The following is a 56,530-nucleotide window of genomic DNA, read 5'->3' as shown; positions in this document are numbered from 1 at the left end:
TGGTGCTCCTCCTTGATGCGCCTTTTACATCGGGATGGAGTGCTGGTGAGTAATTTTGGTGACAGGAAGGAGCTACAGGGCAGTGCCTGGCGCCAGCAAGCAATGCGTCAATGCCTGAAGGGCGCGTGGATGGCGCATATGCCTCTATATGAGAATCATATTCTGACCGTTAGTCGCAAGGTTTTACCCCTGGTAGAGCTGAATAACCGCGCTCCGGGAAAAATTAATCCTGCCAACCCCGCTCGGCGCCTCGACTTTAAGATGAGTCGCCTGCGCTGACACTTGCCATCTGACGGCCTCCAATATCACACCGAACTGGGTGTAAGTGGGAATACCTACCAGTCAGCATAAACGCTGTCACCTCAATGATGTTATTGATTGGCGCCCTTTGTCACCGGCTGCCTATACTGGAATAAGAGACGTACTTTATTTTGGGACCGGTCGATGCGGTACAAAACTGTTGAGGAAGTGATCCAGGAAGGAAGAGACTTTCACGCCAAGCTGGCGTTGCAATACGAGGAGTATGAGCAGCTGGCCACTAATAAACGGGTTGAGCTGCTGTTGGATCAGCTTCGACGACGGGAAGACTCCATGAAGCATTCGCTGGAGAACTTCCATGCGGATCTGCCACCAGGTGCCCTGCATACCTGGGTTCAATTTGCCCCGGAGGGGCGAGAGAAGGAGTTCCTGCAGCGACTGCGCAGTATTGATATCGAAAATCTCGATGATATTGCCAAGCTGGCCATGGATATTGAGATCTATCTGGCGGATCAGTACCGGGATCTGGCTCAAGGTGCGGAAACACCCTCCGCACGTGAAGCATTCGAGCGTTTGCGCCAGCTCGAAGAGCTGGAAGAGCATACCCTATCGATGAACCTATTCAATTTACGCGATTATTAATCCCGCCCTGGCGACTGCTCTCGCCTTATAAGCCTGCGTCTCTATGGGCGCAGGCGGTAGACACAAAACCCTTTTTCCTTGGTGATCAGTTTCACGTCGGAGAAGTAGTGCGGTCCCTTCTTCATCAGGGGGATAAATTCGTTCACGACAAAAAGTGCTGATCCGGTGATTTTCAGTATTCGGGCACTGTGTTGCAGGAAGCGATCGGTAAGGTCGCCCTCCACCTGGAAGCCCTGGTGAAAGGGTGGGTTGCACAGTACCAAGTCTGCAATTCCGCTCTCTAGTTCCGCGCCGGCATCAGATGGCAGCACCACCCCTTCCATATCCAGGGAGCGAAAGTTCTTCTCGCAGGCCAGCAGGGCGGCGGCGTTGTTATCGGTGGCAGTAAAGTGAAATTTACCTAGAGACGCGAGCTGGGCGCTGAGGTAACCGTAGCCACACCCCAGATCCACCACGCGGGCCCCTTCTTTTGGAAGCTCGGTGGTGAGCTGCTGTGCCAGCAGGGCGCTACCCTTATCGATTTTGTTCCAACCGAACAGGCCAGGTTTACTGTAGAGGCCATTTAGCTCCGGAAGGCTGCGCAGCTGCGGATAATCCACTTCGCCAATCAGCTCGCCGGCACTTGGATGATCCACTCGGTTAGTGCTGCAGTACTCGTTACCATTCTTTTGCAGCTGTTTGGCTGTGCCGAGGCGCTCAGCCGCTTTTACTGCATAGCTTTTAATACCGCCCTGTTTTCCCCCAAGCAGCACCAACTCGCCACCTTCACCGAGAAAATGCGGTGCCTGATTGATGATGTGGTGAACTATCGCTTTTTCCTTCGAGACTGAGTAGACGATGCGGCGGTAGTTGCGGTCCAGCTCTTCAAAATGGAAGTCATTAAAGAAGCTGCGTGCAACCTTGCCCTCGGCCAGCTCGGCAATATCCCAGCGATTGCTGAGCAAATCACCATCAAAGTAAAACCCCGGCTGTAGCAGGGGTTTACTGTTTTCATCGGCAATCCATAGAGTTTCACTGGGCGCCTGGAGAAGTTCTTGTAAAAGAAGGGCTGACATACGGTTTACTGTACCGAAGCGATTTCTTCAGGGGTTAATGGGCGGTACTCGCCTTCCTGGAGTTCTTCATCCAGGAAAATATCGCCAATTCTCTCACGGTGCAGCTCTAGTACCTGGTTACCCAGAGCGGCAAACATGCGCTTTACCTGATGGTAGCGGCCCTCGCCAATAGTGATGCGTACCTCGTTGGCGAAGAGTACCTCAAGCTTGGCCGGTTTAGTTCTCTTCTTTTCATTATTGAGCCAGATGCCCTTGGCAAATTTTGCCACCGCATCTTCCACAATTCTGTCTGCCAACAGAGCGTAATAGGTCTTATCACAGTGATGATTTGGAGATGTCACCTTGTGGGACCACTGCCCATCGTCTGTAAGTAGTACCAGCCCCGTGGTATCTATGTCCAGGCGTCCGGCAATATGCAACTTGGACTTGTTCGGTTCATCGATCAGGTCCAGTACCGTGGGGTGTTCGCCATCTTTGGTGGCGCTCACATAGCCCAAAGGTTTGTTGAGCATAATATAGCGTGGCCCCGGCTCGTGCAGGGGCTCGTCATCCAGACATAGGACATCGTTGGCCTGTATTTTTGTCGAAGAGCTAGTGACTACTTCTCCGTTAACAGTAATGCGCCCCGCCCATGCGGCGCGCTTCACATCGGAGCGGGAGAGGTCGGTGACCTGGCTTACCGCTTTGTCCAAACGAATCAAGTTAGCCAATTTTACGCTCACCAGAATCGACGGACTGATAGATCAGGGTGTTAATGGTCATAGGACCAACACCGCCAGGTACCGGGGTGTAGGCTGCGACGCGATCGGTCAGTGGACCCAGCTCGATATCTCCCACACCGCCGGGATGATATCCGGCATCCACCACAACGGCGCCATCTTTAATCCATTCTGCCTTGATGAATTCCGGCTTGCCCACGGCACCTACAACAATATCCGCGCGGCGGATATGCTCGGCCAGGTCCTGGGTGCGGGAGTGGCAGATGGTTACAGTGGCGTTAGCATTCAGCAGCATGGCCGCCATTGGCTTGCCCAGAATGGGACTGCGGCCCACAACCACGGCATGCTTGCCTTCGAGTTCAATTTTGTAGGCTTCCAGCAGGCGCATAATGCCTTTAGGTGTTGCACAGCCGTAAGCCTCCTCACCCATTGCCATACGGCCAAAGCCCAGACAGGTCACACCATCTACATCCTTTTTCAGGCTGATAGCGTCAAAGCAGGCGCGTTCATCAATCTGCGCAGGTACCGGATGCTGTAGCAGGATTCCGTGCACGTTGGGGTTGGCGTTGAGCGCCTCAATCTTGGCAAGCAGTTGCTCAGTGGTAGTAGAGGAGGGTAGCTCCACTTGCATGGAGTCCATGCCGATACGGCGGCAGGCATTACCCTTCATCTTTACATAAGTTGCGGAGGCGGGGTCATCGCCTACCAGGATGGTTGCCAGGATTGGCGTTTGACCACCACTCTTTTCTTTCAGCGTGGCTACCCGAGCCGAAAGTTCCTCTTCAGTTTTCTGTGCCAGGGCCTTGCCGTCCAGAACCAGTGCAGACATAGATGCTATCTCTAACAGTAAAAAGTCGTGTGCTAATAGACCGGAGTCTGCTCCAGCGCCTACTGTATAAAGAAGGGCGGAAGCAGGCGGCTTTTGTGTAGCTGCTTACTATTTATCCGGTCGGATTCTCGAAGTGCGCCATTTTCGCACAGGTTGGGAATAATTTCGCCACTTCGGGGCCCTGATAGGCAAAAGGATAAACTTCTTAAAAAATAATAGCTTAGAAGCGTTGACAGAGGCCTGGGGGATCAGTACTATGCGCGCACTTCGCAAATGCAGCGATCTAAACAACCACCCCAAGGGCGGTAAGCAAGATTGCAGAAGTGCGAATGATTGGAAAAACGGGGCATAGCGCAGTCTGGTAGCGCGCCTGCTTTGGGAGCAGGATGTCGGGGGTTCGAATCCCTCTGCCCCGACCAATTTTCCGGGTTCACCTTGCGCCCGTAGCTCAGCTGGATAGAGCATCCGCCTTCTAAGCGGATGGTCGCAGGTTCGAGTCCTGCCGGGCGTGCCATCTCCATTAGATGGTGCTGATTTGGCAAAAAGGACTTAGTCTGAAGTCAGATTGGCTGCAAGAGAGATCCGGTACTCAGTACTGCCACAAGGTGCTGAAGTATATCACTGCTATGGTGGCCGTAGCTCAGTCGGTAGAGCACAGGATTGTGGCTCCTGAGGTCGCGGGTTCGATCCCCGTCGGCCACCCCAAATTTTTCCTTGTTTTTCAAGGACTTAAAACCTCGCCAAGTGCGAGGTTTTTTCGTTTTGGGCCTCAGTGTACGAATTCGGTGTACGAATTTCTGCCTCAATCTATGTTGAGGTTTAATGTTGGCAGATCGTGAGTCATGCCCATCTGGCGGTAAAAATTCCCCCCTCCCTCCTGTTGAAATCACTAAGAAGTAGCTTGGAGCTGTAATGAAGTATCTGCTGTCTGTATTTTTCCTGACTTGTTCTATGTTCGCCTCTGCGGCTGGGGACTCAAATTTTTCATTAGGCGTAGGTGTGGATCATGCCGGGCTAGGGGCTAAGTACTCGATTAACCGCGATAAAGATAAGTATTTCGGTTCTTTGGGTTGGAAGGGTTTCTCGGAGGAGGCTGGTTCGGTTACGGGGTACGGTTTAGGTTGGGAGCGCCTTGTATCTTCCGATAGTCATTCTTTAGGAGCTTTCCTGGGGCTTGTTGAAGTTGATTATGCTGGTGATGATGCGGTGCGCTATCACGGGGTTGCTTTGCTCTACAACTATTACTTTTCAGGGTTTTCTGACTCTTCTTTTGTCCTTGGCGCTGCTGTTCATGCGGGAGCTAGCTCATATGATGGGCCGTATTATGATGATAATACTACCGGTGCGACGGTAAAGCTGGCTTATCAGTGGTAGTGTAGGCGGTGGATTTGTGGGTTCGATCTCCTTCGGGCCACCCCAGATTTTTCCTTGTTTTTTAAGGACTTAAAACCTCGCCTAGTGCGGGGTTTTTTCGATACTGGCCTATGGCTGGCCCCTTACACCGGCCAATCCTTCAGCCTGGCTTCTGACTTAGATGTCGAGCATATTGATGAAGACCCTGAGAATCTGTGGCTTGTCGACGATGGCCGCAATCAAAGTAAGGGCGATAAAGGCCCTGATGGGTGGATGCCACCCTATGAACTCGTTCAGACCGTCCAATCGCAGAAGTTTATGTGAGAGTGCCTTTATCTTGAGGGGAGCTGATGGGCTGGTGGCGGTATATCGATTCTAGCTGTAATTATGCTTTTATGAGGCCTCCATCAATATACGTATTTAACCACTATTTTTATGAACTTATTTCCTAGTAAATTAAGATTTTTATCCTATGGTTCCTAGCCTAGTTCTCTGCAAGACTTATCCCGTTGATTTTATTTGAGTACGATTTTAGGTGTCAGAATTACTTGGTTAACTCAGAGATAGATTTATCCAACCTTATAAATTGAAGGATGGGTTGGTTTTGCTCTTTCCAGACTTTTTCTATGCGCTGATATTATCCATAGCAATATATGATTTTACTGTTTGATGAATACAGTATTTAGTTCGCTGGCTACTAAATCAATCATTTCGATACGTAGTATAAAATTGTACGAAAATGATTGCCGTGCTCAATGATGGCGACAAGATGTATATATGTGTACAACTATTGTATAAGGATTATTAATGAAGAAGTTAATCTCTCTAGCCGCTGCCGTATCAGTTGTAATTAGCCTAGATGCCTTTGCGGGGAACAATACAGCGATATTAATTCAAGTTGGGTCCAATAATACTGCCAACGCAGATCAAGCAGATCCAACTACTCATAACAATCTCATTACCCAAACACAGATTGGTGTTTCTAATGATTCGGATGTATCTCAAACCACAGGCACTAGCAGTAGTGCAGTAAACCATACACAAGTTGGGGGGTTAAATAGTTCAGAATCTCTTCAACAAGATAACACCTTTTTAAGCCTTAGTTCGATTAGCCAGCAGGGCCAAGGAAATACTGGCTTTTCTCTTCAAACTGATACTACTTTGGGTTCTATTTTCATAAACCAATTAGGATCTACGAATTTTTCTACTAATGGTCAATTTGAGTCTCTAGATACAAGATCCTTTACTAATCAGGTCGGTCTTATGAATGCTGCTCAAACTGTACAAAATTTGAGTGCTGGAAGTAGTCATGTAATAAATCAATTTGGTTCTATGAATATGTCTGTCTCTTTTCAACTTGAAGATAGTGCAGGCAGTACTTTTACCAATCAAGTGGGATCAGATAATTTTAGTTCGATTTTTCAAGGGGATGGAGTTAGAGTTAGAGCCTTGAGTAATCAAATAGGTTTAGGAAATGATGTCACTATTGGCCAGACGCAAACCTCTTTAAGTAGCGCCGTGGCCAATCAGCTAGGCGTAATGAATGGTGCAGAAGTACTACAGCAGAGCACCACTGCCAGTACGGCTGTTATCAATCAGACTGGTTTTGTGAATTTTGCAGAAATTTCTCAAATAGGAGCTACCCTGAGTACAGCGATAACATCTCAAATAGGTAGTAATAATAGTTACTTAACTTCACAGACAGGAGTAGGGCAAACAGCTATTGTCGTTCAAATTGGCAGTGGAAATATGGGCTCTACGATGCAGTAGTAAGTGGCAGTAAATATTGAAGAGTATTTTAAACAGCCTCTTGTATCGGCCACAATTATCGCTGAGTAAATTACATGCCCCCCATGATGTGACTGATGTTAGATGGACGATAACCATGATGAGTATTTAACAAACAGTGCGCCTCTATACTCGCAGCTAGGAGCAATGGTAACTCTAAGTAAGGGTATCTTCGATAGCAATTTTCGTACTGTTGACGGATCTTTAGCACGAGTAGAAAGAAACGTTGTGGTAGTGGTACTTGATGGGCAGCTGGCTTGCAAAATCTTGGATAGAGGGCGGGGCGCTTGCTGTCTGCAAATGAGAAATACCCACCAATTCCCATCTGGGAGCGCCTTGTATCTTCCGATAGTCACTCTTTAGGGGCTTTCTTGGGGCTTGTTGAGGTTGATTATGCTGGTGATAGCGCGGTGTTGCTTTGCTCTACAACTATTACTTTTCAGGGTTTTCTGAGTCTTCTTTTGTCCTTGGCGCTGCTGTTCATGCGGGAGTTAGCTCATATGATGGGCCATATTATGATGATAATACTACCGGTGCGACGGTAAAGCTGGCTTATCAGTAGTAATTTAGGCGGTGGATCTGTAGGTTCGATCTCCTTCGGGCCACCCCAGATTCTTTCTTGTCTATCAAGGACTTAAAACCTCGCTTAGTGCGGGGTTTTTTTCGTTTTGGGCTCGGTTCTCGAATTTTGTTCTGATCAATTTTTCCGCCACGCTGATTGGGTGTTCATTCAGTGCTTCTGGCACTTAAAATGATTTTCTCAAGTGTCAATATTCTTAGTGGCAATAGGTTTTTTGTTGAGCTTAAGGGCGGCAAAATTGATATGAACCTTTAGTTCGTTAATTCCTGGGATATCCATTAGGTGCGCTGGAAGTTGGTGATCTAACAGCGCTTCAGGATGTAAGAAAAGTTAGGTATTGGTATTATTGGCGGTAAGGAATCGTGGAAGGCTTAACTTTTTCGACCAGCTGATCATGATTTAAATGTTGAAGCATTCTGCAAATTGATTTTGCGGTGAATTTGGTTGAGATTGAAGGGCCAATAATAATTCTATCAGTTAAATTGGCTATAAGGCGGTTATCACCGATAACTTCATAAAGGGGCTCTGGATTTAGTTTTAACTTTGGTTCTATCCCATTGCCATTTATTATGTAGCTTAGCATTTTTGAAAGTTTTTCTTCTGGGTCTCGGTCGCTCATATAAATAATTCGCCATTCACGTTCCTCATTAAAACCAGAGTGCTTTGTGAGGAGGGAGAATATTTTCAACCGCTCAAGCCATATATATGCTATTTTCTCAAGTTCATTATTGCTTAATGGTTCTACTCGATTTTTTATCCAGTCTGCGATGGCTGAAATTTTTTTCTCAAGCCAATTGATTCTATCGTGCGTTGTTTGGTACTCAACTCTTGAGACTATCAGCGGAGATGATTCATGAAAATTTATTTTTGCGCTATCAATGACAAGGGCGGCTCCTTTACCACTGTCGCCGTAACCGCGCCACATGGATAGTCGACCATCATTATCATCAACACAATGCTCCGAGAAACAAGTCAAGTATGTATTAAAAACATGATCTTCGGTATATCTTATAAACAATCGTTGAAAGCTGGCCAATAAGTGATCGTATTGTGATTGAACTTCAAATGCTTGATGGAGCTCCTTACTTTGAGTAAAAAGACGGTAGCCTTGTCCCATACCAAAGCTTAACTCTGTGTAATCATTCATATATAGCGGATTAGATAGCCAGAGTTCATTTTTTTTTAGGATTTTCTCCAAAGTGTCGATAGATGTGTAATGTGCTAGCAGTGGACGCTTCTCTGGATAATTTAATCCGTCATTTAGGTCGTCCCAAAGGAGTTTTTTTATCTCGTGCATATTTAATTCTTTTTCGTGTTTTTAGTTTTGATTTTTAGGTGGAAAGTGCCGCATGTAAATAAAGATACAAATGTTTGTTTGTTCGACCTCATATTTGTAGATATTGCTTTGCTTTTTCATTCTTGGAGAAAGGAAAAAGGGTGTTCGAGTAGTATTTTCTTTTATATTCAATTTATTAGTTGGGTATTCATTAAATATAATAATATTATAGGGGCTAACAGTTATTAGCTCCGCCGTAGTGAACCCCTGGTGGTGAGTTAATCAATAAGGGTAAAGCTGTAACTAGTCTTTTTGTCTGGGTCTACAGCACGATCTTCAATGGCGCATTTCCATGCTTCTGAAATATAATCACTTTCAGTTGGTTGGTAATGTAGCCCATTAATATTGATTGGATAAGTTGCGACAATTCTACCTGTTTCTTTCTCTAGTATTTTTACATTCATTTTACTTTCCATGTCTTGAGGGGCAGTTAACTAAAGTCTCTATACTTATTTGTCACCAATTTATACCCGTAGATGGGGCATAATTTAGAGGGTGTTTTGCCGCACTCTTAAATATTGGCAGATTTTAGTTTGACTGAGAATGATTCTTTCCGCTTGCCATGTGGCGACAACTGAAGATCTTAATCAAATTGGCATGGAAAGCAAGTTCGCACTGTTCTGATTGTTTTAAGAGTTTTTCGTATTGACATGGTTAAGGCTAACCACCCGATCCGCAGTACGGTTATACCTCTCAGCCATCGACCGCGTCTTATGCCCAGTGAACTTTTGAACATCTCCCTCAAAGTCACTGGCCGCTTTGATTTTCAAATCATGAAAGCGAAATCGCTGCTTGATTGCACCAGACGCTAGGGCACCTCTCTGCTCGCGAAGCCATATAGCATTGAACCCGGTACGGGTGCAGGCGCGGCCAACGCGGCTGCGGATGATATGGGTGGTTTGGATTTGTGCTTCGGTGTTAGTGGCTACTGCGCGATCAACGGCTTCTTTGAGGGCTGAGCTCCATAGCTTTAGTTGGGCTTTGCCTGTCTTGGCTTGCACGATTAATAGGCCATCTTCTTGGATGTCTGCACGGGTGAGGGCGAGTACATCCTGTTGTCTGGCTGCACACAAATAGCTGATTTCCATGGCGCATTGGTGCATCACATGGCCGCGATCACCCAGCCATTGCCAAAAGGCTTGGTATTCCCAGTCTTCTACGTAGCGCCCGCCGGGCTTTACCTTGATTGTCTTGACGACCGCCGTGGGGTCTTCGATCTTAACGAACCCTCTGGCTTTGCCCCACTTCATCACAATACCGAGAAAGGTGCGCTCTCTGTTGGCGGAGGTGGGGTACTCAGCACCGCGCGCATCCATGAACATCTGTACTAATGGGGAGGTGATATTGTCTGGTTTCATCTCCCCAAATACCGCGAGAATACGCTGGCTATAGCGGTAGTAGTCTTTTTGAGTCTGCGGTTTTATATGTTTGGTGTACTGAGGGGAGGCGAAGTAGAGCTCTACTAAATCTGCGAAGGTAAAAGTCTTTTGTACTAGACCGGCTAGGTATTTCTCATAGGCAACCCAAACTTCAGCCTGGGAGGCGTCGGGGCTGGCAATATGCTTGGTTGGTTCGCCATGCTTGCGAAATCGGTAGCCGTTTTTATACCTGGCTACATGTGGCGGCATCCATGCATTTTCGGGGTTGCGCCTTCTGCCCATCAGCTTGCTGCTCCAAGGTTAAAGCCTGGGGGTAGGTTAACACCTGGTGAGCCTGATTTTGTGGCTCCGCGGGCCAGGGTGGCTTGATTGACCATTTCCCAGGTTAGCGCGGGGGATCTGTCTTTTTTCAGCACGTAGGGAATCCGGTTGGCATCAAGAATGCGTTTTTGCTCTTCGGCATTTTCGGCGGCAGCACCGGTTAGGCGGGCTATTTCATGCTTGGTCAGCAAGTTACCCATCGCACATCCCTCGCGTTGTTGTCTTCTACCCAAAAAGCCCGCACTAGGCGGGCTATGAAGTGGTTTAGGGGAGGGCGACTACTCGTCACCTCTTTCCTTTAGTTGGCCGTCGACAATGCTGTAAGTGGTGAATTGGTCAGTCTGCTTGTCGAAGATTTGAACCCAATATTTAAAGAGTTCCTCTTTCGCTATTTGGGCGGCCTTTTTCTTTGCTTCTTCAAGGGTTTCGGCGGACTCCTGAAAATCTTTTACTCCACCCATCATCAGGTTGTAGGTGCCGCAAAATAGTGCATATCTATTCATTGGATTCTCCTTAACTTTAAAAATGGGCTCCTTACAGGCAGCCCCAGAGAGGTACTACTGACTGATTGCGCCGGGGCGCGGAAAACTACTAGCTGGCCTTGGATGCGCTTTCGTCTTCAACAAGATCGCGAATCCAGACCATGCCTCTCGATGTAACCTTGGTGATGATGTACGGCACCTTAACAGGACCACGCTCAAACTCTGCATTTTCCGCTACTAGAAGGCCCTGTGACGCAGCGAACTTTGTCGGCGAGTTGCGCATGGGTTCTCGGCTGTGTAACAGGCCATTGTTGCGTAGCAGTTTGAGTAGGCTATTCCTGCCCATTTCTAGCGTGCGGGCGGCCTGGGTAATGGTGAAGAGTTTTTCCTTTTTCACGCTGCCTCCTGGTCCTTCAATTTTTGTTCTGATGGCTGGCCTTGGATGGCTTCGGAGAGTGCCGCGATTTGTTCGTGCATGCCGTTTATTTGTAATTGTTGGGCTTCTACCGTGGCCATTAGGTCTTGGGTGATTTGCAAAAGCTGGGAGAATTCATTCATGGTTTGTTCCTACCAGCTTTTTGAACTTTCTTTCTCTACCTATTGCCGGCTCCCAGTATTTGCAAAGCTGGCAACTCCAGCCGCGTAACAACAGCCTCCCGTTAAATACTGGCTCTGCAGGTATTCTGCAGCGCACGCAACGTACTCTTGGGAGCTGCTGAATCTGTTTCACGCTGCACCTTTCCTCTGCGTTTCAAGGTGAGACCACTCGACGCTAAGGGTGCGAAACTTTTTCTCGCCATGAGCAATGACGCTGTGGGGTTCTTTGCCCTGGTAGCGAAGCGTGATTACGTTAAGTGCGTGCTGATAGTTGTCGCCATCGAGCAGAGAGAGCTCGGCAACGGGAACTGCGAAATCATTGCTATTCCAGGCGGAAAGCAATACCTGGGCGGCAATTGCACTAGCGCCGGAGTAGCCGTTGGCCACTGTGAGAAGAGTTTCCACGCTCTGTTTTGGGCTGAAATTACTCATGCCGCATCACCTCCAAACGGAGGGCAATTATCGCCCTGTGCAGGTCGAACCAAAGCAGGTTTTGGCTGCGCCGATACCGTGTTGCGGCCTTTATGATTTGCGGCAACGATCGGCCCGGTACAACCACTGGGGCGTTTGATACCGTGTTGAGTTTGAGTTGTTGGGAGTACATAGACTGTGGCGGTCATACGATGCCCTCGCGGTTATTGCGGATGCGGAGTGTTCGAATAGTGGGGCGGCGTTGGATACGGGTGCGTAATTGCTCCTGTGCATCCGTACCAATACCGCTGAGAACTGAAGCGATCAAGGCGAACTGAATTAATCCGTGCTTTACCGCCTTGGCCACCGCCTCAGTGCTGTTACGGGCATGCAGCTTGTAAAAGCATTCCGCCAGCAGGTTGGTGACATTTGCCACTGAGCACTGCATAGCTTGGGCGGTCTCTTTGTTGGAGAGTCCACGGGCGCGATGTGTAAGTGCTTCGGCTTGGCGTGGTGCTAGTGGCCTGTGATTGATGGCGGTGTGCATCGGGTGCCCTATCAGTTACTGGTAGGGCGACAATAGTAAAATCCTATTTATTGGTCAATAGGGAAATACTACTCTAGGTTTATCTGGGCGCCATTTGGTCGATCCCTAGCTTCGTTAGAGGCCGGGTAAAGAAAATTACATTGTATTGTTTGAGATGGCGGTCGCACGTTTGCATGCAACCGCTAGTTGAAGAGCTTCGGTAGAAGAGTTATTCCGGATAGAAGGATCCAATGATTACGCCACAAAAACTTACCTCTAAATCCGTGATGTCGAGTGTGGGGTAATTTGGGTTGATGGGGCGCAAAAATAAACGTCCCATATCTTCCGTAAAAGTCTTGAAGGTAGCTTCGCCATTCAAGCGAGCGATTACGCGGCTACCGTTTGTCACGGGTTTTTCTGGGTCGACGAAGATAATGATCCCTTCTGGGTAGCTTCTTTGCCCAGGATATGGGCTTGCCATGCTGTCACCTTTCACTCGTAACGCATAGGCATAATCAGAGTGGGGCGTAGGGCAGGGTAGCCACTCCTCGGCGTCACCTGGCTGTAAGAGATCCATCGCTTCGCAAAACTGTCCAGCTTGCACCCAGCTGATTAGCGGGATACGCCCCTTAATTTCTGGGCCCTTTGTCAAATTATCGGATGTGGATACGTCGGGCTCATTAGTTTGTGGCCAATCCATCCAGCCAGTCTTCAACCCGAGAGCAGCTTCAATTTTCCTGGCAGTGCGGGATCCAATGTTGGTGTGGCCGCCACAGAGCTGGTTGATGTAGTTGTTGTCTGGGTAGCCCAGCTTCTCAGAAATGGTATTCCTGCCGTGCTTGTCGGCTAGCAGGTTGAGGTTGTCTTTGCGGATGTCTTTGATTTCCATCGCTTTATTATGCCATTAGGAAAACGCTAACTGGTATTAGAGAAACACTATTGACGGGGGAATAGTAATTCCCTATTGTCTCGTCAAGGAGGGCTAACCAATGACACCGCGACAGTTCTACTACACGTATCCAAAAGAAAGGGTGAAGCAAGTGGCCAAGCAGGCTGGAACCACCTTTGCCAACTTCAAGCAGATTGCTGTTGCTCGTGGTGCAGTTGGTCGAGGTTTGGCGGAGAGATTGTGCAAAGCATCTGATGGGATGATTTCCGAACTCGAGTCTTTATACCCGGAGCGCTACGAAAAGCCTGTAAACGTTCAGCAAGCAAGTTAACCGAGCACGAGTTTGCTGGCGAAACCTGAAGAACGATCATTTTCAAATTCCTCTGTTGTGACTTGGTAATTCTGCTGCTTGTGGAGTAGGGCGGTAATCCGGTGCGCTATATGGAAATTTATACAGGAGGTGCGTAGTGAGCTTTGAAGCTGCGGCATGGGCCATTAAACGCAGGACTAGAACACCAACAGCAAAGCTGGTTTTAATCGCGTTGGCTGATTGCCATAACAGTGACACGGGGCAGTGTGATCCGGGCAATGCCTACCTGTCTGACGTTGCGCAATGTACAAAGCGTTCGGTGATTAATGCCATCGAAGAGTTGGAGGAACTGGGCTACCTGAGCGCCGAAAAATCCAACGGGCGCAGGACCAATTATGACCTCTTTTTGCACGTAAACCGGTGCAATGATTTCACCGGTGAAAATAAAACACGAACCGGTGAAATCTGAGCACCCAACCGGTGAAAATGACAACACGTCCTTCTCTATAGAACCAGTAAGAACCAATAAGAAACCAGTAGAGAGAGGTACAGTTCCAAAACGCGCCAACCCCAAACGCGGCACACGCTTGCCTGGAAACTGGGTTCTCACGGACAAATTCCGCACCGAAGCCCAGCGCCTCCGCCCAGACCTGATCACCAGAATCCACGACATTGCCGAAAGCTTCCGCGATTACTGGATATCCCAACCCGGCCAACGGGGCGTAAAACTCGATTGGCTCGCCACCTGGCGCAACTGGCTAAAACGCGAGAAGTACTTCGCACCCCAACCTCAGGCGTCAGGGCAGCGGCTAACGCGAAACCTCAGCGCAGTAGAAATCGCAACGGATACCAATTGGTAAAACCCAATCACCAAGGAGAGCTCACCATGTGCACAGTCACCATCCCAGAAGCCATCGAAAGGATTTCCACAACCAACCCCAGCAGCCCGCTGGCCGTATTCCGCACCAAGTACGCTCACCTCGTGGAGGTTGTGTTCGCGAATACGGTGGTTACCCAATTCTGGATAAACCAGGGGCATATAAATTACCTGGGCACGTATCACCGAGACAATTTGCATGCAGCCGAAAGGCGACTTCAGGATTATTTCGAGAGTATGCCGAAGGCTGCTTGATGGGTGTGTGGCTGGTTTTTGGTTCTGATTATTTGAAATGAGGGAGGGGCAATGTCTGAACTAGGAATACGGGAACTTTTGTGGGAGTGGTCTATAGCCTACCCGGAGCGGGCTGGAGATGCAGTATCTTGGCCGCGTATGGCAGCTTTTGGACGAGAGATGGTTTCGGGGCATAGAGTAAGCCCTTTGCCGGTGAATGAAGAGCGGGCTCAGGTTACTGATGCCACAGTGCTTGTTTACTTAAATGCAATCACTATGCGCCGAGATCGAGAAAAAGCAGAATTAGAAAGGTTAGTCTTTTGGTTGAGGTATTACTATCGGTGGGAGCTTCAGGATGTTGCTAGGAAAGTAAAAAAATCTAAACCTTGGGTTGAAAAAATGTGCCAAATTGTTGAGGCAACAGTAGAGGCATTCTATTTGGCGCGTAACGCCGCATAACTGTTTTTTAATACAGTGTGTATTTATTGACAGCATACGTCCATATGGAGTAGTCTAATTCAAGCTGCCAAGGTTTTCATGCAGCGATCATCACATCCTTTCTAAGACCGGTACCCAGCCGGTTTTTTTGTGCCAGCGGTATCTTGGAAATATCAGCCTTTTTTATCCTGAGAGAGTTGAGAGGTAAAAATTGGCGTGTAAATTTACGTGCTCTTTCTGAGTTAGGGATTGCTAGAGGGCGTAATTTTCAACATTTTTGTGTGTGAAGTGCTTTAAAAGTGACCTGCTTGATGTGTCTTGTAGCTCATTATTTTTTGTAAGGAAATATCTATCTTATTGATTTTCTTGCAAATTTTAGTTTGTTGAGCAGTTCAATAGTATGTTTACCTTTCTGGTACAAGTTTACACTTTACCTTCAAAGCTTACAGATTTTGGGTTGGTTGACAAAATCCAAGATTAGCCTATAGCATGTTTGTCATCTTAAATTGATGGCAGGGACTAGGCTGAGCTCTATGAATCGACATCCTTCAGAGGTACATAAAGATCTTACTGTTGAGCGGATCAATGAGGTAGGAATTATTTTGGCGGACGCTAGATATGACAACCTCCAGGCAGTTGATAAAAAAAGAGATAATGGCTGGTCAATTGGATGTAGGGCGCATGCCTGGTGTAGCACTGATCTCATGGAGAAGTCGAAAGAGATTCCCTACCTAACGATTAAAGATGCTAGCCTAAAATTTATTTTCAAGATTGGTGAAGCAGAAGTTAGCTTCTATAGGGGTGAAGTAGGAAAACCAAAAAAGAATATATGCTCCAGAGCGCAGACGTATCCTGAGCTCAAGCAGTTGGGGATGTTTCTAGAAGTTGGGGCACCAGAAAAAATAGTGTGGACCTATGTAGTTGAAACAGATAAAGAAGGGACTACTACAAATATCGAGTTTTTAGGCATAGGAGAGGATGGGAATGTCTTTGCCTCTCATGTTGTGCCAATACATCAGGTAAATAAAGCAGTAATGACACCAATGAAACCAAGTGAGTCGGCTCCAGTTGAGCTTCCATCTGCAGCTGTCTCACTTTCAGTTGGTGCTGATGAGAAGGCGAAAGAAACAAATGAAAAAGGACGTAATATTTCAGGGTGATAATTTAAGATTGTGCCGGTTGGTTTCCGGACTTTCCCTTAATGACCTTGGTGATCGAGTAGGGACCACTCGACAGTACATTCAGCAAATAGAGAAAGATAGCAAATCACCTGCATCTGATTTAGTTGATGCACTTGCATACGAACTTGAAGTCAACAGCGGTTTTTTTTATGAGCCAATTGTTAACCATATTAAAGAGGAAGAGTGCCATTTTAGGAAGTTGAAAACGACATTGGTTTCTGCCAGAAGAGAGTGCACTGCCAGGGCTACATTGATGAATAGGCTGGTTGATGCCTTAGATGGCCGTTTGAATCTTCCATACGTTAACTTCCCAACTCTGGCGGCGGCGTCACTATATGATGCAGAAAAAGCAGCCATTGAAAGTAGGAAACATTGGGGACTTGGTGGCGGACCGATTAAGAGCATGATCCGAGTTTTGGAGAATGCTGGTGCTATTGTGGCAAGCTTTGGGCAGGTGTCTGAAAAAGTTGATGCCTTGTCGATACACAGAAAACGGCCCATTGTATTGCTGAATGAGGAGAAGTCTGCACCAAGAATTCGGATGGATTTAGCGCATGAATGTGCGCATATCATCCTTCACAATGGAATCGAAACTGGTGACAAGGAAACTGAGGGGCAAGCAGATTACTTTGCAAGCACTTTTTTGCTTCCACGTGCCGCATTGCTAGCGGAATATGGTACCAGTCAGCGCAGTAGAATAGATTGGAATTTGATAAAAAACATCAAGGTCAAGTGGGGTGTAAGTACACGATCAATTATCTACAGGTTGAATCAATTGGAGATAATAAATCCGTCGCAATATAGGATAGCAAATATACACTTGAGCAAAACTGGGCAAACCAAAAACGAGTGGTATGATGAAGATGTTCCCAGGGAGCAACCTGAGCTATTGCCAAACAGTTTAAAACTCCTTGGTGATACATTTGGTTATGGTTTCGGTGGTCTTTTGGATAGCCTGGAAATTACTGAGCATTTTCTTGCAAACTTGACCCAGCAGCATGAACTGATTGAGGAATACAAGAAACCTGTCATGAATAATGAAAAAGTTACCAATATAGCTAATTATTTCTAATCTATCTTGATAGTAAGTATTGAGGTTGACTGTAACTAGCTCCTCATAACTTTCTGTATCTTTAGGCTCAATTCATCCTAAGCCCGCTTCGTGCGGGCTTTTTCATTTCTGGTATCTCAATGTTTAAAAATGACTACTTCCTAGACAGGGAGCTGGCCTGTGGTTGCTGTGGAAAAAATCTTTTCAAAGATGACACGCTCCTTCGCCTGATTCGAGTCAGGGAGCGCTTTGCTAAGCCGATGGTGATTACTTCTGGCTACCGTTGCCCAGCGTATAACGTCAATTTGAATGCAACTATGAGCCATGCATCAGGGCAGGCAGTTGATGTTCAAGTGGCATTGGGTCGAGCTTACCGCTTGATCCAAATTGCCCAAGAAGAAGGATTTACCGGAATAGGAGTGAGGCAGAAGGGATCAATAGGAAGCCGGTTTCTGCACCTTGATGACCTTGGCTCAATCCCTGGCGAGCGTATGCGCCCAACTGTTTGGAGTTACTAATGATTTCCGCTATATCCGACTTATTCGGCAAGGTCATAGACAAGGCATTCCCGGATAAGACAGAAGCCAATCGCCTAAAGGCGCAGGTGGATTCAAAGTTAATCTCAATGGACCTGGAGGAGCTGAGAGCGGCTACCCAGGTAATCACTACAGAAGCTGGGGGAGAGTCATGGCTACAAAGAAACTGGCGGCCAGTAACAATGCTCACATTCGTGGGGCTGATCGTCTTTCATTGGTTGGGGTGGACAGCGCCAAACCTCAGCGAGAACCAGACCCTCGCCCTTCTGGAAATAATAAAAATCGGCCTCGGTGGTTATGTCGTGGGGCGCAGCGTTGAGAAGGCAACTATTGCCTGGAAGCAGTCATGACACTTCAGGATGCCCTCAGAGAAATAGCGGATAAGGCTGGCTATATGACTGCTATTGGTGCTGGAACTTTCGCGGGTTGGCTTGCAAACAACTGGCTTGGTCTTGCTGGTGTGCTGATAGCTGCGGCAGGTTTAATGGTTAATTGGTATTACAACCACAAGCGCTTGAAGCTGCAGGAGCAGCAGGGCGGGGACGATGGACGTTAGTGTAAAGCTGGATACTTCAAAGTTTGATCGAGCATCTGCTGAATTAAAAAAGCAGTTACCTTATGCCAGTTCGGTTGCCCTAAATAACGTGGCCTTTCGTATACGGGGAGAAGAGCGCTCAGCTATGGGGCGTGTATTTACAAACCCGGCAAAGTTAACGCTGAACTCTGTATTGGTAAAGAAAGCCACCAAGCGTTCAGGTATTGCCAAAGTCTTTATCCGTGATCAGGTTTCCAACGGTACTGCACCCAGCAAATATCTGGCCCCGTCAGTCATGGATGTGAACCGGAACGACAAGCGCTTTGAGCGTGCCCTTCGACATATGGGTGTCCTGCCTGCTGGTATGTATGTGGTGCATGGCGAGGCCGCGAGATTAAACAAGCACGGGAATATCTCGGTCGGAACCTATAAAAAAATCCTGGCTGAATTACGGGGTAACCCTGGCTCTACAAGGGGGGCAGGTAATGCGCAGGGTAAGAAGGGCAAATATTTCGTTGGCAAAGTGAATGGTGTCTTAGGCGTTTGGAGGAGGGCAGGCGGCAAACGCCGGCCAACGGTTAAGCCCATTCTGATATTCCTCAAGGGCAAGCCAGACTACCGCAAGCGATTCCCTTTTATTCGAATAGCTGAAGGCATAGCCCGTAGGCATTTGCCATTAGAACTGGATAAGGCCATGGACCATGCGATTGCGACCGCAAAGAGACGTTGAACGGGTCCTCCTGAGAGGGCCAGCACACGGGTGATTCGGACCCCGCTTTTTTAACAGATATCCAAAATTTCATAGGGGGTTATACCTTGGCTGGTGATATCTCTCTTGATGATCAGGCCACACAATTGGGCTTTGCTCGCTTGGTTGGCGCTACTCAACCGGCTATTGCCAAACACTACAAGGCAGAGGTTTTTACTGTAGGTGCCAGCTTCAGAGTTTGGCTTCATGAATATTGCGAGCGTCTGCGAACTGAGGCTGCAGGACGCCAAGCGAATGAAGCCCGCAACCGTCGCGATATGGCGCAGGCCGTTGAGTCAGAGGCGAATGCACAGCTGAAAATGCGCGAGCTATACAAGCAGGATCAGCTAATTGTCGATATTGAGTCTGTACGCAAGGCGATGGTGGAGTGGTCCACCATTGGCAAGAATGAATTTTTAGGAGCGGTGGAAAGCATCGTTATTGCTATCGAGAGCCAGCATGCCATTACCATCGATCGCGAACCCCTACAGCCAAACATTGACGCTGCCCTCAAAGCTATTGGCAGTTACGAAATTGAATCTGAAGAGGCTGGTGGAGGAGGTGCGCCAGGCCTGGATACCGCAGCCTAAAATCCCGCTGATTGAGTGGTTGCCGGACAATATCAAACTGCCCTCGGAGGATAGCGATAACGCCGGCTATTACCGCAACGATTATGTGCCCTATTTCTGGGGCGTAATGCACGCACTGGATAATCCAGTGTCGTGGATGGTGGTAATGCAGAAGGCCGCGCAAATCGGTTGGACGGTTTTGCTGGCTACCGATATCTGTAAGGTCGCCGTGACTGATCCGGCCCGCATCCTGATGCTATTTCCCAAGGATGAAAAAGGCCGGCTGTTTATGGATGAAAAGCTGGTGCCGATTATCGAAGGCTCGCCAGCGGTGAATCGTGTGATCGATGTCACCACCAGCCGCAAGGGCGGCAGCCGCTCAACGCGCAAGAAATTCCCCGGTGGTGAGGTACGCACCATTGGCTCCAACTCCATCTCTAATGTGAAATCCACCACGGCCCGCCGGGGCTATGTGGAGGAGCCAGACGATACCAACAAAGATGTTGGCGATCAGGGCGATTCTATTCGCCACCTGCGCGAGCGTTTAAAGCGGATGCGCAATAAGAAATTAATTATTGGTGGCACGCCGGCGGTTGCCGACCTTTCCCAGGTAGAGCACTACACCAAACTCGGTACCATGCGCGTGCTGCCGGTGACCTGCCACGACTGTGGCGACTCCCATGTATTGGATTGGGAAAACGTTCGCTGGCTGAAGAAAGAAGAGGGCATACCGCATCCGGTATTCGGTTTACATCAGCCTGATACGGCCATCTATGGCTGCCCGGAATGTGGCAGCGAATGGGATGACTACCGCCGCCAGGCCAATATTCTGCAGACCTGTAAAACGGCGCGAGAAAATGGAGATGACTTTGCCGGCTGGGTTAAAACCCAATGTGGTGAAGATTTTGGGCCCGATGAAATCGAACCGATAGAAACCTTTATGGAGCTATCGGAGCTCTATGTGTGCATACCTGGCACCGGCCTCGCCGATGTGGTGCGGGATTTTCTCGAAGCCGAACACGAAGCCAAAAGCGGCGATGAATCCGCGCGCATCGTATTCCAGAACAACAAACTGGGCCGGCCCTACCAGTACGCCGCCAGCCGTCTACTGGACCATGAAAAACTACAAGAGGCCGCCGAGGACTACCCAGAATTATCCTGCCCCGCTGGCGGCCTGCTGGTAACGGTGGGCATCGATGTGCAACACGACCGCCTGGCGATCACTATCCGCGCCTTCGGGCGCAATGAAGAAAGCTGGCAGATGTTCTGGGGCGAGATCGATGGCGATACTGCGGACAAGCGCGATAGCTGCTGGGACGCCCTGGACAAGTTGGTATTCCAGCCTTTTAAGCACGAACGCTTTGGTGAGATCCGCGCAGCCGCGGTAAGCATCGATTCCTCCGATGGGGGCACCAGCAACGCGGTCTATCACTGGGTGAGAACCCGCGATAAGAAACACCGCGGTATCTTGGTGATGGCCATTAAGGGTGACAGTAACGACTTCGGCACCAAGGAAATCTTCACGCAACCCAGACAGGTGGATTACAACAATCCCAAGCGTCGTACCAAGGCCGACCGCCACGGAGTTCGGGTGTATATCGTGGGTACTCACAAGGCGAAAGACCTGATAGCCAAGCGCTTGCTCGGCACCAGTGCCTATATGCACAGCTGCAAACATGTGCGGCAGGACTACTGGGAACAGGTCACCGCCGAAGTGAAAGCCCCCAGTAAAAAGCATAAAGGCCGAGAAACTTGGCAGCAGCGCCCCGGCAGACCCAACGAGGGCACCGATACCGAGGTCTATGCTCTACACGCAGCCCACGCCAAGGGCATGCATAAATACAACGAGAAAAAATGGTCCAGCATTGAATTACAGCTGGGCCAGCGCACTTTGTTTAGCGAATCGGATCAATCACCAGATCAACCTCAGCCAGTCCCGAAAAAACCACACAGGCCAGCACAGCCGGTTGGCTCCCTACTGGATAGTTAAATGTCGAAAACCGCACAAGCCATGGTCGACCTCTATATCGAGGCCGAGCTAGATGTGCTCGCCGGTAAAACCACGGTGATTAACGGCCGCCAATTTACTGCAGAGAACCTGCAGGAAATCCGCGCTGGTCGTCAGGAGTGGGAGCGCCGCGCACAGCAAGAAAAACTCAAGGCTGCCGGCAAACGCCGCGGACCCGCCTACGCGAACTTTTACTCATGAACAAACTGGATTCTGTTATCGGGTTCTTTGCGCCCGAGGCCGCCCTGCGCCGTGTGCAAGCCCGCCGCGCCCTGGAGATCGCCGCCGCCTATGAAGCCGCAAAGCCAAGCCGGCTGAGAAAAAACCCCGGTGATAACCGCAGTGGGGATTTAGTGATTGAAGGCAGTGTGGAAACCCTGCGCGGCCAGGCCCGGCACCTGGAGCAAAACCACGACTTTGCCTTTGGCATTCTCACCACTCTGACCAACAACATCGTCGGCCCGCGCGGTATCGATGTGGAATTCCAACCTAAAACCTGGGATGGCGATATTCACGAAGGCCTCGCCAGTCAAATGAATGAGGCCCACAAGGAATGGGCGCGACGCCCGGAATGCACTCGGCAATTCAGCTGGGGCAAAGCGCAGCGGCTTCTGTGTAATACCTGGCTGAGAGATGGTGAAACGCTGATGCGGCACCTGCAGGGCTCGGTCCCCGGATTAAAACACCGGACCCCGGTGCCTTACACCATTGAGTGTCTAGAGCCGGATTTTCTGCCGGTGGATTACAACGATCCCAGCAAGCGCATAGTGCAGGGCATTGAGAAATCGGCCTGGGGCGAAGCCAAGGCATTTTGGCTCTACGACGAGCACCCCGGTGCCTCTTTTAACTGGCGTATGAAGCACAGGCGCCACAGTGCAGAAAATATCGAGCACCTGAAATTTGTACGCCGGCTGCATCAGACCCGAGGGGTAACGGTCTTTGCCGCAGTAATGAATCGCCTCAACGATATTAAAGACTATGAAGAAAATGAGCGCGTTGCCGCCAAGATTGCCTCGGCTATGGTCGGCTTTATCCAGAAGGGCAGCCCTGATACTTATGAGCATGATGATGCTTGGGATAGTGAAGGTAAACGCATTCTCGATATCCGTGCCGGCGCCATCTATGACGATCTCCGCCCTGGGGAATCTGTCGGCACCATCCAGAGCAATCGCCCAAGCGGCTTGCTAACCCCGTTTTTAGAAACCATGCACCGTATGGCTGCCGCCGGCACCATGGCCAGCTTTAGCAGCATTAGCAAAAACTACAACGGCACCTACAGTTCTCAGCGCCAGGAATTGGTAGAGCAATGGACAAACTACGAAACCCTCAGCCTGGAATTTTGCGAGGAAATCGTTGAACCGGTCACCCGGCGCTGGGTTCAAATGGGCTTACTGGCCGATGCCTTTCAAGTGCCTGCTGATGTAGATCCGGCCACCCATGATGCATGTCGATTTTATTACCCCGGTGATGCCCTGGATTAACCCAGCCCACGAAGCCAGCGCCGATGAAACCCTGCTGGAAAATGTACTGGTCAGCCCACAGCAGACCATCCGCCGCCGTGGCAAAAAGCCAGACGATGTGATCAAGCAAACCGCTGCCTGGCAGAGAAAGCTGAAAGAAAACGATATCACCACCCCAAGCAAGCGCACTGCGGTCCCCGCAGAAAACACTGAGCAAGACCCCGACTCTAAATAGGAAACCGCAATGCCTAAAAAATCCTGGTACAGCATCAATGCCGCTGCCAATACCAGCGAAGCCGATATCTATCTGTACGATTACATTGGCTACTGGGATATGACCGCAAAAGACTTTGCCCGAGATCTCAAAGCACTAGGCGATGTCAGTAAGATCAATCTGCATATCAACTGCCCTGGTGGTGATGTGTTCGACGGTACCGCCATCTACAACCTGCTGAAAGATCATAAAGCCGAGGTGGAAACCTGGATTGAAGGTATCGCAGCCAGTATGGGCAGCGTGATCGCCTTAGCCGGGGACACGGTTCATATCGCTGAGAATGCCTATTACATGGTGCACAACCCCAGCGCCGGTGTGCGAGGCGATGAGCGCGCCCTGGAAAAAACCAAGAGCCTGCTGGCAAAAGTCAAAACCACCATGATCGGTTTGTATGCCTCACGCACAGGGATGTCGGATGAGGAAGTCAGCCAAGTCATGGATGACGAGACTTGGTATACCGGCGCCGAAGCAGTAGAAGCTGGCTTCGCCACTGATACCACTGCCGAAATGGAAATGGCTGCCAGCTTTAACGCCGATCACTTAAACCAATTCAAAAATATCCCTCAAGCCATTAGTGCATTGGTTATGCAGGGGCCCACTGAATTTAGATTCCCGTCTGCGGTTGCAGGCAATCCAAACCAAACCCATAGCCAAACCCAGGAGGCGCAAGCCATGACTACAACCACCTCCACTACGCCAGCTGCAACCGCTGCGACCGAGGTCACCCCAGAAGTGAAAGCGCAGATTGCCGCCGATGCCAGAGCACAATTCGCAGCGGATGAGCAAAAGCGTAAAGACGATATTAAAGCGGTTTTTAAAGGCTTCGAAGCACACAGCACCGTGATGCAATCTTGCCTGGATGATATGGACTGCACCGCGGAAAAAGCCAAAGACCAGCTGCTCACAGCTCTGGGAAATCAAACCCCAACTCCAGTGCAAAGCTACGGCGTGGTAGTACAGGAAGGTGAGGGCATTAAACGCCTCAAGTCTGATGCTGAAAACGCGATTGCAATGCGTGCCCTTGGTGAAAAACGCACAGAGGGTAATGAGCTGGTTGGCTATACCATGCTGGAAATTGCCCGTATGTTTATGCACGCCCACGGACAGAATTTAGCGGGCCTGGATAAAATGGGCGTGGTTGCCGCAGCGTTTACCCATAGCTCTGGTGACTTCGCTACCGTCCTCGGCAATATTGCTAATAAATCCATGCTGAAGGGTTACACTGAAGCGGCAGAGGTGTTTCCGCAGTTTACCGCCACTGGAAACTTAAGCGATTTCAAGATAGCCACTCGCACGGATCTTGGTACCTTCCCCTCACTACGCCAAGTGGAACCCGGGGCAGAATTTAAATACGTGAGTATTGGCGAGCGCGCAGAGACTGCCGCTCTGGCTACTTACGGGGAACTCTTCTCCATTACTCGCCAGGCGATTATCAATGACGACCTGGGGGCCTTCACCCGCATTCCGCAAAAGATGGGTCTTGCTGCTACTCGCACCGTGGGGGATCTGGTTTTCAGTATCCTGATCAACAATCCCAAAATGGCCGATGGCAAGGCCTTATTCCATACCGACCATGGCAACCTAGCTACTAAGGCAGGTATCAATACAGCCAGCATCGATGCCGCGCGGGTACTGATGGGTAAACAGAAGGACGGTACCGCTTTCCTAAATATCCGCCCCAAATTCCTGCTGTGTGATATCGCCGACGAGGGTGCCGCAAAGGTTGCGTTGGAGTCAGAGTTTGAAGTTGGAGCTTCTGAGAAATCCAACACTGTACCCAACAGTGTGCGCAATATTGCCAGCGTGATCTCCGATGGTCGCCTCAGCGGGCACAATGGTTGGTACCTCAATGCCGACCCAGTAGCGCACGACACCATCGAAGTGCTCTATCTGGATGGCCAGCAAGCCCCTGTACTGGAGCAGCAAAACGGCTGGAATATCGACGGGGTGGAATTCAAAGTCCGCCTCGACGCAGCTGCGAAAGCCTGGGACGCAAAAGGCATGGTGAAAACGCCCAAGACCTAATACCCAGCTCAAACCGAACCAAACCTTAAAGAATCCGAAAAGGGCCGCACATCGCGGCCTTTTTGCTTTTAGTAATTTACTCAATTGAGAGAAAGAGAATGGCTACTAATTTTGTACAAGATGGGCGCATGCTGGATTACACCAATAGCACCAGCTCAGTAATTACCTCTGGCCAGGTGCTAGCAGTAGGCGCAGTACTGGGTGTGGCGATGGATGATATCGCTGTGGGCGCATCTGGTGTGATCGCTATTGAAGGCGTATTCACTGTGCCAAAGGTATCCGGCGCAGAGATCAGTCAGGGGGAAACCCTCACCTGGGATATCTCTGCAGCAGCCTTTGACGATAGCTCCGCAACAGCCGCAACCGGCGATATCACTGGCCCCACCGCCTTTGCCGTAGAGGCAGCCGGCGATGGCATTACTAGCTTAGCGGTTAAGTTTACCGGCGTGCCGGGTACCGTGAAGGCCTAGGTGAAGCATGGATCTGGACCAACGAGCCGCAGAGCGCGCGTTCCGCAAGTGGGGTAAGCCCGCTACCTATACAGACGATAGTGGTGCTGAGCCTATAGATTGCCGAGTGATAAAAGATCAAGAGATCGACGAGTTCGAAGATGAGGAACGTGTGCGGGTGCCGCGTATCGAATTGAGTCTGTTGGTGAGCGAAGTAGGGGCTTACAGCTCAGAGGCGGTGATTACGCTTGGTGGTGTGGAGTATTTAGTACGCAAGCGGCTTTCGGATGATGGAATTGTTTGGCGGGTGCTGGTGGTTGGTTAAAGAACAAATGTGAGGCTACCCACTGGGGGCACGGAGGTGCTGTAAGGGTATAACTTATTGATTTTTCTGAGGTCTCCAATATGATTCAATGTATAAAGTAACTACATAATAGTTTCTTTAAATTTAATGTAATGAAAAAAGGATAAGAATGAAAAAGAATACTGCGCAATACTTGACTCTAATAGGTATAGCGTTTGCTCTTTCTGTGCCTACAGTCATGGCGGATGAGAAAAAAGAAAAAAAAGATGAGCAATTTAAAGAGTGCTTTGCAGCGAGACTTTGGAGTGTCTCTGGCAGGTCGTTAAATAACGGCGAACTGCCTGAAAAAACAGTTAAAGTGCCGGAGGGCTGGAAGGTAGTAGCGGGAGGTGGAGGAGCAAGTGGGGCACGAAATGAAGCTTTTATGATCCTTTGTCGCTAATAGGAAACAGTAGAAAAAATCCTTGCTGTGAATTTTTCTTTTGAAGAATGATAGCTTTGTATGGCAGGTACGGGTGATGGGTAATCCAAACTGCCGGATTGGCGATTTTTGTGGCAATACTTTACAAATTGAACAGCTGGTAGTGATGAGGCAATAACCTCCAAAATATTCCTCCCCGCTTGTGTGGTAATGCCCGCAGAGGTAGGATTACAGTATCGCTCGTTACTCGCCTATTGAGTAGCGCTTAAAAACCCCACTAGCTCGCGCTGGTGGGGTTTTTTATTGCCTGTGGTAGCGGGCTGTATAGAAAAACATATTTTTGGAGTGATTAAACGGAGATTGGAGTAGGGGTAGCCTAACCTTAGGCTGAAGAGCTTGACAGCTCTTACAGGGTTGGTGGTCACTGAGGGTACCAAAACTCTATCAGCGGTTTCCGCACCCGTTAGCCTCTGCGGTTTTTTTGTGCCTGTAATTTGGCACGCCTAGCCTTATGGCCGGGTCGAGAGGCGTAATACAAGACCCTTATGGGAAATAGGCCCGGAGCTTCTGATAGAGCTCTAGTTGAGACCCGGCTGCCAGCTACTAACTGGCAGTCGCAAGAAACTAAAATCTAACAGGAGGCCGCCATGGCCGATTCCTAATTAATCTCTAAGATTGATCACTCTCACTGTGCGCTACAGCCGGCTCATGTCCAGCAGTTACGCGATTTGCAGTATTTAAACATGGCTCGCCAGCGCATTCAGGAATGGCCCGATTCCCCAGTAAAAAACGCCGCACTCAATGCCCTCTGTGGCGAAGAGAGCGCGGTGCTGGATGGATTGACCTTTGCAGCCGAACAACTGGTTCGCGGGCAGAATACTGAACATTAACAAGGAGAGTGGTATGAATAACGTAATTCCATTTGGTTTCAAAAATCGTCAGCTTCGTGTACTTGAAGAGGATGGTGAATTTTGGTTTGTAGCGAAGGATGTAGCAGAGGTTCTCAACTACTCTGACGCTCATAAGATGACGAGTAAACTGGATGACGACGAAAAGTCAAACCGCCAGATCGGCGGTTTGGGAGCTCCTACAGGGGGGCGTGGCATTACAGTTATTAACGAGTCCGGTTTGTACTCGGTGATTTTAACAAGTCAGAAAACAGAAGCTAAAGCATTCAAACGCTGGGTGACACATGAGGTCTTGCCCAGTATTCGAAAAACGGGTCAGTACAGCCATCAACAACCTAGTGGCTATCCAGAGCTGGAAGTTGCAGAGTGCGCCGCCCGAATGCTACGGATGAGTGATAGCAGCAAGGTTCGTATGCTCAGTACCATTTGCACCGAGCGGGGTGTTAGTGACCGCTTCCTGCCGGACTACGTTCAGGAGGCGCCCGTGAAGGCCCTCAGCGACTTATTGAAGGAGCACGGGGCATCGTTATCAGCCCGTGCCGTTAACCCAATCCTAATAGGTATGGGGTATCTGGAGGAGTTGCAGCGACGCTCTAGCAAAGGGGGAATCAAGAAGTTTAAGTCGCTCACTCAGGCCGGATCGCGCTTTGGTAGGAATGAAACCTGCCCAAGGAACCCTAGAGAGACTCAGCCCCTGTACTACGTCGAGACTTTCCCTGAATTGCTGGATCAGATAAATGCCTGGAAAAACGCCGCCTGATTGATGGCACTCTATTCCGATAAGTAGGTCTGTGGTTTTATGGCGGCCATGAGCGTGAATACAACACCGAAAGGAAATAGCGCTCGCCCACTTTTCATTCTCCTTTGGATGTTCAATGGCTGCCGCCTTTTAAAGTGGGGTCGGCGCTTACAGCTCTGAAGCGGTGATTACGCTTGGTGGTGTAGCCTATACCGTGCACAAGCGGTTGTCGGATGATGAGGTTGTTTGGCGGGCGTTGGTTGAAGTAATGACTTGAATATCGGAGAATTGTCAATTATTTGTTTTTCTAGTTTTATTTAAATATGATTCCAAATCTATCGAAAAATTTTGGTGAGTTTGGCAGTAGTATTGTTCGTGACTCAAATATATTTTCAGAAGGGTATTGAGTAGGGGATATGTTTAATTTTAAGGCAAATGTAGTAGTGCTGTTGTTGCTTAGTTTTATTTCACCAGCATCACTATCGTTCGAGTTTACTATTGTTACACACAATATCTGGGACTCATTAGCAACAAGCTATGATATAACGACCAAAAAGGACAATGGCCTATTGAACTGTAGTAAAAGTGAAAGTTCTAAGAATGAATTTGATGCACGGTTTGAGGCTTATTTAGCTCAGTTGGATGAGGTAATAGATAGAGAAAAACCATTCATTATTGGCTTTCAAGAGGCAATGAATAGGACTAAATATGTCTGTGATAAGCCTTTTATTCAAGAGGTAGATGAATATTTCTCTCCCAATGTGGTAAATCGTTTTTATGGTTTGGTTTCCAAAAGCTCTTATGGTGATAAAAATGGAGGGTTTAGCGCCCGAACTGGGCCTAGTGGTATTGTTGGTATTTACAAAGGTGAGGCTGTAGTTACTAATGTTAAAATTGAAGATGAAAAGTACTTAGAGCTTACAGGTGTAGAGGGCACCGATACAGGAGCTATAGCTCTATTTCAGGATTTTGGTGATGGAAAAAACATCTGGTTCGTCACAGCGCACTTTGTTTGGGATAATGGTGATGTTCAGAAAAGCCTAATAGATGCGAAGGATATGATTCGGCAGTTTAAAGCTGAATTTATAGAGAAGCCGGCACCAGTTATATTTGTTGGTGATTTCAATATCGATTACCAGATAAATGACCAATATAATAAACTCATTGAGGAGTTTGAAAAAGAGTTCCCTGGAGTCGTGGATATAACTCAACACATTGCGAATACTAAACACAACGCTTCAAAAAATAGTCCTGAAAAGATAGATTACATATTTTACTATTCACCTGAGGGAAAGATTGAGCCGAAAGTAGATCAAGTGGTTGTTGGGGAGGAATTTTTATCCACTTTCAATGTGCCAGCTGCATACACAGAAGAAGCAATTTGTGTGATGGAGAAATGTACGCCTGATCACAAAATGATCTGGGCAAAGTTTGAATGGATAGATTGAAAGTGCCAGTTAAGTTTCTTGTTGTTATCAATTTATAAGTAGTTAATGGAGTTTAAAACTAAATGAAGAAATTTATGTTAGGTGTCGTAGTCTACATGATGACAATGACAGTTTGGGCTGCCGGTTCTGGACTAGTTGGACCTGCGACAATTAAAACTATGTATGTCAATGGGGGCTGGACACAAGTTAGAGCTCCAGAACTTGACGCCTCAAATCACCCTGGTGAGGAAGCTGCCTATAATCCAAGTGGGTGTGAAAAAACTTACTATTTTGCTATCCACCCAACAGATGATAATTACGCAGCAATTCATTCAACTTTATTGTCCGCGCAAATGACGGGAAAAAAAGTTAGCTTTTGGTTAGATGGCTGCGGTGGACAAGATGGAGCCTACCCGCGTATACGTAGTGTTTGGCTATTCACCGACTAGTCAATAAATCTACATTTTGATTGCAGAGATTCATTAAAGTATAGGTGGCCATCACGAGCTTCCTAGTGCGAGTGGGCTCTGCCGTATTGTAAATATGAAAACCCGCATCAGCGGGTTTTTTTATGCCCCAAATTCCTGGAGCACATACCAATGACCCAACGCATCACCATCCGCGATGCCGTTTTAAGCAAGCTGCAAACTCTATCCAGCTTCACATTTCCACCCCCTGGCACCACAGAAGAAATCGATCCAGAAAAACTGCCGGCGATTGTGGTGGGTTTTTCCACCGAAAACACGGACCACGAAATGTATGGCGGTTCAGATCGGCAACTGGATTTAACTGTTGCCGCCGTAGTGAAGAGTCGCGGCGATGTCTATGCCGCACTGGATCAAGCCGCTGAAGAGATCGAGCATGCACTACAGGATGCCACTTTAGATAACACCTGTGACTTATTCCTACTCAGCCAAACCCAGTTTGCCCTGGATCAGGATCACCCACTGGGCGAGGTTCGATTGATCTATAGGGCCCAGTATTCCACCGAACCCTCAGCCCTTTAACTCAACAATTCAATAAGGTCTTAGCTATGGCACAAGGTTATAAAACAAAATTTTCCCGCAGCGATGATGGCACTTCCTATACACCAGTGGCGGGCATGCTGGATATCGACCCCGGTGAGGAATCGCGCGGTTCAGTTGAAATGACACCGATTGATGGCACCAGTGGCTATATGGACTATGACCCCTCCGGCTTACGCGATGCCGGCGAGGTTTCCATTATTTTGATCTGGAAAGAGACAGATAGCGGCCAGCAGGCACTGCGGGCAGATTACGACTCCGATACCAATAAGTATTACCAGATTGAATATCCTGAAGGTACCAAGGTGGAATTCACCGGCCATATTACCGGCTGGGGTAAGGCAGTGCCCAAGGATGACAAGATTACCCGCACAGTGAAGTTCAAAATCTCTGGTAAACCCACAGTAACCGCAGGCAGCTAACAATGAATTTAGTTCCTACCCCTATTTTAGAATCCGAAACTATTGTATTTGGCCAGCAGGAAGTGGAGTTATTTGAGCTGAGCGCCTACCACCGCTGTGAATATCTGCAGAAGACTACCGAAGATATTCCACTGCCGCAGGATGAAGAGGTGCCGGAAACTGAGTTGGAAAACTTTGGCCAGCTTTGGGCGTTTCGTGCAGGTGAGGTGAGCAAAAAATTGCTGCTGGTAGCTTACGCCATCTGGATGAATCCGGATTGCCAGGCATCACTGGAGCAAATCCATCAGGGCTTAATCCGCAGCGTTACTCCCAAGTTGATTGACCGGCTCTATATTCCTGCTGCCAAGCTATCCGGGCTTTTCGTCGATGTCCAAACTGAAAAAGCGGATAGTGAAACAGAAAGCGAGGAAACCGAAAAAAAAGGCTAGTGCCGGGTTTTCACTTTGCCCGGCAGCTCGCACGGGATTTTAACCGTCCCGACTATTTCAATATGTTGCGCTCTATGAGTTCTACCGAGTTTGACCACTGGTATGAATATCACTCTGAGCGACCACTTCACACCGAAGTTCAACAGTGGCAGCTAGCCCACATTGCCGCCGGTACCCTGGGAGGCAAAGTCTCTAACTTCCTACCTCAGCCGCACAACCCCAAAACCGTGCAGCAGCAAATCGCAATCTGGAACTCCATGAGCTGAGCAATGGCAAAACAAACTTCCATGGCCACCATGGTGGCGAACCTGGAGCTGCGCTCCACGCAATACAAACGCGAGATGGCCCAGGCGGCCGCGCGCAATAAACAACTCACCCGAGAAATGAAATCCACCAGCGCCGCCGGCAATATGTTCGGCCGCTCTATGCGTGGTGCAGCTCAAGGTGTTGCCGCCATTGATGGTCCCCTAGGTGGGGTGGCCGGTCGCCTCAGTGCTGTTAATGGCCTTGTCACTGGCGGTAGCTTGGCCTGGGCGGGGCTGGGGGTTGCAGTCGCCGGTGCCACAGCGCTGATGTACAAGAGCGTCCGCGCCGCCGAAGAAATGGAGCGAGGCCAGCTCAAGATCGAAGCGCTGTTAAAAGCCACCGGTAACGCCAGTGGCCGTACTGCGGCCGAATTGGATGAGCAGGCCCGTTCGGTGGCTCGCAATACCCTGGCCAGTATTTCCGGCATACGCGATGCACAGGGGGTGCTACTGACATTTAAATCGGTGCAGGCCGATGTATTTGATCAGGCCATTGTGCTGTCGCAAGACCTAGCGGCTGTGATGGGTGGCGATGCCAAGAGTGCGGCACTGCAGCTAGGTAAAGCGCTAGAAGATCCGGCAACCGGATTAACGGCATTAAAGCGTTCTGGGGTTTCTTTTACCGAAGTGGAAAAAGAACAGATCAGGACCATGCAGGAAAGCGGCCGGGTAGCCGAAGCGCAGCGCTTTATTCTCGCCAAGTTGGCGCAACAGGTGTGCGGGGCTGGCTCAGGTGAGGCGGGCGGCCTAGCCGGCCAGGTCGATACCCTGAGCCAGAACTGGCAAGAGTTCCTGGAAGCCATGGGCAGGACCGAGGAAGCCTCCAAGAGTGTCGGCTTTGTCGCGGATGCGGTGAGCTGGTGGCGCACAGTGTTGATGCCCACTGAGGCGGAGCAAAGCGCGGATAAATATTTTGAGCTGCAAGAGAAATATCTCTATCACCAAAAGCAGCTGCAGAAAGCCACTCGGGAAGGGGTGCAATTCCAGATTAAATACCAAGGCAACTTGGTTGAAAAATACCGTGCGCAGCTGCAGGAAATGAAAGGCGCCGACCTGAAAGCGGCGATGGCGCAGCGGGAGGAACGCAAGAAAACTACGCAGGCGGCGGCCGAGGTCCGCGCGCAGGCAGAGCGGGACCGGGCTGCGGCCGAATTAAAACGTCAGCAGGAAGCGGGTTCCGCTCAGTTGATTCAGCTGGACCAATTTCTGGCGGATCGCCAGGGGAAAATCCGTCTCGATCACGAACAGCGCTTGCGTCAGATCGCCTCTCTGCATGTTGGCGAGCAGGATTTAACCCGGCGAGGATATGAGTCCCTTGAAGCCCTGCGTCGAGAATATGCCGAGCGGGAAATACAGCGCTATAACGATGCCATTGCCGGTCAGCAATCCAAAGAGCGCGGCGAAGATGGCCTGACCGAAGCCGAGCGCGAGGGTATCGCCGCGCGGGTGGAAACCCTGCAGCAATCCTGGCTCAGTGAAATGGAGCAGTTGCAGCTTCAGCAGGATGCAGAAATGCAGCTGCTGGATCAGGCTTACCTCAGCAAGATCATTGCCCGCGATGAATACGAACGCAGCCTAACTCAGCTGGAGAAAAAGCATCAGCAGCAGCGCCAGGCGATGGACGAGACAGCCGAAAAGGCCAGGCTGAACAGTTATGTCGGCGGGGCCAAGCAGCTGCTGGCCGCCGTTGGTACCCACAATAAAAAGCTGGCGGCACTGCAAATGGGGATGGCTGTTTATACGGCGGGTATTGCCATGGTGCAAAACATTGCTGAAGCGTCGAAGGTCGGCTTCCCGCAAAATATCCCATTTATTATCGGCGCGACCACTCAGGGCATACAGATCGCCAACCAGTTGAGCAGTATCAAAGAACCTGCCGGCATCGCCCACGGCGGCCTCGACTATGTGCCGAAAGAATCTACCTATCTGCTGGATAAAGGCGAGCGGGTTTTATCCCCAAATCAAAATGCCGATTTAACCAAGGCCCTAAAAGGCGGCGCCCTGCAGGGAAATATCACGGTCAACCTAATCGAAGACGCCTCTAAAGCCGGTCAAGTTGAGCGCTCTCAAGGTACTGGCGAGTCCGATGTGATTGATATTTTCGTGGCCAATATTCGTGAGGGCGGCGACGCGGCTGCCGCTATCGAATCCACTTACAGTCTATCCCGCACCGGAAATTAACCATGGCCTTAATTAAATACCCTGCGGAGCTCCCGGCTCCGCAGCTGGACGGCTATGCGCTGAAAAAAGTGGATAACCGCATACGCACCGAAATGGCCAGTGGTCGCGCACGGCAGCGGCGCAGGTTTGCCAGGGTCCCCACAGAGCTTTCCGTTAAATGGAAATTGTTAGCGAGTGAAGCAGCTATTTTTGAGGGCTTTATAACCCACGGGCTTTCCGATGCGATGGTCTGGTTTAGCGCCGAGGTGCTCACACCCCAGGGGTTACTCCCACACAAGATGCGTTTTATTACCGACCCCCTTAGCGACTGCAGGCCACTGGCCCCGCATATCTGGGAATACAGCGCGCGCATCGAAATAGAAGATCGGATTGTCCTCACCGAAGAGCAGACCGTTGCGGGCCTGCTGGCTCCGAACACCATTCAACAATTTAGCCGTGGCGTGGACCGCGCTGTCGATAGTTATCAGGAGTGATGATGAGCAATTATTTCTTGGAAGTGACTCGCTTACATAATGATATTAATGCATTGGATGCAATTCTGGCCGGTGGCGAAGACGAAACGGTTTTAGTCAACGGTCAGACCAAAGACACCATTTCCAAAGCGATTAAAGCGCGTTTCGAGCAACTACAGGCGCAGGTGCAAGGCAGACGCGCCTATACCACCAAGGCACTAATGACGGCGGATACTGGGCAGCCCGTCAACACCTTAGCCGAAGTGTGGAACGATTCAGAAGATAACAATGGCCTCTATGGCTGGGACGGCGGAACCTGGGTTAAATCTCCCTATGACATTAAAGCTTATGTCAACGCTCAGCAGCATATAGCCACGGAGGAAAACGCCTCTGCACAAGCGGTTGGTCTGAGTGCTGCCGAGTTGGAATACCCGGTAACCGAAGTGGCTGAGGCCGATTTTCGCCCTATGGTTCCGTCCTGGTTGCCCTCTGTTGGGCTCAAGGGATGGGCGCCAGTATTCCGCGTATCGGTAGCGCGCAATATCTCTGATATTAAATTGCGCCTCACCGGCACCAATGACATGGTGAAGCTGCATGTGCGAGTTATTCGTCGCGCCGTGGACAGTCCCAATACAGGGCCAACGGCAAACAATTACAGCAGTGACTCAGTGCTAGTAAATACCAGTTACGATCTCAGCAGCTATGACGGAGTGGCGTCGGGGGAATGGGAGGAGTTTTCTCTGGGACTCCAATTTACGGCTATTCCGGGCTATTACTATTTCGTTGAATATACCTGTGATACCGCGGCGGCACTGAATGCACCGATTGGGGCGCAATCAGGCTGGACCCGTGCGCCGTTCGAATCGAGTACAGACGCGCAGCTAGCGGGCTTTTACCAGAAAGTGGATGGCAACTGGATAGCGTACAAGCCCGGCAACAATAAGTGTCTTGGTCTGGTTGTGCTGACCAGCGGTGCTGAGGCCAATGTCCTGGCGGATGCTGGGCGCAATGGAGTGGCGACACAAAAGATCCGCTCGGCCCTCGGCCTGGGGAATCGTGCCGCCATTAGTGCAGATTCCCTGAATGAAGCAGAGCGGGTCAATATTAACAGCTGGAAGGGGGCTGACTTTACCGGCTGGATGACTTTTCGGGCATTCGATAAAACCGCTTATGTCGATGCGCTCCGCTGCACCCTCAATAATGCCAACTCTACAAACTCTCCAGATGCCAATTTAGATACCCGTTATGTACGCATAGAAATTTTTGAGGATGCGCCTGGGGTGATGACCCTCAGTAATTTTTACCAGCGCCCGCGTTACTACAAGCGCGAGCATCCGGTGGCACTTTCTTCGGCAGGTGTCGATATAGAGTTGCCCCTGGGCATTACCTTTAAGGAAGGCCGAGAGTATGCCATCACCTTAACCGGGTTGGATATTCATCGGCAGCGCTCAGGGTTGGGAATTGCTGGTGCCATGCATCCCGATATTCTGAGCGGTGATCGCCGTTTGGGCGGTTATCAATTGGATGATCACTCGGAAATGACCTTTGCTCTTCCGAATAGTAACTTTATGCCGCAGATCGAAACGGTTGCGTTAAAGCCCTATGTCACAAAGGAAAAGCTGGATCAGATAACCTCGGGGATGGCGTTAGTCGGCGTGCCGGTTTATGAGCGCCCGCGCGCGGGCCTGGGCTGGCAGCATGAAACCAACGATGGCCGCTTCTTTGACCGCTGGGCCGTGGGTTATCAGCCACTGGCAACCACTAAGGTGGATGAACTGGAATTCCTCACTAGTGGCATGGCGTCTTTACCGGGATTTAATTTTCGGATTTACCGGCGGCCAGACAGCTTGGATTTAAATAGCACCCCCGGCTCCCTGGAAGAGGACGAAGTATTTTTTGAAAAAGATTTCAAAAATGCCGATTTTGCCGCTCCAGATGATGGTTGGTTTGAGTTATCCATCAATACCGATGACGTGGGAGAGCTGGAGGCCGGCTATCTGTACATTTTTGCCTTTGATACTGAGGCATATCCCGGCTATGGCATCGGCATGGGTCGCTCCACCGATGAATATTCCAATGATGATATCTGGCAGCGGGGTTGGTATGGCGTCAGCAACAGCACCACCTGGAACCCGATAGCCGGCACCTCCAGTATTGGTTTTCGCGTAATGGTGAACCGCTATCAAATGGCGGGGCAAGAGCCGATTGCTCCGACGCATACCGAAGTACGGGTCGGTCAGTCAAAAGTATCCGGTGTTACGGTGACGCTCACCGGTTTGGAATTACAGCGCCTTAACTTGCCGATCAAATTGACCAGCACAGAGCTGGTGCTCAGGCAGCCCATAAAAACTTTTGCAAAAACCGAAACCTATTCTCTGCTTTACGATATCGATCAGCGGCTGTTTTACCATCCGGGGGCCTATCTGCCGTATCGCTTTATTCGCAATGTCTCGATAGTGCGCACCTCTGATAACCAACCCCTGGTGGAGGGTGTGGATTACAGCGTGTGGTATGACGGCGGCAAGGTGCAAGGGCTGCAGGATGTACCGGCCTTTGATGTGGAGATCACCTATGACGGTTACGACTCGCGCTACGACTTGATTGAATACGACCCTTTCACCGGAGCCGTCAGCGTTAAAGAGGGGACCAGTCGCAGCTATGACCCAGAAGAGTATATACCGACCCCAAGCACTGATAAGCGGCCACTTTACTTGGCCTATGTGTATGGCAATAACTGTGAATTGATCCCCCTGTACCCCTGGGAATATGGGCTTTTTGAGGGCAACGAACGGGAAGTGCTCCGGCGCTCCGCGTTCAATCGCCGCGCCCTACAGAAGACTCTGGGCAAATTGCGCAAGGGCAACCCGTTGACCTTTGCAGGGTACGGCGATTCGATCACTGCGCAGGGCGGCGGTACCTGGCAAACCCCGAACGGCACTACCCGCGACACAGAATCCTATTACGGCGATTACCCGCAAGACACTAAGGATCTATGGCCCCGCTATGACCACGGTGACGGCGCGGGCCAGGTGCATCAGCATATGGGTTGGAACTGGTATCTCAAGGCGCAGTTGGAAGAGGCTTTCGGTTCTCTGGTCAGCTATGACAACTGGGGCATCGGTGGCACAACCAGTGCGGACCATACCGACCCGGATGGCGTGCGCCATGGTGGCCTGCACCCGGATCGCCTCAACACCATGCTGGCAACTTCTCCAGACTTGGTGGTGATTGGTTTTGGGATGAATGAAATAGGGCAGAGCAATACCTCCACTAACGTGGCTGAGATAGCCCGCCAGTGCAAGGCGGCTGGGGCCGATGTGATTATTATGGGATGCCCGCGTATCAGCTCTATTGGCGGCCGTGCCAGTTTGGATAGCTGGCGCACCACCAATGATCGCCTGTGGCTCGCTGCTCAGGAAACCGGTAGCGCCTTCGTTTCCACCACTTACCTGGCGGATAACGAGCGCCTCGGCGGCATTGCACTCAGTCCATTGTCTATGTGTAACGCCAATCGGTTTAATCACCCCGGTCCCTACGAGTTGCGGAAATACGGCCAGGCTCTAGCCGAGCTCTTCCTATGAGCGCGGTATTAGAAACCGTCTACGCAAGCGCCCCGATCGATCAAATTATTCTCCACACCCTAGAACTGAAACACCCGGCATTCGAGGCCGATGCGATTCGTCTGTGCCAGGGATTTGACGATATCGAGGCAACGCTGGAAGACGGCGAAACAGCCACTTTTATTGCGAGTGGCTTCGGGGTTTCCCTGCCGCAGCGCTCTATGCGCGGGCGCCAGGATTTACAGTTCCAGCTGGATAATGTCACCGGTGATGCATTGCAAAATATTGATGCCGCATTGGAAGCGGGCGGATCTATCCAAGTGATTTATCGGCAGTTCCTCGAATCGGATTTAAGTGCCCCTGCACAGCTGCCTACGGTGATGACGGCAGTATCGGTCAAAGCTAATGCCCGTTCTGTTTCGGTGATTGCCAGTTTTCACGATCTGGTCAATAAAGCCTGGCCGAATAAATTCTACACCCCGGATTTTGCCCCCGGCCTGAAATACTACGGCTAACTCTTATGTCTTGGATAAACGACTATCTCACCGTTCCCTATGTAGATGGAGGTCGGGATATGCATGGCTTTGATTGCTGGGGGCTGGTGCGCGATGTATTGCACAGGCAATTTAATACCCCGCTGTTGGAATCGTTTGGCCATGTTTGCCCGGATGACAAGCCGCTACTGACCGACAGCTATCTGCAGGTGGTGCCGGATTTTTTACCGGGCTCCTGTAATCCCGGCGCCGTTGCCTGCGGCTTTCGCGGCGACTGTCTGATCCATGTGGGCATAGTCATTAATAACGGCCAGACCCAAATCCTGCACACCGGGCGACAGTATGGAAAACCGCTATTAACCAGCCCGCGCGCCTTCCGCCGATTGTTCCAACGCTGCGAATTTTTTTACTATGAATGCGACCTTAAAAATCTATCCCAGCAAGCTTGAGCGGGATAATTGCGAAACCTGCACGGCTACACCGGGGCAGACGTTTGAACACTGGCTCAAAAACAATGTGCCCAGCTATGCGCCCCGCGAGGTGCCGCTATTTTCGGCAGCGGTAAATGATGCAGAGTTACCACCCGGTGAGTGGGCCAGCTACATCATTCAGCCCGGCGATCAGTTTGAATTGGTAGTGGAGGCTAAAGGCCCGGCGGTGATTGTGATGGCCGTGGTCGCGGTCGCCGCTGCGGCTGCCGCCATGTATTTTGCCAATCAGATCCCCGATAACTACAACCAGACCACACCCGATGGTTCCACCATCTACAACCCCAACGCTCAGGGTAATCAGGCGCGGCTGATGGGTGTGGTGCCCGAGATTGCCGGCCGTCATAAAGTCTTTCCCGATTTGCTTAACCAGCCGCGCCGGGAATATATCGGCAACGATCAATATCTGTATTTAATGATGGCGGTGGGGGTCGGTGAATATGCCGTGGACCCCGAGGAAATCTTTATCGGCAACACACCGGTCAGCCGCTATTTTGGCGATATCGACTATAAGCTGTTTGGCCCTGGTGAGAGCGTTACTAGTCACGAAGCGCACCGCAATGTGTATACCTCGCCGGAGGTGGGCAGTAGCGGCGGCCAAACCGGACTGGAATTGGAGGGGAGTCTCAGCTCTTCAGGTTCCGGTTTCAGCCGCACGCGCTGGAGCATGGCCGGCCATACTCTGAGCTGTTACGAGTATGACGCAGAGAGTGGCAGTTATCTTTCATGGCCGTTCCCTTATGGGGCGAATGAAATCATCACTATTAGTGGCAGTGCCAGCAATAACGGTGATTACCGAGTGATTTCCAAAGGCTCTGTGAATAGCGCCACTATGGAAAAGGTGGACGGCAATGGTGACCCGGATGCAGCCTGGACCGGTTTCACCAGCTCCCAGCATGAGTCCATCACCATCGCTAGTAGCAGCCCGAGTGATACCAGCTATAGTGGCCCTTTTTTCGCCTGTCCAGCCAACGAGCTGACAGATACAATTTGGCTGGATTTTTTCCTGCCACAAGGGCTAGGCCGGTTAAAAGATAACGGAGACTTCGAAACTCGCTCTGTCACCATTGAAGTTGATTACCGGGCCGAAGGCAGTGGCAGCTGGACGACCATCACTCATACTTTCAACGGCGCCAGCAATGATCAGATAGGCTTTACCAAAAAAATTAATCTCAGCAGCCGGATGCGTCCAGAGGTTCGCGCAAAGCGCACCACCCCAGGCACTGACGATACCCGCGTGTACGATAAAGTGCAGTGGACCGCGTTAAAAGCCGAACTGGACAGCGCCAGCCGTTATGAAGGCGTGACCACGATTGGAGTTAAAATCCGTGGCACCAATGCACTGGCCGGCAGCGCAGAGAATAAATTCAATCTCATCGCAACCCGAAAGCTCCCCGTCTATGAGAATGGCAGCTGGTCCGCGCCTCAACCCACTGAGGATATAGCCCCGTTCTTTGCCTATGTGATTAAGAGCGTCGGTCATATCGATCATCAGATTGGCTTGGAGGAGATGGAAGAGCTCCATACCCTGTGGAGCGCGCGCGGTGATAGTTTCTCGGCGGTATTCGATAACAAAACCACTCTGTTCGAAGCCCTGAAAAAAGTGTTAGCGGTGGGCTATGCCGAGCCCACCCTAGACTATGGCCAAATCATTCCGGTGCGCGACGGCCCGCGCAGTGCGTTCGAACATATGTACCAGCCGGACAATATGGTCGGCGAGTTGGAAAGGGATATAAAGCTGTTTGACCCCGACGAGCCGGATGGCATCGAGGTGGAATACTTCGACCCGCAAACCTGGAAACCGGCCACAGTGCTGTGCACCTTACCGGGAGATCTGGGCCAGGCACCGAAAAAGGTCAGGGCCTTCGGCATCACCGATACAACCAAAGCCTGGCGCTTCGGCATGCGGCAAAGGCGTATCCAGAGATACCGCCGCACCCGCTACAGTTTTAAGACCGAAATGGACGGCCTCAACAGCCGCTATCTGAGCTACTGCGCCCTCGCCGACGATATCCCCGGTTACTCGCAGACGGGCAGGGTGTTGGCAGTGAGTGGCCGACTCATCACCCTGGATGCGCAACTGGAATGGGGCACAGGTACACACTTCCTCGCTCTGCGCAAACCAGATGGCACCTTGTCCGGGCTCTATACGGCTACGCCAACCAACAGCGCCAACCTCATAGAGGTAGATTCCAATCTGGATTTTACCCCCACACTAGACGGCAGCATGGAACCGCCGCTTTATATGTTTGGCCAGGCCGAGCGCTGGAGCCACCCGGCACTCATCACCGACATTAAACCCAGCGGCACCGAGCGGGTGAGTATGACCGCTGTGAATTATGATGAGCGGGTTTATGCGGATGATGATGGTAGTCCGGGTTGATTGCAGAGGCGGCACATAGCCTAGCCGGTATAGTTCTATTGCAGCTATGGCGATTCCGAGTGGGTGATACTGGCTTCGGTTTTCAGTAGTGGAGAGGCGTGTCGCCAGTGCGAAGGCCCGAATTATAGAGCCATGGCTTACATCTGCAGAAAGATCCCCCCTAACTTATTGATTTAATTATGGGTAAAATGTGCTCAAGAGCGGGAAGTTGAACCAGACGACTTGAGCCAATGGCTTACTATCTCTGGTTACTATTTAGACGGCAGTTTATAACCTGCTGTAAATAAGGGCTTTTTTTATGGAGCTTGAAGGCTCCATTCCAGAAATAGTGGCCAAATGGATAGTGAGCCACTGGCTCTTTAATAAACTGTTAGTCAGAATAAAGCGTGAAAGAAGTATTAATCTCAATATTGGTTTTTGTGTCGAGTACAGTTATGGCAGAGTCAATACCCGAGGGCGCAGATCTGGACGTCCGATCTGAAATCGGTCACCCACCCTCTATAGAAAGCTTGCACTTTAATTTGCAGGGTGCAGGAGAAGAAGGTGTCTACATCCTTTCTGTTTATGAAGGTCTTGAATATTATCTTGGCTCTGAGTCATTTGATGGACTAGAAGAAAGGTTTTCCGCAATTGATGGTGTATCCGGTGCTGAGCACGCGGATCGAGAAATCTTCGTGGTTTATTCACAATCACTGCCATTAGACGATCTGCGTAGCAAGCTCTGGGCAGCGCTCCTGTCGGCAGCTAGCGAGTCATTCCCTGGTGCCTAACAAGTGACTATGGTTCTTCGTCAAGCTTTTAAGCCATATTTTCATCCCAGTATGTGTTGTTTTTTACCATCGTATTCAGAATGGTAAGTTGCTTTCTCATACATGCAATGAGGGCCACTTTCTTAGGCTTGCCAGCGTCGACTAAGCGTTTATACATTGGCTTTAATTTAGGATGGCACTGGATGGCCGACATGATGGAGACAAACAGAACTGTGCGTACGCGATGCCTTCCGCCTCGAATATATCTCTTGCCCTGGAAGCTGCCGCTATCTCGGTTCATTGGGGCGATACCAACGAGTGCAGCAATCTCTTTTCGGTTCAGTTTTCCCAATTCCGGTAGTTCGCTCATCAGGGTGTAGGCCAACACATTCCCGACCCCTTTAGCACTTAACAATAGGTCACGTTTTTGTCGCCACTCGGCAATACTGCTAACGAGTTTATCCAGCTGCTTGTCGATTACTTATAACTCTTTTTTAATGGCTTTCAATATGGCTTGAATAGGTTTGTGTACAGATTTAGGCATTCGATTAAGGCGGTTCTTTTGCATGGTGCCCATCTCCAAGCACTGGCTTCTTACAACCAGTAAATCACTGATATTCCTTAATTTTTCAGGTTTTATCGACGATAGCCTCGGCTTCATTGCCTCCCCAAAGTGAGCAATGTCGACAGCATCCAGCTTGTCAGTTTTGGCGAGTCGCCCCGCTGACTTTGCAAAGTTTCTTACCTGCGAAGGATTGCAAACAACAATCGGCAGTCCCGCTTTGTGAGCAGCACAGACAAACTCCAGTTCAAGCCTTCCTGTGGACTCGATAAGTACTCTTTTGGGTTTAAGGGGTTGTAGTTGTTTAATGGCGTCCTTAATACCATCCTTATCATTGGTAACACTAAAGAATTGGCCAGTTGGTCTCACAAAGATATCGAGCTGTTTGCTGCTAGTATCGATACCGACATTGATCTCTTGAGGTTCCATAAGATAAGCTATCTCCGCCTTGCTATTCGGGCTCGAGGCCCACATGACTATTCGAGTTATGCCTAGTGAGTGCTTATCACGTTCATACTTGTTATCGGTCTTTTACGAACCGGCGCTGCAGCGAACTGTGATAAACAAGGCCTTCGGTGGCCGCCGAAGGTGGGTCTCAATTTACCCATTAGCGAAAAGGATTTTCAACATCAGAATCAGGCAAGAACAACCATACAAGCAGCGGCATAGCGACAGCCAACGCTACGCACCTTTTGTGTTACTCGCTGGCGCTCAAACATTAACACAAATTGCGCTCCGCGCTGGCTGTGCCTGCGCTGGGCGTTATACCTCGGTTCAGAAAGATGAGATTTATTAGATGAAGAAAAGAATTATATTTGCTGTAGCTTCAGTTCTATTTAGTCAGTGTGTTTTCGCTGACAAACCGCCCAAGATTAAAGAAAGGTCTAATGGGATGTACACTCAACAGATACATCAAGGCTATATTTACTTAGTTGATACAAAAGCGGAACTTTGTTTCGCTGGGTTGTGGCCTAGAGGCGGGTTAACGGAATTCGACTGTAAAAACCTAGCTAAAAGGGATGAATGGAAAAAGATTATTGTATGGGTTGATCAAAAATAAATTAGCCATATACGGTATAATAAGTGGGTGATGTTCGTTCCAGCCACTGCGTGGCTTCCACCGAAACCTTCCCCCATTGAGTAGACGCCTACCTTTTGAATAGGGTAGGAAAAAATGCCGAAAATACTGAGTGAAGAGCGAGTTGTTGAATATTCAACAGAGTTCAAAGTTAGAGTGGTAGCTCTCACTAATCAACTGAAAGTAGATACGACTACTATCGCCAACATTATTGGTTTGCATCCAGTAATGGTGTATAGATGGCGACAGGAAAGTAGAGAAGGCAAGCTGGTCGAGAAGCCCAGCCGTAGAATAAGTATGACAAAAACAACGAAAAATTGGTCTCAAACCGATGATAAAGAGATAAGACGTCTAAAAAAGCAGGTCGAGAAATTGCAAAAGGAGAATGATTTCCTAAAAAAGTGGGAAATGTACCTGAAAGATCCAAAGCCGAAAGATTCTCGTTCATAGCTCTTAATCGATCAGACTTTGGTGTCAGGTACTTATGTAGATACTTGAATGTTTCACCCCAAGGGTTTTATAAGTGGCTCAACCGCGATGAGAGCACTCGTGACATAGAAAATAGGTGAATTCTAGGGTGTATCGAAGCTATCTATACGCAGCATGATGGTAATTATGGAAGTCCAAGAATTAGCGCAGAACTGAAAGCTAAGGGTGAACGAATAAATCACAAACGCGTTGAACGCCTTATGAGAGAGGCTGGAATCGTGGGGAAAGCTGGAAGGATCTATCGTCGACGCCCTTTGCCTGGAAATCCTTGCATTAAGGTTGAAAATTTACAAAGAGAGCATGGTATGCCGAGTAAGCCAGACTCTCAATGGGCTGGTGATGTAACTTATCTGAAGATCAATGGGCAATGGCAATATTTAGCAGTGATTATTGATCTTTACTCCCGGAAAGTGTTGGGTTGGGAGCTATCGGATACTCGAACTGTTGAACTAACACTGTCAGCGCTAAATAAAGCCGTCCGTCGCAGAAATATAGAATCAGATCTAATATTTCACAGCGACCGAGGGTCTGAGTACGGTGCTTATGCATACCAAAACCGACTCAAAGAACTGGGTATTGAGCCGAGCATGAATCGTCCAGGATTTATGAATGATAATGTGTATGTAGAATCATTTTTTCAAACACTGAAAACTGAGAGTTTTAAAGGATTTAATTTTGAGTCCGTTGAGGAGCTAAGAGCTAACTTAGCTTGGTATCTTGATAGGTACTATAACTTTAAAAGAAGACATGGTTCACTTGGGTTCAAAAGCCCAGATGAATATGAAAGAATGGCCGCATAAGATGAATATAAGGTGGCGTCTACTTTAAGGGGGAGGCTTCTATTCTCGGTGCCACCGTCGATTAGATGGGGTACATATACTATCTCGCGCTTTAACTCTTTCTACTTACAAAGCTCGTACATGGTTTCTAAGAGAATTATTTGGGACCACTGCAATACGCTATCAAATTCCTTTGGTTTGCCTTTAATGATGCTATAAGTGGTGAATCAGTGAGTCTCTTGGTCGAATCATGGAGAGCTAAATTGAAATACCTTATTTAATAAAGTTGAGAGGGGGAATATGTGCGCTGATTCCGATTATTGATCTAAATGGTTGTTGCATTAATCAAGTTCATAGATTTAAGCTGGGGCACCAGCTAAGCCTTATCTTTTGTCCTTGAGCTATCATAACAAAAATGTATTTCAACCAGTAAGAGATAATAAAAAATATTCTATTAAATCTATTGAGGCGTATAAGAAATATTTTTGTTATCAAGATGGGTGATTGGTTCGGGTGTTACGTTGGAGGGTGCTAGGGGCTCTTTATGATTCATATGTGAGAAAGTAAGCTTGAGTTCCTAATTTCTAGTTCTTTTAGCCTTGCAAATTTAATTGGTGTTTTTCTGTATTTTGTATGGTGGTTTATCTCTTAATAATAAAGGGAATTTACTAAATGAAAATGATATTTAAAGCTATGGCCTGTTTTGCTATTGGTGTCAGTTTTTGCAATCAAGCCTTGTCAGTAGAGATTCTTGCTCATAGGGGTGCATCTGGAGAATACCCTCAAAGTACAGCATTGGCATTTGATATGGGGCTGGAGCAGGGTGCAGATATTCTGGAGCTGGACGTGCACTTATCTAAAGATAATTACATTATCGTTAATCATGATGCTGACCTCAAAGATAATGTTGGAATTTCAGATAAGATCGAGGATTTGACCTTGAGTGAAATCAAGGCTTTGGATGCCGGGCACGAATTCACACTTGATGGCGGCAATAGCTATCCCTTTCGAAACCAAGGCCTTAGCTTACTAACTTTGAATGAATTATTTGAGCGTTATCCTGATGGAATCTTTAATGTAGAAATTAAGCCTAACGACAAAGTGCTCTCAGAAGTACTTTGGCAGGTTATTTCAGACTATCGAATGGAGCACCAAGTTACCGTTGCCAGCCAACATAGTAAAGCCATGAATCATTTCCGTGATATTAGCGGTGGTGAAGTAAGAACCAGTGCAACCATTGGTGAACTTATCGAGGCAAGTCTTGCTTGGAGCACGGGGTTCGGCTGGGCTTTTAAGCCTAAATTTGATGTTGCTCAGTTGCCATATAGTATTACAACCAAACCATATGTGCGTTTTTTCCAGAAAAAAGGGGTGGTTGTTGATCTATGGACAGTCAATGATGAGGACCAAATTGAGCGCAGTATTTCATTGGGCGTAGATGGTATTATTGGCGATTATCCTGATCGTATTTATCAGGCGCTTGTAGATGCTGGAGAGCGCTAAATTTTATGTTGCTTGTAATCTCTTCGTAATAATAGCTGGCATGTAAAGCCTTGATCGGTAGGGTAGGCTGAATGTTAACGGTGAAGTGTGTGCCCCAGGTAAGTTAAAGGGAATATATTGTAGCGATTGAGAATTCTTTTAAACCCGGCCCTTGTGCCGGTTTTTTTGCTGAAAACTCTCCAAGCCTGCATGCTCCAAAACAACAATTTTACAGGGTAGATTCTGGTCTATCGTCGTCCGCACTTAATACCTGGTTGGTTGCAGTGTGGACTACTCAACAGATCAGGCTGTTAATGTAAAAATGACTTTCAGAGGTCCGTGCTAATTTTTAAAGATCTTGGTTTCAAGTAATAATTGCAACCCCTTTATGCTGCAAGCAGATCATCTTGCAGCCCCATAAATAATTCATTCGGTGATCTTTCACCCCGACTCGCTCTTGGTCTACTATTCAGGCGATCCATTACAAATTGAACCTGCTCGTCTGTTACTTTATTAAAGTCGGTACCCTTTGGGAAATACTGTCGAATGAGGCCGTTAGTATTTTCATTGATCCCTCTCTCCCAGGATGAATATGGGTGAGCAAAGTAAATTTCAGCGTCTAAGCCTTCTGCAATCGTTTCATGGCCAGAGAATTCAAGACCATTGTCGAAGGTAATTGTTTTGATTTTATCTTTGATGCTCACCATATGACTAACCGCTGCTTCAGCCAACAAGTCTGATCGTTTACCTGTCAATCTAACAATAACCGTGTATAACGTCTTGCGTTCAACCATAGTCAGCAAAGCTCCGCCACGTCCCTTGCCTATAATGGTATCACCTTCCCAGTCACCTATCCGATTCATCCGATCAACAACTGCTGGCCGATCATCTATGCTCACTCTGTTTTTGATCTTTCCGCATCGATCATACTTCCCGTAGCGCTTGCGATAGGGCTTTGATGCAACCCTAAGATGCTTGTATAAGCCTCCACCATTTGTCTGATCTAAATAAATAAGTTGATAGATCGTCTCATGATGTAACGATACACCCGTATGTCTCCTTAAATAGCTTGCAGTCTGCTGAGGACTTAATTCTTTCCGAGTTAGGGTATCTATTTGTTGCCACACGCTATCAGTCACTTTCTGTGCCTTATACGCTTGCTGGCGTCTTAGCTCCGCAAGGGTATGTGCTTGTCCTGGCCGATATCCTCGTAAGCCTGTATTACGTCGCAGCTCTCGGCTGATCGTCGAGGGATGCCTCTCTAACAATTTTGCTATTACTTTCTGAGAGTGTCCGGCTTTTCTTAAGCTGTAAATCTGGTATCGTTCGTTCTCGCTCAGTTGGTAGTAGCTCATCAGTGCCTTTCGCTTGGTCGGGAGAGGTGCCGACTCTACCAGCTGAGCCCTCCCTTACCAATTGCACTTATTATCCGAAACCAAGGATTACCTTTAAGGGCAAGTTTATTGATTTGGGTGTAAAAAAGGCAATCTAAAAAGAGGTTTTTGCACCTGGTTGGCCTTAAATAAATCCATGGCAAGTTCACCTGCCTCGTAGAGTGGGGTGGCTAGTAATTTTCGCTGCTTCTGTATCAGGAGCCGCACCAGTGCACTGATAGTAAACTGGTGCGGTTAATTGATAAGTGAGAAAGGGAGCTATCTTTCGCTTTCCATCGCTGCCTGAATTAAGTCTGCATATTTTGTTAAGTTCTCAAACTCTTGTTCTAAATGGATATCATCTCCGTGTGAGCCTGCTTTAGTGCGGATTATCTCAAGTGCGATGGTTACAGCGTGAGCCCGGGATGCTTTTCGGCCATTTGAATAGATAGGGCTTGCTAATTTTGATATTTCAATAAAGTCGGACATGGTCAATTCCTCCAGTGTATGGAATTAAATTACCTTGGGGTTGAAGAATAATATTAAACCCTCTTGGCGTATTGTTCCTTTAGTTTCACTAATAACTATGGAAATAAACAAAGGTATCGGGAAAATCATCGAGAAAGAAAAAATGACCGCCATAAATGCTAATCTTCCTCGTGGTCTTAACAGTAACATACTCATGGTGAGATAATTAGATTTATGAAAGTTTTACCAGAATATTGAGGGCTCTGTTTGTACAGATTTTGGTCTTTTATTGGTCGGATTGTATGCTGGATAGTATTGTGGGCGTATGGGTCACTATATTGGGTCAAATGTATAGTTGGTATTGAAACTGAAATCATCTCAAATTACTGGGAAGATAGCATGGTGGTATTATTGGGTTTGAGCAACAGATTATCTTAATCTAATTCGATAGCATTAATTATTTTGGCGTTAAGGGTTTCCGGGGGGGGAACTTTTTTGTTGTGGGGGAGGATTCATGAACTGATCTTGCTGGCGAAAATACAATATCCTTTATGGTAAGGGTGCAAAATTTGATCTGACTTTTTTGCAGAAATGTAGGGGCTTCGAAATGTGATACTAGAGGGGCATGTCGAGATACGTGCAGTAAAAAATATTGTAATTCCTCGAGCGTCTAGTGAGTTATCGTTACTTGTTTTTAGGGTGGGCAGTTATTTATCCTCCTGTGTAGAATGTTCCTATATTACTTGTGCGATTTCTGCGCAAAGAATTATCAATTGACACCTGCTTATAGGAGGGTAATTTTATGGCTGTCAAATGCCGATAATGCTTGGTGAGTTTGAGGTTTATTTATTTTTGTGTCAGCAAATATTCTCTTGCATACCTTCATGATCAACTGGAGACTGGAAAAATATTTACATATAAAAATTGGTATTCCTTAGATTGAAGGTGCCAATTTATCTGGTTTGACTCTCTGAAACTATCTTATTCGGTGTAAGTTTGGGGTCGTATTTTAACGGGTTGCGGGCAATTTGGTTTGTCTGGGTTTTAGATTTAGGATTGCTTTTTTTTAGGGGAGGATCCTTTAAATACATGGATCTTTCATCGGGAAAGGTGAAATTTTGATGTTTAATTGCTAGTGACTCCTTTTCTGGGTGCCAGTATCGCTATTCTTTTGATATACATCAAATTGGTGTCAAGTTAATTGTGTTATGTCTTCAGGTGTTATGAAAGGAGTTTGGTCGCTGCAGGCTACATGGAATGTTAGGTATTGAAGTTTCAATCGTATAAAGGTTATGCTGGAAATAGAAGCTGCTATAGATATTGATTTGAATCTAAAGCCTGCATAGTAGGCTTAAAGTTACAAGGAGAAGATGATATGTATAAGACTATCCTATGTGCCATTGAGGCTTCTCAGGAGGGCAGATTTGTGCTATCAAAGGCGGTGGAATTGTCAAAGAAGTTTGATAGTAAATTAATTGTTTTAAATGTTCTGCCCTATAGTTTCCTGCCTAAGGACTATCAGCAGGAGCTTAAAGAAAGTGCCATTCCGAAATTTGATGAGATTACATCTGATTTTGGTATAACGAAGCGGAATCGAGCCCTGAAGGTTGGTAAGCCTTACGAGGTAATATGTAAAGAGGCTGAAAAAAGAAAAGCAGATTTGATCGTCCTTGGGACGCACTCCAAGAGGGGGTTAAGCTCTCTTATTGGCTCTACCGCCAATAGTATAGTGAATTATGCATACTGTGATGTAACTCTAGTTAGAGTTTAATGCGTGATGATTACTTAAAGTTCACATTAGTTTCTCTACTTCATAATGACCGCTGTTTTGATTTTTATGTCAGGTCAGTTTCAAAACTGGATGATCAGTAGTACATGGAATGACCTGAAAGCCTTATTCCTACGCTTCCCGCCAATGCCGGACCTTCGCGGGATATGTAGTGGTTTGAGATGATTCTCTTAGGTTTCTTCCTAAAGTTATTTTATATTAAGGTTTGGAAAAGCATTAAGTGTAATGATCTTTGCACTTGGGTAAATGTTGGGTTGAATGTGGCGAAAACTATAAAGTACCGTTTCTGAGGTTTGTGTAATAAAAGGCCGGGCAACCACGGGTTGCCCGGCTGGTGAGATGCTGGATTCTGAGGGGGGGGTTAAAGGTGTTGCTAGTAGAAAATCCTCATGGTGAAGGGCGAGCCGAGAAGGATGACTGGCCGCTCATAGCCTTCTCGGCTTCAGGGGCTTCGCCTTCAATATTTTCGGATACCGGTGCGTTGCGCAACACCAAAAAACCAGCAGTACCAGCTATGACTGATGCCAATAAGATGCCTGCTTTGGCCTGGGTAAGCAGTTCATATTGAGAGCTGAATGCCAGTTCGGCGATAAAGATTGACATAGTAAATCCAATACCGGCGAGTAATGACACTCCAACAATATGCTGGAAGTTAGCTCCTTTGGGCAGTTTACCCCAGCCTAGCTTCCAACCTATCCAGGTTGCGCCAACAATACCTATCAATTTTCCTACAACGAGCCCCCCGATAACCCCAAGGGTGACAGGGTTAATTACTGCTGCTGAGCTACTAAAACTATCGAAAGGAATACCAGCATTTGCCAGAGCAAAAATGGGAATCACCAGGAAGCCTACTGGGATGTGTAGACGGGTTTCCATTCGCTGTAGGGGTGATTGAGCAAGGCTCACGCCATTCCCCAAGGCCATTACCCGAGCACGTAGTTCATCGTTGGCAATGATCTTGTCACCAGGACGGAAGCTGCGATCGAAACTGCGGATGATATCCTTCACAAAGGTACTAAATGCCACGGGATCATACTTCGGTTTGGCGGGCAATGCCATCGCAGTAATCACGCCGGCAAGGGTGGCGTGAACACCGGCTAAGTAGAGTCCGTACCACAATAACACCCCAAGAAAGATATAGGCTGAGGACCGACGGACTCCAGCGGCATTGAGTAGCCCCATGATTGCAATTAGGCAGACTGAAGCGACTAGGGCGGTAATATTCACCTGCTCGGTATACCAGATTGCAATTACAAGAATTGCGCCCAGGTCATCGACAATGGCCAAACCAACCAGGAATGTGACTACTGCGCGGGGTACCCGGTTTCCTAACAGGGCAATGCAGCCCACAGCAAAGGCAATGTCTGTGGCCATGGGGATACCCCAACCGCGTTCCGCTTCACCATCCAAATTAAGGGAGGTGTACAATAGAGCAGGTACTACCATGCCTCCGATAGCTGCCATTATAGGTAATACTGCCTGGCGAAGGTCTGAAAGCTCTCCCACTAGAAACTCACGTTTGAGCTCAAGTCCTACGAGAAAAAAGAAGATGGCCATCAGGCCATCATTGATCCAGTGGTGTAGAGAAAGAGAAAGCTTCCACTCACCAGTGCCTAGACTGATAGGCATGTGTAGGAGGTGCTTGTAAACTTCTTGGAGTGGGGAGTTGGCAATAATTAATGCTGCCAATGCCGACAACATCAGTAAAATACCACTACTACTTTGACGATGAATAAATTCTTCAAAAGGAGTAACTAGGCGGCCAAATGCTTCTTCCAATGGTGCTTCAAAAACCTTCCCCTTGCGAATCTTGAATCTATCCAAAACACCTTTCGTCATTGGTTAACATCCTCTTATTCAAGGCTAAGCCCTACAAAACGTGGGGCTGTTTTTTGCCTGTTGTAGGCAGAGATTAGCACGACCACCATGTCATTAACCAGATTAAAAGGCCCTTCTTGCTTATCATGATTTGTATGTTTTTTTTTATAAAAGTCAGGATTTGATGCTCGATGAACGAGAATGGATCAATCAATCAATCAAAGTTAAGGACGCTTGGTTTTAGGAGTGGAATTATAAAATCCACATTTATAGTGGGGTGATTAAAGTTGAAGATATGTAACCTACATTCAACTCTGAAGTGCATCACCCTTTGGGTTGCTCGTATAATATAGTGGTGATTTATCTGGATTTGTATAGGTTGAACATTGTTTAAATAGGGGGTTGCATGATTTTTGCTGGGTGAAATTTGGGGGTATGGTAGTCCTTGGTGTTTTTCACAGTTTTATATGTTTTCGAGGTGAGCAGTTAATTAAGGGTGTTTTTTGGTGCTTCTGGTAGATTTTTGGGTGGTCGAGGGGTGAGGATTTTAAGTTAAATATTTGGCTATAAGCCAGGTCAACTGAATAAGTCACCCCTCGATATCATTTAAGCAAACTTAGGGCTGGTGCCCCATTTGTTTTCCTCAGTGCTGTCAAGTATGAGGAAAATGATAAGAATTATACCGCCAATTAGGGGGATCAAATTTAAAAGCTGCCACCAGCCGCTCCTTCCGGTGTCGTGCAGACGGCGAGCAGTGATGCTAATGGTAGGGACTAGCAATGCAAGGGCAAATAAAATTGCGAGGAAGCCGGCTCCAAGCAGAACGTCCAGTAGGCTTACACCAATGGATAAAACAATGTAAATCAGGGTAAACATCCAAAATTCGGTGCGGCGAGCACGACCCGTGAAATCTGCATATTTGCTGAGTGCATCTAAAAAATACTTCATTATTGTTCCTTGGTGGGTGATAAGTAATTCAACTTGCAGTAAGGCTCAAACTGTATAATTTACTGCGGGTTCCCTAGAGACCTATGGTGTCATGAAAGCTGCATCAAGCCCAATCAGTCCGCTGAAAAGGGCTTAAAGAGAGGGTTGAGTATTTGCGCTTTAAGTTTCACTTGCTGAGAGGCGCGCAATAATAATCGTATTATTCTCAATTTCAAGCTGTTGTGATATACACGTTGTTACAGGCCTGGGTAATTGTATGCTTTTTCTTTCGAGCGAAAAGGTGGATGCCTATTTGAGCGTTGGGGTTTCCACTCTGGCAGTTCTTAACTATGTAGCCTGAGAGTAGCGGTGGTTGAAGGTCATTTATATTTAGGGTGTATTATTGCATATCATTGTCCTGTTATGGAGATAAACATTAATCAATCCTTGGTAATTTTAAATTACTAATTGTTGCAACCACATGACCCGTATAGTTATTTTTCAGTCGCTCTATATTTAATACTATGGGCCTCATGCATTTCTAACTGCTCGATAGCGGCTACCGATGTCGTAAATGGAGGTGGGGATATTTGGGGGTTCAATAATTTCAGGGCCGATAGTTTGGGTTTCATATCCGGGTAACGTCAGGCGTTGAAATGGTACGGCCGGCACATAGCCCTTAGTGAAATCTCAATATAGGGTGATAATTCGACCTCCTCTGATCAGTTATTACTAGCCCAGAGAATCATCCCCTCTCCGGTGAAGCCTGGTTGGGCCAGAGAATGACCTTGTAGGTTGTGCATGATTCTTCTTTAGGAGTATATTGCTTTAAAAGAATAATGATTAGCCAATTGCTGTAATTATGAGCTTTATGAAGGGAAATTTTTATCTGAACCCCCTTATGCAGCTGGTGAAGAACAGCCCCTGAATATGCTATAAGCAATCCCTTTACGTTATCCCCTCGGATACATGATAATTGGCGCCCAAACTCCCCGGGAGTGCTGATGCGCATGTCCAGTGGTTCTGCAGGGAGTGCAGGAAAAAGTAATTTAAACTTGGAGTAATCGGTGACTACTACAGCTGAACGTAAAGCAACCAATGTTCATTGGCATGAAGGTGATGTGACCCGTGAGAATAGGGCCGGGATCCTTGGCCATAAGGGCGTGACCCTTTGGTTCACTGGCCTGTCTGGTTCTGGTAAGAGTACTGTAGCGGTTGCTGTAGAGAGGGCACTGGCTGCTCGCGGCGTCCTGAGCTATCGCCTGGATGGTGACAATATTCGCCTGGGTATCAACTCCAACCTGGGTTTCTCTGCGGAAGATCGTCAGGAGAATATCCGCCGGGTAGGGGAGATCTCCAAGCTGTTTGCGGATACCGGTATTGTGGTATTGAGCAGTTTTATCAGTCCATACCGTGAAGATCGTGATATGGTCCGGAAGATGCATGAGACAGGCGGTCTTCCATACTTGGAGGTATTTGTTGATTGCCCGCTGGAAGAGGCTGAATCTCGCGACCCCAAAGGGCTATATAAAAAAGCGCGAGCAGGGGAAATTAAAGGTTTCACCGGCATTGATGACCCCTATGAGGCTCCGGTTTCCCCCGAGTTGCATCTCAATACTGCTGAGATGACCCTCGATCAAGAGGTTGAGGTAATCTTATCCACGCTTCAAGAGAAAGGTATCCTTTCCAAGGACTGAGTTCTTGCAGAGGCCACCTGGAGAGGGGAGTCGTGTGAGCTTCCCCTTTTCTTTTAGCTCTTCTTAATTAGATCCGGCACCCCCTGCTATTGTTACTTCCCTCCTAGGAGTCCTTACTGGCGCCAACTAGCGGTTGCCCTCCTTATCCCTTCATATACTCAACCTGTACCAAGTAGAGAAGTTGACAGCTGTGGAGGCACTTATGTCGACAAGGGGAGTATGGTTTCTCTCTGTTTTTTTCTTGCTGCTATTGGCTGTGCTGGGGGCAGTTGCATGGGTTGCGTATGAGAAGCTGCCAAAAGTGCATGGAAAAGTGGATGCCCCTGTAGTTGGAGTGCCTGACGGTGCACTGGACTACGGTCCTGCTCCGGCCTATACCGGCCCTCACCCTAGAATGATGTCACGCCCGCCAGAGTACTTCCCATTTCCCGTCTTAATAGGGGAAGTGGGGCCTGTGGAGACATTATTTACAGGCCCATCCAAGTATCCATTCTTCTGCGGTAGAAATGCTATTACGAAAAAGCAACCGTTGGTTGATAACCAGGCTAAAGAGGGTGTGCCTGTATTTGCATTGAATGCGGCGGGTGAAAAAACGAAGGAAGTGATCGGCTACAGTCGTGATTGCAGCCATGCAACGGAGGTCACTTACTTCTACCGCAGCACAATTGATGGACAGTTCCGATACTTGTTTGAAGCGCGTAATGACATCGATAAAGTGACTGTAAATGGTCGCCAGGTGGATTTTATTGTGCGTGTAGAGACCGGCACCATCAACCGCCACTTTTACGCGATTGCCGCGCTGCGAGGAGAGGGGGAGACTGCAGAGGCACCAAATGGCAGTAATTGGAATCGACGCTTGATCTATCAATTCAGGGGGGGGTTGGTATTGGTGGGCGCCAGGGAAATCTAAACAAGGGAGATGTGACCAGGCGACGTATGGATCAATTGGCGCGTGGATATGCAATTGTCTACTCAACAGCAAATCAGACCCGTAATCACTACAACATGTGGCTGGCGGAAGATACTGCGCGCAGACTGAAGAAGCAGTTTGAGGCTCTCTATGGCGAGCCGATGTATACCGTGGGTGTCGGTGGCTCAGGCGGGGCAATACAGCAATATTTGTTTGCACAAAACGCGCCGGGCTTATTGGATGCCGCTATTCCTCTTTATTCCTACCCAGACATGGTTACTCAAACCATTTATGCGTTTGATTGCGAACCTTTGGAATACTTTTTTGATGTGCAGGATGCTGACAATACCCGCTGGGGCGATGCAGAGGAGAGGTCGGTTATTCAAGGGCTGGCTGCAAACTCTAATGTAAACAGTCGCTTTAATATAATCAGCGTAGCTGCATCACTTTTTGATAGTCGCTATAGAAATCGCGCCAATGGAGCTACTGAGTGCGTAGAAGGCTGGCGTGGATTGGTGCCACTGGTCAACAACCCTAACTTTGTGCATTTTTTTAAGAGCTTTTCTGAGGATCTTTTCGATAAGGTGCATTGGACACACTGGGAGAATCTGCGTCAATTTTATGGGGCTGGAGAGAATGGTTATGCTAACACCACCTGGGATAACGAAGGTGTTCAATATGGGTTGAAGGCCTTGGTAAATGGCGATATCAGTATCGATACTTTCCTAAAGGTCAATGCATCAATCGGGGGGTGGAAAGCCCAGGAGAACCAGAGCGATGAGAAGTTATGGTTCCTGAACGGCGGGTTGCTGCCTGTGAGGCTTTCTGTATGGAGTGAGCAGAACTTAAATACTGGCACAATAGCCAATCCAGCTAAGCGCAGTCGTGCCAGTTTGGAGGCAATTAATGGAGTTTATCGTTCGGGCCATGTTTTTCTTGGGGATGTTGAAATTCCGATAGTGGATATGCGCCACTATCTGGACAAAAAACCTGATATGCATCATAGCTCAGC

At 48.4% G+C, this 56,530-nt stretch carries 61 protein-coding genes, 3 tRNA genes and 2 pseudogenes (2 of these 66 running past the window's edge); 48 read left to right on the top strand and 18 right to left on the bottom strand.

All coding sequences use genetic code 11. From position 1 onward, the window contains the following. On the top strand, positions 1-279 hold the end of the coding sequence (locus tag GL2_RS19865) for a spermidine synthase (RefSeq protein ID WP_143732467.1). Its footprint begins 468 nt before the window's first position; 279 of the gene's 747 nt are visible here — the last part of the coding sequence; the start codon falls outside the window, past its left edge; it ends in the stop codon at positions 277-279. A 165-nt stretch (positions 280-444) separates the two neighbouring features. After that, positions 445-900: a hypothetical protein gene (locus tag GL2_RS19860; protein WP_020413162.1), complete on the top strand. Its 456-nt coding sequence runs from the start codon at positions 445-447 to the stop codon at positions 898-900. A 41-nt stretch (positions 901-941) separates the two neighbouring features. Here GL2_RS19860 and GL2_RS19855 read toward each other — a convergent pair whose 3' ends face one another. The 3 genes from GL2_RS19855 to folD are packed head-to-tail and all read right to left on the bottom strand — an operon-like array spanning position 942 to position 3,503. Further along, on the bottom strand, positions 942-1,955 hold the full coding sequence (locus tag GL2_RS19855) for a class I SAM-dependent methyltransferase (RefSeq protein ID WP_143732466.1): 1,014 nt from the start codon (positions 1,953-1,955) through the stop codon (positions 942-944). A gap of 5 nt (positions 1,956-1,960) precedes the next feature. Beyond that, positions 1,961-2,665: a 16S rRNA pseudouridine(516) synthase RsuA gene (rsuA, locus tag GL2_RS19850; protein ID WP_143732465.1), complete on the bottom strand. Its 705-nt coding sequence runs from the start codon at positions 2,663-2,665 to the stop codon at positions 1,961-1,963. Continuing rightward, a complete protein-coding gene (gene folD / locus GL2_RS19845) occupies positions 2,658-3,503 on the bottom strand; it encodes a bifunctional methylenetetrahydrofolate dehydrogenase/methenyltetrahydrofolate cyclohydrolase FolD (RefSeq protein ID WP_143732464.1) in 846 nt (281 codons plus the stop codon). Before folD ends, rsuA begins: the two co-directional genes overlap by 8 nt. A gap of 342 nt (positions 3,504-3,845) precedes the next feature. On the opposite strand from folD, the gene GL2_RS19840 reads away from it, so the two are divergent. From GL2_RS19840 to GL2_RS19815, 6 genes are all read left to right on the top strand, one after another. After that, a tRNA-Pro gene (locus GL2_RS19840) sits at positions 3,846-3,922 on the top strand. 18 nt (positions 3,923-3,940) lie between these two features. Then, a tRNA-Arg gene (locus tag GL2_RS19835) sits at positions 3,941-4,017 on the top strand. Between the two features lie 115 nt (positions 4,018-4,132). After that, positions 4,133-4,208, top strand: a tRNA-His gene (locus GL2_RS19830). A gap of 207 nt (positions 4,209-4,415) precedes the next feature. Next, a complete protein-coding gene (locus GL2_RS19825) occupies positions 4,416-4,877 on the top strand; it encodes a hypothetical protein (RefSeq protein ID WP_143732463.1) in 462 nt (153 codons plus the stop codon). 54 nt (positions 4,878-4,931) lie between these two features. Then, the gene (locus GL2_RS19820; protein ID WP_232053693.1) at positions 4,932-5,180 is read left to right on the top strand and encodes a hypothetical protein; all 249 of its coding nucleotides are present in this window, start codon (positions 4,932-4,934) and stop codon (positions 5,178-5,180) included. 483 nt (positions 5,181-5,663) lie between these two features. Next, on the top strand, positions 5,664-6,626 hold the full coding sequence (locus GL2_RS19815) for a hypothetical protein (protein WP_143732462.1): 963 nt from the start codon (positions 5,664-5,666) through the stop codon (positions 6,624-6,626). Between the two features lie 941 nt (positions 6,627-7,567). Here the strand turns inward: GL2_RS19815 and GL2_RS19805 are convergent. The 10 genes from GL2_RS19805 to GL2_RS19765 form a co-directional block, all read right to left on the bottom strand. Next, positions 7,568-8,521: a DUF2971 domain-containing protein gene (locus GL2_RS19805; RefSeq protein WP_143732461.1), complete on the bottom strand. Its 954-nt coding sequence runs from the start codon at positions 8,519-8,521 to the stop codon at positions 7,568-7,570. Positions 8,522-8,778: 257 nt separating this feature from the next. Further along, a complete protein-coding gene (locus GL2_RS19800; RefSeq protein ID WP_143732460.1) occupies positions 8,779-8,964 on the bottom strand; it encodes a hypothetical protein in 186 nt (61 codons plus the stop codon). 225 nt (positions 8,965-9,189) lie between these two features. Further along, on the bottom strand, positions 9,190-10,221 hold the full coding sequence (locus GL2_RS19795; RefSeq protein WP_143732459.1) for a tyrosine-type recombinase/integrase: 1,032 nt from the start codon (positions 10,219-10,221) through the stop codon (positions 9,190-9,192). Then, the gene (locus tag GL2_RS19790; RefSeq protein ID WP_143732458.1) at positions 10,221-10,460 is read right to left on the bottom strand and encodes a DUF4224 domain-containing protein; all 240 of its coding nucleotides are present in this window, start codon (positions 10,458-10,460) and stop codon (positions 10,221-10,223) included. The genes GL2_RS19795 and GL2_RS19790 overlap by 1 nt, the downstream gene beginning before the upstream one ends. A 78-nt stretch (positions 10,461-10,538) precedes the next feature. After that, positions 10,539-10,763: a hypothetical protein gene (locus tag GL2_RS19785; protein ID WP_143732457.1), complete on the bottom strand. Its 225-nt coding sequence runs from the start codon at positions 10,761-10,763 to the stop codon at positions 10,539-10,541. An 88-nt stretch (positions 10,764-10,851) separates the two neighbouring features. Beyond that, positions 10,852-11,139 carry a phage antirepressor KilAC domain-containing protein gene (locus GL2_RS19780; protein ID WP_143732456.1) on the bottom strand — a complete coding sequence of 96 codons (288 nt, stop codon included), beginning with the start codon at positions 11,137-11,139 and terminating at the stop codon, positions 10,852-10,854. Continuing rightward, positions 11,136-11,300: a hypothetical protein gene (locus tag GL2_RS21585; protein ID WP_172621216.1), complete on the bottom strand. Its 165-nt coding sequence runs from the start codon at positions 11,298-11,300 to the stop codon at positions 11,136-11,138. The genes GL2_RS19780 and GL2_RS21585 overlap by 4 nt, the downstream gene beginning before the upstream one ends. Positions 11,301-11,468: 168 nt before the next feature. Continuing rightward, positions 11,469-11,771, bottom strand: coding sequence for a hypothetical protein (locus GL2_RS19775; protein ID WP_143732455.1), 303 nt, complete (start codon positions 11,769-11,771; stop codon positions 11,469-11,471). A 184-nt stretch (positions 11,772-11,955) separates the two neighbouring features. Further along, a complete protein-coding gene (locus tag GL2_RS19770) occupies positions 11,956-12,297 on the bottom strand; it encodes a response regulator transcription factor (RefSeq protein ID WP_143732454.1) in 342 nt (113 codons plus the stop codon). 208 nt (positions 12,298-12,505) lie between these two features. Then, positions 12,506-13,165 (bottom strand): LexA family transcriptional regulator, encoded by a 660-nt coding sequence (locus GL2_RS19765; protein ID WP_143732453.1) that lies wholly within the window; start codon positions 13,163-13,165, stop codon positions 12,506-12,508. Positions 13,166-13,265: 100 nt separating this feature from the next. Between GL2_RS19765 and GL2_RS19760 the strand changes: the two genes are divergently transcribed. From GL2_RS19760 to GL2_RS19600, 34 genes are all read left to right on the top strand, one after another. Further along, positions 13,266-13,496, top strand: a complete 231-nt coding sequence (locus tag GL2_RS19760; RefSeq protein WP_143732452.1) for a hypothetical protein — start codon at positions 13,266-13,268, stop codon at positions 13,494-13,496. A 136-nt stretch (positions 13,497-13,632) separates the two neighbouring features. Next, positions 13,633-13,944, top strand: coding sequence for a helix-turn-helix domain-containing protein (locus tag GL2_RS19755; RefSeq protein ID WP_143732451.1), 312 nt, complete (start codon positions 13,633-13,635; stop codon positions 13,942-13,944). Next, positions 13,913-14,335 (top strand): hypothetical protein, encoded by a 423-nt coding sequence (locus GL2_RS21580; RefSeq protein ID WP_172621215.1) that lies wholly within the window; start codon positions 13,913-13,915, stop codon positions 14,333-14,335. The genes GL2_RS19755 and GL2_RS21580 overlap by 32 nt, the downstream gene beginning before the upstream one ends. A gap of 323 nt (positions 14,336-14,658) precedes the next feature. Then, positions 14,659-15,045: a hypothetical protein gene (locus GL2_RS19745; protein ID WP_143732450.1), complete on the top strand. Its 387-nt coding sequence runs from the start codon at positions 14,659-14,661 to the stop codon at positions 15,043-15,045. A 512-nt stretch (positions 15,046-15,557) separates the two neighbouring features. Continuing rightward, the gene (locus GL2_RS19740; protein WP_143732449.1) at positions 15,558-16,184 is read left to right on the top strand and encodes a hypothetical protein; all 627 of its coding nucleotides are present in this window, start codon (positions 15,558-15,560) and stop codon (positions 16,182-16,184) included. Further along, complete coding sequence (locus tag GL2_RS19735) at positions 16,156-17,277, top strand: ImmA/IrrE family metallo-endopeptidase (protein WP_172621214.1); 1,122 nt, start codon at positions 16,156-16,158, stop codon at positions 17,275-17,277. Before GL2_RS19740 ends, GL2_RS19735 begins: the two co-directional genes overlap by 29 nt. A 119-nt stretch (positions 17,278-17,396) precedes the next feature. Beyond that, positions 17,397-17,774, top strand: coding sequence for a D-Ala-D-Ala carboxypeptidase family metallohydrolase (locus tag GL2_RS19730; RefSeq protein WP_143732447.1), 378 nt, complete (start codon positions 17,397-17,399; stop codon positions 17,772-17,774). After that, on the top strand, positions 17,774-18,142 hold the full coding sequence (locus GL2_RS19725) for a 3TM-type holin (protein WP_143732446.1): 369 nt from the start codon (positions 17,774-17,776) through the stop codon (positions 18,140-18,142). Before GL2_RS19730 ends, GL2_RS19725 begins: the two co-directional genes overlap by 1 nt. Further along, positions 18,139-18,348: a holin gene (locus GL2_RS19720; RefSeq protein WP_143732445.1), complete on the top strand. Its 210-nt coding sequence runs from the start codon at positions 18,139-18,141 to the stop codon at positions 18,346-18,348. The genes GL2_RS19725 and GL2_RS19720 overlap by 4 nt, the downstream gene beginning before the upstream one ends. Then, positions 18,338-19,057 carry a hypothetical protein gene (locus GL2_RS19715; RefSeq protein WP_143732444.1) on the top strand — a complete coding sequence of 240 codons (720 nt, stop codon included), beginning with the start codon at positions 18,338-18,340 and terminating at the stop codon, positions 19,055-19,057. The genes GL2_RS19720 and GL2_RS19715 overlap by 11 nt, the downstream gene beginning before the upstream one ends. Before the next feature lie 86 nt (positions 19,058-19,143). After that, positions 19,144-19,665, top strand: coding sequence for a hypothetical protein (locus GL2_RS19710; protein ID WP_143732443.1), 522 nt, complete (start codon positions 19,144-19,146; stop codon positions 19,663-19,665). Next, positions 19,610-21,634, top strand: a complete 2,025-nt coding sequence (locus GL2_RS19705) for a terminase gpA endonuclease subunit (protein ID WP_172621213.1) — start codon at positions 19,610-19,612, stop codon at positions 21,632-21,634. The genes GL2_RS19710 and GL2_RS19705 overlap by 56 nt, the downstream gene beginning before the upstream one ends. Beyond that, positions 21,635-21,853: a primosomal replication protein PriB/PriC domain protein gene (locus GL2_RS19700; RefSeq protein ID WP_143732441.1), complete on the top strand. Its 219-nt coding sequence runs from the start codon at positions 21,635-21,637 to the stop codon at positions 21,851-21,853. Then, positions 21,850-23,133 carry a phage portal protein gene (locus GL2_RS19695; RefSeq protein ID WP_143732440.1) on the top strand — a complete coding sequence of 428 codons (1,284 nt, stop codon included), beginning with the start codon at positions 21,850-21,852 and terminating at the stop codon, positions 23,131-23,133. Before GL2_RS19700 ends, GL2_RS19695 begins: the two co-directional genes overlap by 4 nt. Beyond that, a complete protein-coding gene (locus GL2_RS19690; protein ID WP_143732439.1) occupies positions 23,090-23,347 on the top strand; it encodes a hypothetical protein in 258 nt (85 codons plus the stop codon). Before GL2_RS19695 ends, GL2_RS19690 begins: the two co-directional genes overlap by 44 nt. Before the next feature lie 9 nt (positions 23,348-23,356). Continuing rightward, positions 23,357-25,411, top strand: a complete 2,055-nt coding sequence (locus GL2_RS19685) for a ClpP-like prohead protease/major capsid protein fusion protein (protein WP_143732438.1) — start codon at positions 23,357-23,359, stop codon at positions 25,409-25,411. Positions 25,412-25,509: 98 nt separating this feature from the next. Further along, complete coding sequence (locus tag GL2_RS19680) at positions 25,510-25,881, top strand: DUF2190 family protein (protein ID WP_143732437.1); 372 nt, start codon at positions 25,510-25,512, stop codon at positions 25,879-25,881. A gap of 7 nt (positions 25,882-25,888) precedes the next feature. After that, the gene (locus GL2_RS19675; RefSeq protein WP_143732436.1) at positions 25,889-26,185 is read left to right on the top strand and encodes a hypothetical protein; all 297 of its coding nucleotides are present in this window, start codon (positions 25,889-25,891) and stop codon (positions 26,183-26,185) included. A gap of 148 nt (positions 26,186-26,333) precedes the next feature. Next, positions 26,334-26,606 carry a hypothetical protein gene (locus tag GL2_RS19670; protein ID WP_143732435.1) on the top strand — a complete coding sequence of 91 codons (273 nt, stop codon included), beginning with the start codon at positions 26,334-26,336 and terminating at the stop codon, positions 26,604-26,606. 707 nt (positions 26,607-27,313) lie between these two features. Continuing rightward, the gene (locus tag GL2_RS21575; protein ID WP_172621212.1) at positions 27,314-27,475 is read left to right on the top strand and encodes a hypothetical protein; all 162 of its coding nucleotides are present in this window, start codon (positions 27,314-27,316) and stop codon (positions 27,473-27,475) included. A gap of 13 nt (positions 27,476-27,488) precedes the next feature. After that, positions 27,489-28,253: a Bro-N domain-containing protein gene (locus tag GL2_RS19665; RefSeq protein WP_143732434.1), complete on the top strand. Its 765-nt coding sequence runs from the start codon at positions 27,489-27,491 to the stop codon at positions 28,251-28,253. Positions 28,254-28,648: 395 nt separating this feature from the next. Next, positions 28,649-29,680: an endonuclease/exonuclease/phosphatase family protein gene (locus tag GL2_RS19660; RefSeq protein ID WP_143732433.1), complete on the top strand. Its 1,032-nt coding sequence runs from the start codon at positions 28,649-28,651 to the stop codon at positions 29,678-29,680. 62 nt (positions 29,681-29,742) lie between these two features. Then, positions 29,743-30,108: a hypothetical protein gene (locus GL2_RS19655; RefSeq protein WP_143732432.1), complete on the top strand. Its 366-nt coding sequence runs from the start codon at positions 29,743-29,745 to the stop codon at positions 30,106-30,108. 150 nt (positions 30,109-30,258) lie between these two features. Next, on the top strand, positions 30,259-30,666 hold the full coding sequence (locus GL2_RS19650; protein ID WP_143732431.1) for a hypothetical protein: 408 nt from the start codon (positions 30,259-30,261) through the stop codon (positions 30,664-30,666). A 26-nt stretch (positions 30,667-30,692) separates the two neighbouring features. Then, positions 30,693-31,106, top strand: coding sequence for a phage tail tube protein (locus GL2_RS19645; protein WP_143732430.1), 414 nt, complete (start codon positions 30,693-30,695; stop codon positions 31,104-31,106). A 2-nt stretch (positions 31,107-31,108) separates the two neighbouring features. Continuing rightward, positions 31,109-31,534, top strand: a complete 426-nt coding sequence (locus tag GL2_RS19640) for a phage minor tail protein G (protein ID WP_143732429.1) — start codon at positions 31,109-31,111, stop codon at positions 31,532-31,534. Then, complete coding sequence (locus GL2_RS19635; protein WP_143732428.1) at positions 31,534-31,800, top strand: phage tail assembly protein T; 267 nt, start codon at positions 31,534-31,536, stop codon at positions 31,798-31,800. Before GL2_RS19640 ends, GL2_RS19635 begins: the two co-directional genes overlap by 1 nt. 3 nt (positions 31,801-31,803) lie before the next feature. Then, on the top strand, positions 31,804-34,020 hold the full coding sequence (locus GL2_RS19630) for a phage tail length tape measure family protein (RefSeq protein WP_143732427.1): 2,217 nt from the start codon (positions 31,804-31,806) through the stop codon (positions 34,018-34,020). Positions 34,021-34,022: 2 nt separating this feature from the next. After that, positions 34,023-34,493, top strand: coding sequence for a hypothetical protein (locus GL2_RS19625; RefSeq protein ID WP_143732426.1), 471 nt, complete (start codon positions 34,023-34,025; stop codon positions 34,491-34,493). 2 nt (positions 34,494-34,495) lie between these two features. Beyond that, positions 34,496-38,053, top strand: coding sequence for an SGNH/GDSL hydrolase family protein (locus tag GL2_RS19620; protein WP_172621211.1), 3,558 nt, complete (start codon positions 34,496-34,498; stop codon positions 38,051-38,053). Then, positions 38,050-38,547 carry a DUF1833 family protein gene (locus tag GL2_RS19615; RefSeq protein ID WP_143732424.1) on the top strand — a complete coding sequence of 166 codons (498 nt, stop codon included), beginning with the start codon at positions 38,050-38,052 and terminating at the stop codon, positions 38,545-38,547. Before GL2_RS19620 ends, GL2_RS19615 begins: the two co-directional genes overlap by 4 nt. A 5-nt stretch (positions 38,548-38,552) precedes the next feature. After that, positions 38,553-38,975 (top strand): NlpC/P60 family protein, encoded by a 423-nt coding sequence (locus GL2_RS19610; RefSeq protein ID WP_143732423.1) that lies wholly within the window; start codon positions 38,553-38,555, stop codon positions 38,973-38,975. Beyond that, on the top strand, positions 38,938-41,397 hold the full coding sequence (locus tag GL2_RS19605) for a host specificity factor TipJ family phage tail protein (RefSeq protein ID WP_143732422.1): 2,460 nt from the start codon (positions 38,938-38,940) through the stop codon (positions 41,395-41,397). The genes GL2_RS19610 and GL2_RS19605 overlap by 38 nt, the downstream gene beginning before the upstream one ends. Positions 41,398-41,831: 434 nt before the next feature. Continuing rightward, a complete protein-coding gene (locus tag GL2_RS19600; protein WP_143732421.1) occupies positions 41,832-42,167 on the top strand; it encodes a hypothetical protein in 336 nt (111 codons plus the stop codon). Between the two features lie 28 nt (positions 42,168-42,195). Here GL2_RS19600 and GL2_RS19595 read toward each other — a convergent pair. Continuing rightward, a pseudogene (locus tag GL2_RS19595) lies at positions 42,196-43,137 on the bottom strand (IS110 family transposase). A 745-nt stretch (positions 43,138-43,882) separates the two neighbouring features. Between GL2_RS19595 and GL2_RS19590 the strand changes: the two are divergent. The 3 genes from GL2_RS19590 to GL2_RS19580 all read left to right on the top strand — a co-directional run bounded on the left by GL2_RS19590 (position 43,883) and on the right by GL2_RS19580 (position 46,557). Next, positions 43,883-44,236, top strand: coding sequence for a transposase (locus tag GL2_RS19590; protein ID WP_143732420.1), 354 nt, complete (start codon positions 43,883-43,885; stop codon positions 44,234-44,236). Positions 44,237-44,355: 119 nt separating this feature from the next. Then, on the top strand, positions 44,356-45,075 hold the full coding sequence (locus tag GL2_RS19585) for an IS3 family transposase (RefSeq protein WP_143732419.1): 720 nt from the start codon (positions 44,356-44,358) through the stop codon (positions 45,073-45,075). 651 nt (positions 45,076-45,726) lie between these two features. Next, entirely contained in the window at positions 45,727-46,557 is an 831-nt protein-coding gene (locus tag GL2_RS19580) for a glycerophosphodiester phosphodiesterase (protein ID WP_143732418.1), read from the top strand. 365 nt (positions 46,558-46,922) lie between these two features. On the opposite strand, the gene GL2_RS19575 is transcribed toward GL2_RS19580, so the two are convergent. Both GL2_RS19575 and GL2_RS19570 read right to left on the bottom strand, forming a co-directional pair. Beyond that, complete coding sequence (locus GL2_RS19575; protein WP_143732417.1) at positions 46,923-47,891, bottom strand: IS30 family transposase; 969 nt, start codon at positions 47,889-47,891, stop codon at positions 46,923-46,925. Between the two features lie 297 nt (positions 47,892-48,188). Beyond that, positions 48,189-48,398 carry a hypothetical protein gene (locus tag GL2_RS19570; protein WP_143732416.1) on the bottom strand — a complete coding sequence of 70 codons (210 nt, stop codon included), beginning with the start codon at positions 48,396-48,398 and terminating at the stop codon, positions 48,189-48,191. 1,354 nt (positions 48,399-49,752) lie between these two features. Between GL2_RS19570 and GL2_RS19565 the strand changes: the two genes are divergently transcribed. Beyond that, a complete protein-coding gene (locus GL2_RS19565) occupies positions 49,753-50,148 on the top strand; it encodes a universal stress protein (RefSeq protein ID WP_143732415.1) in 396 nt (131 codons plus the stop codon). A 405-nt stretch (positions 50,149-50,553) separates the two neighbouring features. Here the strand turns inward: GL2_RS19565 and nhaA are convergent, their stop codons facing one another. Further along, positions 50,554-52,005, bottom strand: coding sequence for a Na+/H+ antiporter NhaA (gene nhaA / locus GL2_RS19560; protein WP_143732414.1), 1,452 nt, complete (start codon positions 52,003-52,005; stop codon positions 50,554-50,556). A 585-nt stretch (positions 52,006-52,590) separates the two neighbouring features. Next, entirely contained in the window at positions 52,591-52,932 is a 342-nt protein-coding gene (locus GL2_RS19555; RefSeq protein ID WP_143732413.1) for a DUF805 domain-containing protein, read from the bottom strand. Positions 52,933-53,978: 1,046 nt separating this feature from the next. Between GL2_RS19555 and cysC the strand changes: the two genes are divergently transcribed. Beyond that, the gene (gene cysC / locus GL2_RS19550) at positions 53,979-54,608 is read left to right on the top strand and encodes an adenylyl-sulfate kinase (RefSeq protein ID WP_143732412.1); all 630 of its coding nucleotides are present in this window, start codon (positions 53,979-53,981) and stop codon (positions 54,606-54,608) included. 202 nt (positions 54,609-54,810) lie between these two features. Continuing rightward, positions 54,811-56,530, top strand: a pseudogene (locus tag GL2_RS19545) (DUF6351 family protein) (it continues 658 nt past the right edge of the window).

Source organism: Microbulbifer sp. GL-2, from assembly GCF_007183175.1.
Lineage (GTDB): Bacteria > Pseudomonadota > Gammaproteobacteria > Pseudomonadales > Cellvibrionaceae > Microbulbifer.
The sequence above is the reverse complement of the archived record's forward strand: the minus strand, read 5'-3'. Positions and strand labels throughout refer to the sequence as shown.

Excerpts from the sequence above, each read along its gene's own strand:
- GL2_RS19685 (WP_143732438.1), top strand. The coding sequence starts at position 23,357 with ATGCCTAAAAAATCCTGGTACAGCATCAATGCCGCTGCCAATACCAGC.
- GL2_RS19610 (WP_143732423.1), top strand. The coding sequence starts at position 38,553 with ATGTCTTGGATAAACGACTATCTCACCGTTCCCTATGTAGATGGAGGT.
- GL2_RS19745 (WP_143732450.1), top strand. The coding sequence starts at position 14,659 with ATGTCTGAACTAGGAATACGGGAACTTTTGTGGGAGTGGTCTATAGCC.
- GL2_RS19615 (WP_143732424.1), top strand. The coding sequence starts at position 38,050 with ATGAGCGCGGTATTAGAAACCGTCTACGCAAGCGCCCCGATCGATCAA.
- GL2_RS19665 (WP_143732434.1), top strand. The coding sequence starts at position 27,489 with ATGAATAACGTAATTCCATTTGGTTTCAAAAATCGTCAGCTTCGTGTA.
- GL2_RS19600 (WP_143732421.1), top strand. The coding sequence starts at position 41,832 with ATGGCAGAGTCAATACCCGAGGGCGCAGATCTGGACGTCCGATCTGAA.
- GL2_RS19680 (WP_143732437.1), top strand. The coding sequence starts at position 25,510 with ATGGCTACTAATTTTGTACAAGATGGGCGCATGCTGGATTACACCAAT.
- GL2_RS19580 (WP_143732418.1), top strand. The coding sequence starts at position 45,727 with ATGAAAATGATATTTAAAGCTATGGCCTGTTTTGCTATTGGTGTCAGT.
- GL2_RS19605 (WP_143732422.1), top strand. The coding sequence starts at position 38,938 with ATGAATGCGACCTTAAAAATCTATCCCAGCAAGCTTGAGCGGGATAAT.
- GL2_RS19765 (WP_143732453.1), bottom strand. The coding sequence starts at position 13,165 with ATGGAAATCAAAGACATCCGCAAAGACAACCTCAACCTGCTAGCCGAC.
- GL2_RS19775 (WP_143732455.1), bottom strand. The coding sequence starts at position 11,771 with ATGAGTAATTTCAGCCCAAAACAGAGCGTGGAAACTCTTCTCACAGTG.
- GL2_RS19790 (WP_143732458.1), bottom strand. The coding sequence starts at position 10,460 with ATGGGTAACTTGCTGACCAAGCATGAAATAGCCCGCCTAACCGGTGCT.
- GL2_RS19735 (WP_172621214.1), top strand. The coding sequence starts at position 16,156 with ATGAAAAAGGACGTAATATTTCAGGGTGATAATTTAAGATTGTGCCGG.
- GL2_RS19725 (WP_143732446.1), top strand. The coding sequence starts at position 17,774 with ATGATTTCCGCTATATCCGACTTATTCGGCAAGGTCATAGACAAGGCA.
- GL2_RS19555 (WP_143732413.1), bottom strand. The coding sequence starts at position 52,932 with ATGAAGTATTTTTTAGATGCACTCAGCAAATATGCAGATTTCACGGGT.
- GL2_RS19770 (WP_143732454.1), bottom strand. The coding sequence starts at position 12,297 with ATGCACACCGCCATCAATCACAGGCCACTAGCACCACGCCAAGCCGAA.
- GL2_RS19730 (WP_143732447.1), top strand. The coding sequence starts at position 17,397 with ATGTTTAAAAATGACTACTTCCTAGACAGGGAGCTGGCCTGTGGTTGC.
- GL2_RS19675 (WP_143732436.1), top strand. The coding sequence starts at position 25,889 with ATGGATCTGGACCAACGAGCCGCAGAGCGCGCGTTCCGCAAGTGGGGT.
- GL2_RS19630 (WP_143732427.1), top strand. The coding sequence starts at position 31,804 with ATGGCAAAACAAACTTCCATGGCCACCATGGTGGCGAACCTGGAGCTG.
- GL2_RS19570 (WP_143732416.1), bottom strand. The coding sequence starts at position 48,398 with ATGTCCGACTTTATTGAAATATCAAAATTAGCAAGCCCTATCTATTCA.
- GL2_RS19565 (WP_143732415.1), top strand. The coding sequence starts at position 49,753 with ATGTATAAGACTATCCTATGTGCCATTGAGGCTTCTCAGGAGGGCAGA.
- nhaA (WP_143732414.1), bottom strand. The coding sequence starts at position 52,005 with ATGACGAAAGGTGTTTTGGATAGATTCAAGATTCGCAAGGGGAAGGTT.
- GL2_RS19800 (WP_143732460.1), bottom strand. The coding sequence starts at position 8,964 with ATGAATGTAAAAATACTAGAGAAAGAAACAGGTAGAATTGTCGCAACT.
- GL2_RS19640 (WP_143732429.1), top strand. The coding sequence starts at position 31,109 with ATGAATTTAGTTCCTACCCCTATTTTAGAATCCGAAACTATTGTATTT.
- GL2_RS19620 (WP_172621211.1), top strand. The coding sequence starts at position 34,496 with ATGAGCAATTATTTCTTGGAAGTGACTCGCTTACATAATGATATTAAT.
- GL2_RS19650 (WP_143732431.1), top strand. The coding sequence starts at position 30,259 with ATGACCCAACGCATCACCATCCGCGATGCCGTTTTAAGCAAGCTGCAA.
- GL2_RS19660 (WP_143732433.1), top strand. The coding sequence starts at position 28,649 with ATGTTTAATTTTAAGGCAAATGTAGTAGTGCTGTTGTTGCTTAGTTTT.
- GL2_RS19715 (WP_143732444.1), top strand. The coding sequence starts at position 18,338 with ATGGACGTTAGTGTAAAGCTGGATACTTCAAAGTTTGATCGAGCATCT.
- GL2_RS19785 (WP_143732457.1), bottom strand. The coding sequence starts at position 10,763 with ATGAATAGATATGCACTATTTTGCGGCACCTACAACCTGATGATGGGT.
- GL2_RS19690 (WP_143732439.1), top strand. The coding sequence starts at position 23,090 with ATGATGCATGTCGATTTTATTACCCCGGTGATGCCCTGGATTAACCCA.
- GL2_RS19645 (WP_143732430.1), top strand. The coding sequence starts at position 30,693 with ATGGCACAAGGTTATAAAACAAAATTTTCCCGCAGCGATGATGGCACT.
- GL2_RS19795 (WP_143732459.1), bottom strand. The coding sequence starts at position 10,221 with ATGGGCAGAAGGCGCAACCCCGAAAATGCATGGATGCCGCCACATGTA.
- GL2_RS19815 (WP_143732462.1), top strand. The coding sequence starts at position 5,664 with ATGAAGAAGTTAATCTCTCTAGCCGCTGCCGTATCAGTTGTAATTAGC.
- GL2_RS19825 (WP_143732463.1), top strand. The coding sequence starts at position 4,416 with ATGAAGTATCTGCTGTCTGTATTTTTCCTGACTTGTTCTATGTTCGCC.
- folD (WP_143732464.1), bottom strand. The coding sequence starts at position 3,503 with ATGTCTGCACTGGTTCTGGACGGCAAGGCCCTGGCACAGAAAACTGAA.
- GL2_RS19575 (WP_143732417.1), bottom strand. The coding sequence starts at position 47,891 with ATGAGCTACTACCAACTGAGCGAGAACGAACGATACCAGATTTACAGC.
- GL2_RS19625 (WP_143732426.1), top strand. The coding sequence starts at position 34,023 with ATGGCCTTAATTAAATACCCTGCGGAGCTCCCGGCTCCGCAGCTGGAC.
- GL2_RS19720 (WP_143732445.1), top strand. The coding sequence starts at position 18,139 with ATGACACTTCAGGATGCCCTCAGAGAAATAGCGGATAAGGCTGGCTAT.
- GL2_RS19740 (WP_143732449.1), top strand. The coding sequence starts at position 15,558 with ATGAATCGACATCCTTCAGAGGTACATAAAGATCTTACTGTTGAGCGG.
- GL2_RS19855 (WP_143732466.1), bottom strand. The coding sequence starts at position 1,955 with ATGTCAGCCCTTCTTTTACAAGAACTTCTCCAGGCGCCCAGTGAAACT.
- GL2_RS19860 (WP_020413162.1), top strand. The coding sequence starts at position 445 with ATGCGGTACAAAACTGTTGAGGAAGTGATCCAGGAAGGAAGAGACTTT.
- GL2_RS19670 (WP_143732435.1), top strand. The coding sequence starts at position 26,334 with ATGAAAAAGAATACTGCGCAATACTTGACTCTAATAGGTATAGCGTTT.
- GL2_RS19590 (WP_143732420.1), top strand. The coding sequence starts at position 43,883 with ATGCCGAAAATACTGAGTGAAGAGCGAGTTGTTGAATATTCAACAGAG.
- GL2_RS21585 (WP_172621216.1), bottom strand. The coding sequence starts at position 11,300 with ATGAATGAATTCTCCCAGCTTTTGCAAATCACCCAAGACCTAATGGCC.
- GL2_RS19760 (WP_143732452.1), top strand. The coding sequence starts at position 13,266 with ATGACACCGCGACAGTTCTACTACACGTATCCAAAAGAAAGGGTGAAG.
- GL2_RS19695 (WP_143732440.1), top strand. The coding sequence starts at position 21,850 with ATGAACAAACTGGATTCTGTTATCGGGTTCTTTGCGCCCGAGGCCGCC.
- GL2_RS19655 (WP_143732432.1), top strand. The coding sequence starts at position 29,743 with ATGAAGAAATTTATGTTAGGTGTCGTAGTCTACATGATGACAATGACA.
- GL2_RS19805 (WP_143732461.1), bottom strand. The coding sequence starts at position 8,521 with ATGCACGAGATAAAAAAACTCCTTTGGGACGACCTAAATGACGGATTA.
- GL2_RS19700 (WP_143732441.1), top strand. The coding sequence starts at position 21,635 with ATGTCGAAAACCGCACAAGCCATGGTCGACCTCTATATCGAGGCCGAG.